Here is a 57,671-nt window from a genome sequence, read left to right on the forward strand (position 1 = left end):
AAAATGTTACCAAAACGTTACCACTTTTCGATTCAACTAGATCAAAATCAATCAAAACTAATAGACAATATTTGTGGTTTTTAAGCTTGTTTTGGTAGTTTTGGAGAACTTTTCAAGCTGGCCAAAACTTATTCGTAATCAGCAGGTAACCGGTTCGAATCCGGTCGGTGGCTCAAGCTGAAAGCCCCATAAGATCAATAGTTTATGGTGTTTCTGTTTTAATAACTTAACTTGTGTTTAGCATTGTTTATAAATTTTTACTACAAAGACGTTAGGACACCACTTTCTTTCTTTATTATTTTTGCCTTCTTTCTCTTTGCGTCTTTGGGGTTAATATAACATGGTCGAAGAATATTTTCCAAACCCACATACAAATCCTGCAGCGATTCAATTTTTTGAAAGAGCGTATCGTTTGCAAATGAACGGCGAGCTTGAGCAGGCGGTTGCATATTACAAAAAATCTCTGGAAATTGAACCCACCGCTGAAGCCTACACCTTCTTGGGCTGGACCTATAGTTATATGGATCAACTTGAGCAAGCGATTCAAGAATGTTTGAAAGCGATTGAAACTGATCCGGATTTTGGCAATCCGTATAACGACATCGGTGCATATTATTTGCAATTGGGCAAACCAAAAGATGCCATCCCCTGGCTCCAAAAAGCGAAACAGGCGCAGAGATATGCTAGTCCGGAGTTCGCATATACCAATCTCGGACGGGCGTATGAATTGCTGGGACTGTGGCCGAAGGCTATGATCGAGTACCACGAAAGCCTGGAAATAAATCCAAATTATTTTCCGGCCAAGGAAGCATTGGAACATATTGAACCAAAGCTGAATTAGGAGGATTTATTTATTTGAGGCCGTACTTTTCAATTAATTTTAGAAGGCCAATTCTACACAAACCTGTTTGTGTTTCTTAAAGGATACTTGCCAAAGTTCCTGCCGGATTAGATTTTCTGTGGACCATGATATTTACATGAATCCAGGTTTTTTACATGTGACAAATCGACATTTTCAAAAAAAGTTTCCCAAAATAACGTTTCTATAAGGACTTCGTTTTTGAGGTCTGCTTCTGTGAGGTTAGCAAATGAGTGGTCTGCTCCTTTTAGCTGTGGTATTACATCCGGATTCTCCTTCCGCTATTTATCCCAGCCTTTTACACCTTGCCATAAGAATTTTTAGATGTTTCGGGTTGGCTAAGTTTCACCTTTTCTTTTTTTCTTAAATTGTAGTTGCTTGAGTATAGCACAGTTAACTATTTTTATCAGACTCAGTTTTCAAGTATTTTGATCTACAATTTCCAAATCATCTCCCTTTAAATATTCAGTTGGAATCGCACTAAATTAAATCAATTTATCAAATAAAATAATATTTACTGACTGATAATAATTTAGCAAACTAAATAATGTCAATCCCGCTCACCTCTCCTCTGCCCAAACCCATAAGCAATCCCCGCCGCCAGCAACCCCCACAAAATATATCCCAATCCGGTATTGGCAAGAGTCTCAGGTTCCAGCGCTGCCAGATAGCCGCGGCTTTCGAGGAAATAGAATAAAATGGTGGCGATAAAGCCGGTTGCTGCCGAGGCTTCGACGCTGCTTTTTTTTGCACTTTTGGAAAAGACCGCCAGCATGGGAATAAAGATCGTGGTGGTTAGAATCCCCGAAGAAAGATAGAACATATCCCAGAGCGAATCGGTGAACAGGGCATAGAGATAAGCCAGTCCGACCGCGCCAGCCGACATCCAGCGGGAAATTGTGGTTTGGTTAATTATTGCTTTCCTTTTCATGAGGATCGGTTCCACCAGATCATAGGACAGGGACAGCGCAACTACATTGCCGCAAGTATCTATGGTGGACATGGCTGCCGCAGCCAGGCCAATACTCAGGATAACACTGAGCCAAACCGGCGCATGGTTTTGCATAAACACCGAAAAGATCGAAGCGCCGTCATTCAAATTTGCGGGAATCATCGTGCCTTCGGGCGGATAGAGATACAGCGCCGCAAACCCGATGATCATCGGCAGTAAAGCCAGGAATAATAGGGAATTGGCAAAAGAAATGACCACCGCTTTGCGAGCAGCGCTGTCATTTTTGGAAGCCTGTAACCGCAGCCAGATATCGCTTTCCACCAGCCATCCCGGCAGGTAAGCAATCAATGTTAAAAAAATAAGGGGCAGGCCGGGAGCCAGAAAAGCCAATGCCGAGGAATTTACTTTAGGCGGCGAAGGTAAGTCGGTTAGCCAGTTCGAAATGGAAGTTTCAGATAAAATAACACTGCCTGAAATCCAGGCAATAGCGGTAATAAAAAATGCCACCAGGGCAAATTGAATCCGGTCGGTAATCACGACGGCAGAGAACCCTCCCATGAGGGAGTACGAGGCAACCACCACCGCGATAAACGCCAATACCAGGTGAAATGGCAACTCAAGCAACGGACTTAACACATGGGCCGCGGCAAAGATCTCGGCGCCGCCCCAGACCAAAAACACAAATGCCAACGGCAGTGCCAAAAACGTCCGGGCTCGTTGGCCAAAACGATTGGCGACCATTTCCGGTTGGGAAAATGCCGGCAGTTTGCGAAAATGCGAAGTAAAGAAATAATAGCCTGCCATGGTCAACAGCCAGGGGATCGGCACCAGCCACAGCGCGCCCAGGCCATACCAATAGTAGAGTTGCACCGTGTACACGCACGACCAGCTAATCGACATAAAACTGGCCGAGATGGAGATGCCGGCAGACCAACCGGACAAGGAGCGACCGGCGTTCCAGAATTCGGTGTCTGGTTTCGGGCTGGTTTTTGTACGTCGGAAGCCTCTCCAGCCGATGTATAGCACGGCGGTGGAGTAGAGCAGCAGGCCGAGCCAGTAGATGTATTTGGTGTTCATGATGATAATAGTTACCACAGAGGCACAAAGAACACAGAGAAAAGAAAAAAAATGTTAAATTCGGGTTACTGAGTTTTTCCTTGTGCTCTCTGTGCCTCTGTGGTATAATTTTTTTTTCTGGCTTATGTTTTTTCTCAATGAAAGACAATATAAGGTAATTTAACAAATATTCCTTATCTTAATTTAATCCTTGTTTTTGCAATTAAAAGGCGCAAAATTATGCCAAAATGAAAGAGAAATGAAAATGAAAAAAATATCGCTAATCGTGTTGTTCTTTGTATACCCGTTTTCCGGCGTTCTCGCTCAGCAAACTGAACAAAGACCCATGACTGTCGATGATGGTCTGAACATGGTCAGGGTTGGTGATGCTTTAATGTCACCGGATGGGGAATGGGTTTTCTTTTCCAAATCTGAGTTGGATTGGAAAAAGAATAAACGCAAAAAAAAGTATTATAGAATTTCCTCAGAAGGCGGCGAGGCATACCAATTTATCGGGGAAGAAGGCGGCAGTTCGTTCCGGTTTTCGCCCAAAGGGACCTGGCTGTCGTTCATTCGGTCGGTTGGCGATAAAGACAAAGACAAAGACAAAGAAAGCCAGATATTCATCATGCGAACCAATGGCGGCGAAGCGGTCCAACTCACCAAGCATAAAAAGGGATTATCGCGCTATCTATGGACGAAAGATGAGTCTAAAATCATTTTTCTTGCCAACGAGCCCAAGAGCAAAGAAGATGAAAAAAAGAAGAAAGACGGCTATGACGCCATTGCTGTCGATGAAGGACCAAACGGCCAACGAGCGGGTAGTTGGCGCAACCTGTGGCTGTTCGATGTGGAATCCAAAGAGGAAAAGAGAATCACCAATGAGAATTTCATCATCGGCAATTTTGATGTTTCGCCCGATGGCAAAAGGATCCTTTTTACAGCACGCTTTGAGAACCGCCGCAACCAGGGCAACCTGTCGGAAATTTATATGATGACAATAGAAGATTCAGTCAAGACTCGGCTCACCGAAAATCGTGCTCCAGAAAGTCGACTGCTCTGGGCGCCGGATGGTAAAACTTTTGCGTATATTGCCGCTGATGATAAGGAGTGGGAATTGCGCAACAGCAAGATCTGGCTGATGAATCCGGATACCAAAGAATACCACCTGCTATCGGGTGATTTCGAAGGCCGGATCCGCAGCTTATTTTGGACGCCAGACAGTAAAAGTATTCTGTTCAGCGCACTACAACGAACCAATACCAACCTGTATAAACTGGATGTGAAAAAGAAAAGCATCCAGCAGATCACCAATAAAGTGGGCTCATTATCTGCAAATTCATTTTCGAAAGATCGAAAGAAATTCGTATATACATACTCTAATTTTGACACTCCTTCAGATCTATTTACCGCTAATGTTGGCAAATTCAAACCAACTCGATTGACTGATGCCAATCCATGGATCAAAAAAGAAATTAAGCTGGCAAAAGGGGAAGTCATTGGCTGGAACAGCAAAGACGGTCTGGAAATTGAAGGGCTGTTGTACTTACCAGAGAGCTATAAGAAAGGTGAAAAGCTGCCTCTTATATTGAATATTCATGGCGGCCCTGCAGGTGTATTTACCAATAATTTCAGCGCTCGATACCATGTTTATGCTGGTTTGGGCTATGCGTCCCTATGTCCAAATGTACGCGGCAGCAGCGGCTACAGCGATGAATTTCTACGCGGTAACATGCACGATATCGGCGGCGGCGATTACCAGGATTTGATGACGGGCGTGGATACTATTATCGAAAATGGAATTGCCGATCCGGAGAAACTCGGGTTGCGCGGCTGGAGTTATGGCGGCATCCTCGGCGGCTGGACCATCACCCAAACGGATCGTTTTAAGGCTGCCTCTGTAGGCGCGATGGTTTCCGATTGGACTTCCGAATATGGCCCCGGTTTCAACTATGATGTGCGATTGTGGTATATCGGCGACACTCCCTGGAACAATTCCGAAGGCTACCGGCAAAAATCGTCGTTAACCCATGCTTCTAATGTTACCACACCGACCATCATTTTTCATGGCATCAACGACCGCACCGACACGGAACCGCAAAGCATGATGTTCTTTGCCGCATTAAAGGATATGGGTAAAACCGCCCGGTATTTGCGTTTTCCACGTGAGCCACACGGCTTTCGTGAACTCCGGCACCAACGCACCAGGGATATCGAAGAGATCCGCTGGATGCAAAAGTATGTCCTGGACATAGACTGGGAACCGTGGATTCGGGAAGAGGATAAAAAGAAAGATGAGGAAAAGGATGGTGAAAAAGAGATCTCTATTTTGGACCGGTTCAGTGAAAAATGAATACATCTTAAACGATAAAAGAAAATGATCGGTAAAACAATTTCACATGTTAAGATTTTGGAAGAGTTGGGTCGTGATGGGATGGGAGTAGTCCATAAAGCTAAAGATATGAAACATGATCGATACGTTGCTCTTAATTTCTACCCCTCCCGTCAGTCAGGCTGAAGAAGAAAAGAAACGATCATCCATGAACCAAAGCTGCTTCTGCATTAAATTATCCCAACATAGCAACTATCTATGAAATTGATGGATCAGATGCACAAATTTTCATAGCAATGGAATATGTCGATGGTAACCCTCTTTCAGATATTTTAGGAGCGATGCATGCATCGCCTCTACTTTGGATGATGTATTCAATTATGTTTTCCAAATCGCTGAAGGTCTAAGAGTGGCACATGCAAAGAAGATTATCCTTCACGCCATTTATAATCCTTTTAAAAACGCTTGACCTTTGATTTGAAATTCCTTGAAAAGTTTTTCGCTAGGGGGTCGTTGTGTAAATGAAAAATGATCCCAAACCATTTCCCAATATCAAAAATTTTCACAAAATTAAACATATCGTGTATAGCATTTCATATACCAAAAGTGTATCAAAAATTGCCATAAGTTAAATTGGAATACAGATTACTATCGAAATAGTTATAACCTAAAACAAAGTGCTTTTCTTATTCTAGTTGTTTTTCAACCGGCAAAACGATGGATTGAATTATTTTGAAACGAACAGAATGAAATATTGTAGAACAAAATCTTGTATGATGACTGTATTCAATATTTGTCCTTCGATGCAATCAATAGGAATTTTATTCCCTTCTAGCTCTAATTTTCCTGCTTAAATAAATTCTATAAAAATGAACATTATGGAGATTAATAAGTAGTAACCATCCAAAAGGCTTTAATGATTTTTAGGCTAGTAAATCGGAATAATGAATTAAAAAGTGAAACTAAAAAAAATAAACAAATATGGAGGTTAGGTTATTCAGAATGGTAAATTTATTAAAGCTAATTCCTCTAATGATGGCATGGTCTTTGTAATAGTTTTGAGGATTGGTATTGAATTTATTTAATTGCTTTGTGTTCTTTGGCAAGAGATGGACATTGGTGCTAAACGATCCGTGATGGTCCCGGACTGACGATTAAGTCGGGTTATACAACGATTCAATTTCATCCCACCATTTGGATCGTTTAAAGAGTTACCTCCTATTTCTTACCAAATAACGACAAATTTATTTTTAATTATCTAGTGTAATACTTGAATGAAGCCGAAATAGTATTAAATAAAAGCTTCGGAGGGCATTATGAGTAGTCAAAAAAAAGAAGTAATTGTTGCTTCTAAGAATGGGGAAAATCATTCAATTTTAAACAAAATGCGGGATATGATAGAACCAAAACACTATCAACAACTTAGTTGGTCGGGCACTTTTGAGGAGTATCTCCAACTAATAAAAAAAGATCCTAACATTCTTCGCAATGCATACCAACGTGTTTATGATATGATATTGACTGCAGGATATGATGAATATGTTGACAACAAAGATAAAATTATTCATTACAATTTTTTTGACGATCCGACTCATAATGGCAAGGATGCTATTTTCGGCTTGGATCTCTCATTGATGAAGTTGATCCATCTTTTTAAATCTGCTAGTAAATCTTACGGCACACAGAACCGTGTTCTACTTCTCCACGGTCCGGTAGGAAGCTCAAAAAGTACAATTGTCCGCTTAATTAAAAAAGGTTTAGAGGCTTATTCTCTAAAGGATGAGGGAGCATTATACTCGTATTCCTGGAAACTTAAAGACAACGAAGGAAACGAAACATGGGAAAACTGCCCCATGCATGAAGATCCGATTCATTTAATTCCCTTGGAAGTTCGAAAAACTTTGGTTGATGATCTTGAAATTGATCTCATGGGAAACATGAAAGTATTGCAATCTGAATTATGCCCCTTTTGCCGTTATTATTTTAAAGAAAAATTAGACCGGTATAATGGAGATTGGGTGAGTGTTATCGGCGATGTAAAAATTCGAAGAATTGTATTGTCCGAACAGGACAGAATCGGCATTGGAACATTTCAACCAAAGGATGAAAAAAATCAAGATTCTACAGAGTTAACGGGAGATATCAATTATCGTAAAATTGCAATTTATGGCTCAGATTCTGATCCTAGAGCTTTCAATTTCGATGGTGAGTTTAACATTGCAAACCGGGGGATTATAGAATTCATTGAAGTCTTGAAACTCGAGGTTGCTTTCTTATACGATCTTTTGGGTGCGTCACAAGAACATAAGATCAAACCCAAGAAGTTTGCACAAACAGATATTGATGAAGTGATCATAGGCCATACAAATGAACCGGAATATAAAAGGCTACAAAACAATGAATTCATGGAAGCTTTGAGAGATAGAACTGTCAAAATTGATATTCCTTACATTACTCGTTTGGATTGTGAAATAAAGATCTACGAGAAGGATTTTAATGCTGATAAAATTAAAGGAAAGCATATCGCCCCGCATACAATCGAAATGGCCTCGATGTGGGCTGTGTTAACAAGATTAGAAGATCCAAAACATGCCCAACTCACAATGATGCAGAAATTAAAACTTTACAACGGAAAAACCTTACCTGGATTTACAGAGGATAGCGTTAAAGAATTGATGGCGGAAACCAGCAGGGAGGGAATGGACGGTATCTCGCCGAGATATATTCAGGATAAAATATCTAATGCTTTAGTGAATGAAGACGAAAGCTGTGTAAATCCTTTTATGGTTTTAAACGAATTAGAATCAGGGCTAGAGCATCATAGTCTAATCGGTTCTAATGAGCAACGCCATCGTTATCGAGATCTTCTTGCCTTGGTAAAAGAAGAATACGAAGATATCGTAAAAAACGAAGTCCAGCGTGCAATAGCTGCCGATGAAGAAGCCTTAACCAGGCTCTGTGCCAATTATATTGACAACATTAAAGCTTATACGCAAAAAGAAAAAGTAAAAAATCGTTATACCGGCCAAAGCGAAGAACCGGATGAGCGTTCGATGCGATCGATAGAAGAAAAAATTGAAATTCCCGAAAGCAGGAAAGAAGATTTCAGAAGAGAAATTATGAATTATATTGGTGCGTTAGCAATTGAAGGAAGAACGTTTGATTATCGGACAAATGAACGCTTGCAAAAGGCGCTTGAGTTGAAATTATTTGAAGATCAAAAGGATTCAATTAAATTGACCAGCTTAATTTCACATGTCGTTGATAAAGATACCCAAGAAAAAATTGATGTTGTGAAATCACGCATGATTAAGTATTACAACTATTGTGATGTATGTGCTACGGATGTCTTACAATATGTAGCAAGTATTTTCGCCCGTGGAGATGTTAAAGGCAACTCATAATGTAGAGATGTTCAATGGTGAAAAAAATTGAAAAAGATGTTGCTCGATTTAACAAGATTGTAAAAGGAACCATCAGGAAAGACCTGGCGAAATACATTTCAAATGGTGAACTGATCGGTCGAAGAGGGAAGGAATTAGTGAGTATACCAATTCCTCAGATTGAAACTCCAAGATTCAAATTTGATTATATGCAAGCCGGTGGCGTGGGGCAGGGGGAAGGTAAAGAAGGTACATCTATTGGATTTGAACCGGATAGTCAAGGGACTGGCAAAGCTGGCGATCAGCCAGGCCAGCATATCCGTGAAGTGGAAATTAGTTTGCAAGAGCTTGCCGAAATCCTTGGCGAGGAATTAAAACTTCCCCGGATAGAGCCAAAGGGTAAGAGTAACATCTTAACTCAAAAAGATAAGTATACGGTCATTCGAAACACCGGCCCTGAATCTTTACGTCATTTTAAGAGAACCTATAAAGCTGCGTTAAAGAGGCAAATATCTTCCCAAAGCTATGATTTCGAATTTCCGATTGTAGTGCCAATTCGTGAGGATGTTCGCTACAAATCCTGGAAAGAAACCAAATTACCCGAAACCAATGCAGTCATTTTCTACATTATGGATGTATCCGGGTCGATGGGGGATGAACAGAAAGAAATCGTTAGAATTGAGTCTTTTTGGATTGATACCTGGCTAAAAGCAAATTATAAAGGCCTCAGCACAAGGTATATTGTCCACGATGCTGCAGCTTATGAGGTCAATGAGGAGACATTCTTTACGTTGAGAGAAAGTGGAGGGACCATTATTTCGACTGCTTATAAATTGTGTTCGCAGATTATTGAAAAAGAGTATAGCCCCAATGAATGGAATATTTATTTCTTCCAGTTTTCAGATGGAGATAATTGGGGTGAAACCGACAATTCAAAATGTATCGACATTTTGAACAATCAATTATTACCCGCCTGCAATTTATTTGGATATGGCCAGGTAAAAAGTGATTATGGTTCCGGAGAGTATATAAACTTTCTGGAAAACCACCTGGGATCAGAGGAAAAACTGATTTTGTCAGAGATAGATTCCAAAGATGATATTTTGAATTCTATTAAAGATTTTCTCGGAAAAGGATTATGAATTTTTGATTTGGTAAATCAATTATGGCATTAGACATTGAAAAACTAAAAGTAGCTAAAGATCAAATTAAAGAATATGCCGAAAGCTATGGTTTGGATTTATATGAAACCATATTTGAGATAGTGGATTACGCGCAAATGAATGAATTGGCCAGCTTTGGTGGTTTTCCTAATCGCTATCCGCACTGGCGTTTTGGTATGGAATATCAGCAAATGCGAAAAAGTTATGCCTATGGACTCCATCGTATTTATGAAATGGTGATTAATAACAATCCATCTTATGCTTATCTGCTAAATTCAAACAAGTTGTCTGATCAAAAACTCGTTATGGCCCATGTTTACGCTCATGTGGATTTTTTTAAAAATAACCTTTGGTTTGAGCATACGGATCGTCGCATGATTGATGAAATGGCTAATCATGCTACCAGAATTCGTCGCTATATTGAAAAATATGGGTATGAAACTGTTGAGGATTTTATAGACAGCTGTCTCACTATCGAGAATCTCATTGATTATCATTCGCCATTCATTCGGAGAAATCCTAAAGATATCTTGGATCAAGATGAGGAACAACATCCGATTGTGTATAAAATGAAAAGCAAATCTTACCTGGATTCTTATGTAAATCCTAAGGAATTTCTGGAGCAACAGAAATTAGTACAAGAAAACGAAATTAAAAAAAGTAGGGTGTTTCCGCAGCATTCAGCAAAAGATATCCTTCAATTTCTGATCGAATATGCCCCGATAAAGAAGTGGCAACAGGACATTCTTTCTATCATCCGGGAAGAAGCATATTATTTTGCCCCACAAGGTCAAACGAAAATCATGAACGAAGGTTGGGCAACATATTGGCATTCCCGAATGATGGCTGAGAAAATCTTAACCGATGCAGATATTATTGATTATGCTGACCATCATTCAGCAACTGTCGCAACTTCCACAGGGAGATTAAACCCGTACAAATTGGGTGTTGAATTGTTTAGGGACATCAAAGATCGGTGGGATAAAGGAAGATTTGGCAAAGAATTCGAGGAATGTGACAATTTAAAAAGTAGAATGAATTGGGATATGCACCTGGGTTTGGGAATAGAAAAAATATTTGAAGTACGCAAGCTTTATAATGATGTAACATTCATTGATACCTTTCTAACCGAAGATTTTGTGCGTGAACAAAAAATGTTCACGTATGAATTTGATAATCGGGATAAGGCTTATAAAATTGATAGCCGGGAGTTTGACAAAATTAAAAAAAAACTGTTAACAAGTTTAACGAATTTGGGGCAGCCAGCCATTGAAATTAAAAATGCAAATTATGAAAATAGGGGAGAGCTGTATCTGTTTCATCGTTTTGATGGTGTTGAACTACAATATAAATATGCCCAGGAAACCCTAGAAAATTTACACAAAATATGGACAAGACCTGTTTTGCTTGAAAGTACATTTAATGGAAATCCCGGAGTTTTATCTGTTGATGGTGAAGATTTTAATCTTCAGAAAGTGTCTGATCCGGCAGTATAGAAAGAAGAAAACGCTACAAACTAGTTGAATTAAATTTTGAAGTTTATTGGAGGTATTCAATGGATTTAGGTAGATGGTTTGTAAATAAGATTTTACAAAGCGCTCAAGCTATGCAAGGAAGAGTTCGGAGACAATTTCGAGTTTCTGGTGAGAAAGATAATTTTGAGTTTACTGTGTTTCTTGAAGACGTAGAAAGATTGTCAACCCAATTGAACAGTATGACAATTCAATACCAGTTAAAACAGGAATTAGGTAAAGATAAATTTGAGTCTCTTTTAAATTTAATTACGGAACGGATCACATATTTACCAGAATCCTTGAAAATTATTGAAAAAGATAATCAAAACAACCAGGCTCTTTTGCGTAGTGAAACTCCGGTTAAGAATGAGAAGGTAATTGAATATTTTGAATTACTTGTAACTCCAAAAATTCATATGAAATTAAATCGAAATCGAAATCTAAATAATGAAACCAATTCAATATCATTTGTGATCGGTTTTGATTTGCTGGAAAGATTAATTAATGATTTGAGTGAAATAATCGTTGAGGTTGGTTTAAAACCCGGTAAATAATCCTTCTTTATGGAATTAATTCTCTCAAAAAACCACTTTTAAAATAGGCTTGATAAAGCCGTTTCCCCTCGCTATATTTGATCCAATTCATAATTTTTCGAAATTAAATATTTATATTTCTGGTTTGTTGTTTTTAGAGCAGAAGTGATTCACAATGGTTTCGGTTTCCAGACAAGTAATAGATAATTTGGTTTATGAAAATAAATTAGATCTTCAAGGTTACAAACGAATTGCGGGAATCGATGAAGCAGGTCGTGGTCCCCTGGCTGGTCCTGTTGTCGCTGCTGCGGTTATTTTACCTGCTGATCAAATGATTCCTGAAGTAACAGATTCCAAATTGTTGGATGATAAAAAAAGGAGAGAGCTTTTTAAATTAATAAAGGAAACTGCATTTTCTATCGGGGTTGGAATTGTCCCACATGCAGAAATTGATCGGATCAATATTCTGCAGGCAACTTTTAAGGCAATGTCTTTAGCTGTGGATGTATTACCGTGCAAGGCTGATTACGCATTGATTGATGGTAATCAACAACCAGACCTGCAAGTCCCAATGTCAACAATAGTTGGGGGTGATTTGAAATCTTATTCTATCGCGGCTGCTTCAATTATCGCCAAAGTGACAAGAGATAATTTAATGATTCAGTATGATGAAAAATATCCCTTGTATAGTTTTGCTCAAAATAAAGGCTACAGCACTCAAGTTCATCGCAAAGCAATAGAAAGATATGGTCCATGCCCAATTCATCGAAGATCTTTTAATTGGATTTCAGGATGAGTACTCATCGGCAATTGCTTGGCCGAAAGGGTGAAGAAATCGCAGAAAGATTCCTGATCCAAAAGAATTATGAGATCATACAGCGCAACTACCGTCGTTATCGAGGAGAGATTGATTTGATCGCAAAGGATGGCGACTGCCTGGTATTTGTCGAAGTGAAGAGCGTTTCGAGTGACAGATTTGGTTCGCCTATTAACAAAGTTAATGAACAAAAACGAAAACAACTGGGAAAAATTGCAATGGCTTACTATCAGGAATTTGATTTATTCGATCAGGATAGTCGCTTTGATATTGTGACCGTCATCTTTAATGGGAGTAAATATATAGTCGATCATATAGAAAATGCCTTTTGGTTGGAAAATTCATCTTGAAATCTAAATTTGGACTTTACACATGGGAAATTGGTAAATGGGCTATTGTGATCTATTTATTGCTGCCATTAACAAAAGCAATGAACGGAGTAGTAGATTTCAGTCGTATAGTAATAGGAGAAACATTATTGATCATCTTTATCGGGAAGATGTTTTATGATACCGTTATTTGGAAATTCATTCGTACACGCAATGATGCAGGTAAAGAAATTATCGGAATGATTGGATTACTGGTATCGATTGGATTTATTTTGGTCATGTTTTTTCTTTTGTTTGGGGTTACTTTGTTGATGTATTTTAAAAATCAATTCCAGGCAATATAACTTTTCATATCTTTACAGCTTACATTCAAAGTAATATGAAATCATCATCCTTGTAATCGGAAATTTTCATTCGTATTCTAAACTAAACAAAAAATATCTAAAAGTTTATCAACATGCCTATTCCTACAAAGCAGATTGCAAATCATTTGAAGAACCAGAATTCCATAGTTGGATCCGTAGAAAGAATTACTTATCGGAATGATGAAACTGATTATGTCATTGCAAAGCTACGACTTGGTGAGGCCAAAGCGAATTTAGTTACAATAGTCGGATTTCTACCTACAATTTATGAAGGAGAAAGAATTCAAGCTTCAGGGGAATGGCTAAATCATCCCAAATATGGTTTTCAATTTCAAGTAAGTCAATTCAAATCTATGGAACCTACAACGATAATTGGCATTCAGAAATATCTATCCTCAGGATTAATCAAGGGGATTGGCCCCGTATATGCTGAAAAAATTGTCGAGAAATTTGGACTTTCTACGTTGACGGTTCTGGACGACAATGCCAAACGCCTTAAAGAAGTAAAAGGTATTGGACGAAAGCGATACCAAATAATTGTGGATGCGTGGCAATCCCAAAGACAAATCAGAGAAGTTATGCTTTTTCTAGCAAGCCATGGAGTTAGTACTACATATGCCATTAAGATTTACAAGGAATATGGCACGCAGTCAATTTCCGTTCTTAAAAAAAATCCTTATCAGTTAGCTGAAGATATTTTTGGAGTTGGATTTTTCACGGCAGACAAGATCGCAAAAAATATCGGGGTCAGTGAAACAGAGCCTGCCCGTATAGAATCCGGCATCAAGTATACTTTGAACCAGGCAAAAGATCAAGGACACTTATTTCTGCGGCAAGAACAATTAGTCGAAGCTTGCTCGGAGCTGCTTAAAGTTGAAAAATCATTGATTCAAGATGTTTATCATGATCTTACGAAATTAGGTCATTTGATTGAAGAAAAAGGCGAAGTCTATTTGCCATATTTGTATAGAGCAGAAATAGAAACAGCCGAATTAATGATAAAATTATTGAAAACTCGTTTTCGAAGTTTCTCCAGTAATTTATTCGAGGAATGGTTAAATACAAATGTGAAACGGGGGTTTGAATTTAATAAAAAACAAAAGGAAGCCATTTTAAAAGCACTGCGAGAAAAGATATTAATCATAACAGGTGGGCCTGGAACGGGAAAAACCACACTTATAAAAGGGATTATTCATCTTTTTTCAAATCTTAAACAAAATGTAAAATTAGCTGCCCCAACAGGTCGAGCCGCCAAACGACTTTCCGAATCAACAGGACACAAAGCGGTTACTATCCACAGGTTATTGGAATTTGACGCTAAACGATGGCATTTCAGTAAAAACGACAATAATCTTCTGCAGCTTGATGTGTTAATTATCGATGAAATGTCAATGGTAGACATTTTACTAACTCATAGCCTAATAAAAGCATTGCCGTTTTTGGCTCGTTTGATCGTAGTGGGTGATGTCAATCAACTTCCATCTGTTGGTCCCGGTAACGTTTTGAAAGATATGATTCGATCCAAAACAATACCTGTTGTGAACCTGGATCAAATTTTTCGTCAAGCAGAAAACAGTGACATAATTCGCAACGCGCATCTCATAAACCAGGGATTAACAATTGAATTAAAAAGAAAGAATAAACCTGGTAACTCTTCAAATAACACTCTAAATAAAAGAATTAAACCCATAGACGATTATGGAGATTTCTTATTTGTTCAGGAAGAAGATCCTGAAAAAATAGCCGGGCTGATAATAGAATTATGTACCAAGAAACTTCCCGGTCGATACAACTATAATCCAATCAATGATATCCAGATTCTTACACCCATGCATAAAGGATCTCTGGGTGTGGAAAATTTGAATAAACTCCTGCAGTCTCGGGTAAATCCAAATAAGTTGTCGATTCAAAAAGGTCAACAGGAATTCCGATTAGGTGATCGAGTTATGCAGATTAGGAATAATTATGACAAAAATGTATTTAATGGAGATATCGGAAAAATTACATTAATCGATCTCAAAGATCAGACGGTGACAATAACTTTTGAAAAGCAGGTTGAATATAAGTTCAGCGATCTGGATGAAATAGTACTTGCTTACGCAACGACGGTACATAAAAGCCAGGGTTCTGAATTTCGTGTCGTAATCATCCCGATCGTAACCCAGCATTATTTGATGTTACAACGGAATTTATTTTACACGGCGGTTACCAGGGCAAGAGAATTAATGATACTTATTGGTACAAAGAAAGCATTAGGAATGGCCATAAAAAACAACAAAGTTCAAGAAAGAAATACTAGATTATCATCACGTTTGCAGGAATTATTACCTTCAAATTCTACCGATTTATAACTTTTTACAAAAATCATGCCTTTTCTTGACATTCTCCCTGAATTGCCATAAATTGATCAGTCTTATTATGAAATATTTTGAAGGAAAGTATGTCGATTTCAATTGATGATGTTGAAAGAATCGCTAAATTAGCAAAACTGAAATTCACGAACCCTGAGAAGGAAAAGTTAGCTATTCAATTGGCGGATATATTAAATTACGTACAAAAATTGAATGAATTAGATACGGAAAATGTCGAGGCATCACATCATGTACTAAATATTGTGAATGTAATGCGCGAGGATAAAACTTCCGACTGTTTAACTTCAGAACAAGCTACAAAGAATGCTCCAAAGACAGTCAACGGCTTTTTTAGTGTGCCAAAAGTAATCTCCCAGGATAATAATGATACCAAACAAAATTAAGAATCACACTATCGGAATAATACCAGCACGATTTGGCTCCACTCGATTTCAGGGAAAAGTATTAGCAAAGATAGCAGGAAAACCGATGATTCAATGGGTTTATGAGCGTGCAATTCAAGCCAAATTATTACAGAGAGTCATTGTTGCAACAGATGAAAGTAAAGTAAAACAAGTCGTTGAAGGTTTTGGTGGTGTAGTACTAATGACCAGCAACAAGCACGAAACCGGGACAGATCGAGCCGCCGAAATAGCTGATCAAGTTGAGGCTGATGTAATTGTAAATATCCAGGTAGATGAACCACTAATTTCACCCCAGGCAATCGATGAATTAATTGAACCATTTTCACACGATAATGTGATTATGGCTACTTTATGCCGTAAGGCCAATAATGTGGAAGAAATCTATAGTGCCAACACAGTAAAAGTTGTGTTTGATAAAAACCAAAATGCGCTATATTTTTCTCGGGCACCAATTCCATTCAATCGAGATTTTCAATCGCGAAATGATCGATTAAATATTGCTGATTATTTTCAGCATATTGGTATTTATGCTTACCGTAAAGAGTTTTTGCTTAAACTAACTGAACTTCCTCAAACAAGACTTGAGAAAATAGAAAAGTTGGAGCAGTTAAGGGCATTAGAAAACGGTTTCAACATAAAGGTAATTCAAACCAATTATAACCCTGTTTGTGTTGATGTAAAGGAAGATATCCGGAAAGTAGAAGAATTGATGAACGTTATGGAGCCATTACATGCTTGATTCAGTGATGACAACATCCGAATCTCAGACAAAATATATTTTTGTAACCGGAGGAGTTGTTTCGTCACTTGGAAAGGGAATTGCTAGTGCGTCCCTTGGTAGGCTATTGAAATCTCGTGGGCTTAATGTCACTATCCAAAAATTTGATCCTTATATTAATGTTGATCCCGGAACGCTAAGTCCCTACCAGCATGGCGAAGTATTTGTGACAGATGACGGCGCTGAAACAGATTTGGATCTGGGCCATTACGAACGCTTTATTGATATCAACATGTCGAAAAAGAATAATTCAACAACTGGACAGATTTATTATACTGTGATTTCGAAAGAGCGGAGAGGTGATTTTCTTGGTCAAACAGTGCAAGTCATTCCTCACATCACCGATGAAATTCAAGCCCGAATTAAGGCGGTCGCAGAGAATGACACTCATTATGATGTTGTAATCACGGAAATTGGCGGTACTGTTGGTGATATTGAAAGCTTGCCTTTTCTGGAAGCGATTCGTCAATTTGCTTTAAAAGTCGGTAAGAATAACGCCATTTTTATTCATCTTACTTTAATTCCACATATTAAAGCTTCGGGTGAATTGAAGACTAAACCGACTCAACATAGTGTTATGCGTCTACGAGAAATCGGTATTCAACCTGATATACTACTTTGCCGAACTGAGTTTTCTCTTTCAGATGATTTAAGGGATAAAATCGGGTTGTTTTGTAATGTCTCCCCGAGATCGGTTGTTGAAGCAAAAGATGCCGAAACGATTTACGAAATTCCATTGACATTTCACAAAGAAAAGCTAGATAAACTGGTTGTTGAATTACTTCAACTAAAATGTGAAGAGCCGCAATTAGAAAGCTGGGCTCGGTTTGTTAATATAGCAAAGAATCCTGCCAAGAAAGTAAAAATCGCGATATGTGGCAAATATGTGGAATTGCGTGATTCTTATAAGAGTATTATAGAAGCATGCAGTCATGCTGGTGTTGAGAACGACACCCATGTTGAAATTAAATGGATTGATTCCGAAGATATTGAAGAACAGGGTAGTGAACATTTATTACATGATGTTTCCGGTATCCTGGTTTGTCCCGGCTTCGGTCATCGGGGTGTAGAAGGAAAAATCCAGGGCGCTAAATATGCACGTGAAAATTCCATCCCATATTTTGGCATTTGCTTGGGTATGCAATGCGCTGTAATTGAATTTGCCCGGTATGTATGTGGTCTTGAACAAGCGAATAGTACTGAATTCGCAAACGATACACAACATCCGGTTATTGATGTTATGCCGGATCAAATTGATATTGATGAAATGGGTGGTACGATGCGTCTTGGAGCGTATCCGTGTGTGATTAGCTCGAATACATTAGCTGAGAAAATTTACGGACAATCTGAAGTCAGGGAAAGGCACCGTCATCGTTACGAGCTAAACAATAACTATAGATCTATTCTTCAAAAACACGGATTGGTTTTAAGCGGGATTTATCCAAAAAAAGACCTGGTGGAAATTATCGAACTGCCATCTCATCCCTGGTTTATCGGAGTTCAGTTTCATCCAGAATTGCGATCCCGTGTAACCAAGGCTCATCCTATTTTCAGAGAATTTATTCATGCCGCTTTAGATTATTCTGTGAACGTTAATGCGTTTAATTTGATAAATAAAGCTTGAAGTTCATATGATGACAAAGATAGTAAATATAAAAGATATTCAAATGGGTGGCGGTAATCCCATCGTTTTAATTTCCGGACCTTGTGTGATCGAAAGCCAGCAATTACTATCAGATACCGCCGGCACAATTCAAATGCTCTGCAAAGAACTGGAGATACCATTTATTTTCAAATCTTCATTTACAAAGGATAACAGATCGTCGGTAGAGTATTTTCAGGGTCCAGGGTTGGAAGAAGGTCTGGAAATGCTGGAAAAGGTTAAAGAAGAATTTAATATTCCAATTCTGTCCGACATCCACAATTCAAATCAGGCTCAAAAAGCCGCGGAGGTTTTGGATGTAATCCAAATTCCAGCATACCTTTCGATGCAAACCAGTCTGACTGTTGCAGCAGGAAAAACCGGGAAAGTAATTAATGTTAAGAAAGGCCAATTTTTACATCCGGAAGATATGGGAAAAGTTGTAAATAAAATTGAAAGCACGGGAAATGAAAAAATCCTGCTAACAGAACGGGGTTGCGTCTTTGGTTATCATAATCTTGTTGTAGATATGCGTTCTATTCCTATAATGCAGAAGACCGGTTATCCTGTTGTTTTCGATGTAACTCATGCCATCCGAATTTATGGTGTTCCTTCCAGCAGCCCCTCAGGTGGGACTCCTGAATTTGTACCAGTGTTAACAAGGGCTGGTGTAAGCACAGGTGTCGATGCTATTTTTATAGAAACACATCCGGATTGTAAGAATGCTAAATGCGATGCATCGAGTATGTGGCCATTACAGCAATTGAAGGGTCTTTTAATCCAGGTCAAAGAATTCGATCAGATTGCAAAAAAATACATGAATTAGCTTGTTTTGAGTAAAAGCGAAGAATCTCCAGGTTTGTAGAATTTCTAATAAAATTAACATTATGAGAGGCTTCACTTCATGCAGAGTGACATAAATAATGGCAATTGATTTTTAGATTATTGAATCTGGAAAGAATAGAAAGAGTCAAATATGAAGTTTTACGTGGATTCCGCTGAAATCAAAGACATACGGGAAGCCAAGAACCTGGGCATTGCAGATGGAGTAACCACAAATCCGACGTTGATCATGAAATCAGGTAGAGATATGAAGGATGTTGTAGAAGAGATAGCATCTGAGATCAAAGGGCCAATATTTACTGAGGTTATTCGACTTGATGAGTCCGGCATTTTGGAAGAAGGTTATGAAATGTCAAAATGGTCAGATCAAGTGGTCATAAAGATTCCGGCTACACAAGAGGGCATCCAAGCGGCTCGTAAGCTTGAACTGGATGGAATTCCAACCGGTATCACCCTGATATTTTCTCCATCACAAGCCCTTTTGGCGGCAAAGGCCGGGGTGTCTTACCTGATCCCTTTCGTTGGTCGATTAGATGATGTTTCGATAGATGGCATCGAAATGATTTCACAAATACATCGGATATTGCAAAATTACAGCGAATTACCCAGCCAGATATTGGCCGCTAGTCTTCGACATCCTATGCACATTTTAGAATTGGCTCTTATGGGTGTCGATATTGTGACAGCCCCGGTTTCCGTTTATAAACAATTAGCTCAACATCCACTTACTGATGTTGGGATTAAAAACTTTTTAAATGATTGGCAAAAATTAGAAAAGAATAGGGGTGAATATGCCCGTTGAATTGTCAAAAATAGAAGTTGAAGATTTGGATCACTTAGAATTTGCTGATAAAACTGAGATTATTGAAAGGGGCAAAAGGGTGATTCGAATTGAGGCGGCAGCTTTAAGAGTTCTTGAAAACAGGATCGATGATAATTTCTATGAAGCTGTAAAAATAATACACAATGCGACTGGCAGAGTGGTTATTACTGGAATCGGAAAATCCGGAATTGTCGGGAAGAAAATAGCAGCGACATTTACCAGCTTGGGAAAAGCTGCTTATTTTTTACACCCGACTGAAGGTGTACATGGCGACCTGGGTATGGTCATGAAAAATGATGTGACTATCTGTATTTCAAAGAGTGGAAATTCCGACGAAATAACTCAAATATTACCCATTTTTCGAAGAATTGGAGTTCCAATCATTTCTATTACCGGCAATTCCCAGTCTGAACTTGCTCTTCGAAGCGATGTCGTTTTGGATGTAAGCGTGGATGAAGAAGCGTGCCCATTTGATATGGCACCAACCGCAAGCACCACCGCTACGTTGGCAATGGGAGATGCTTTGGCAATTTCTTTAATCGAACTCAGGAATTTTAGTTTGGAGGATTTTGCATTATTACATCCCGGTGGAACAATCGGCAGGAAGTTAACATTAAGAATAGACGATTTAATGTTTACCGGTAATCGGGTGGCAAAGGTGCTTGAAGATACAACTTTGCATGATGTCTTGTTTGAAATCACATCAAAAAGATTCGGTGCAACTGCAGTAATCGGTGAGGATAATCAATTAGTTGGAATCATTACGGATGGTGATTTAAGGCGGCTTCTAGAAAAGCAGCTTAATTTTTATAAATACAGAGCGAGAGATATTTTGTCACCCAATCCGATAGTAGCTAAAACCGGCATGATGGCTACCGATGTGATGAATATTGTGAAAATCAACGCAATCAACCAAATTATTGTTATTAACGAAGAAAAACAACCTATTGGAATGATTCATTTACATGATTTGTTGAGGGCTGGTTTATCCTAGCGGAATGATTCCAAAATAACGTGTGTTTCAGAACAAACATAAATGAATTGTCAAATTCTGATTATTAAGTGTCATTTGTTGTCATTGACTTAATGACTGAATGACTATATGACAAAGTGACTTAGACAGCAGTTTAAGCGTAATGTATGTCATTAAATATTGCGATGATAATCAGGAATCGTTTAACTAACTAATCATATGTAGGCTTAGGAATGTATTTAAACAAATATTTTAGAGATCGCTGAGAACGAATTTTAAACAAAACAAACACTTAAATGATTTACTCAAAGTCAAAACGAAAAAAGAGTCATGATGTCAAGCCTTATGGAAACAACTTTGTGTCCTCTGCGTGCTATGCAGTTTACGAATTATTCAGATTAATCAATTCGTTTCATGAACGATGATAAAGGATATGATTAAATTATGGCCAATAATATTTATCAACCTGATAGTTGGTTGTAGTATGAATTCTAATTCCACTCAAGAAGAGTTGGAAGAGGAAATAAAAGTGCCTGATCAAGAGAGTTGGAATGTGACTTTTAAAGCTACGGAAAACGGGAAGGTTACTGCCAAGTTATGGTTTAATCATATTTCACAATTTAATGAAAGAAAAGAATATGAGTTTGATCAAAAATTTCGGGTGGACTTCTATAATAAAATCGGAGAAAAAACAAGCTGGTTAACCGGAGAAAGAGGAAAGCTAAAAGAGGATAGGACATTGATGGAAGCGCATGGAAATGTTATCGCACACTCGGATAGCGCCGATATTACTTTATTTACAGAGAGTCTGTTCTGGGATAACATCAAAAAGAAAATTCTTTCCAACGATTTTGTGATGATTGTCACTGAACAAGATACAATCTATGGGAATGGGTTTGAAGCGGAAACAGATTTCAGTAAATGGGAAATTAAAAAGAGCAGAGGCCACACCAAGCGCCAAGTTGATATTGGGATAAAGTAACTGTTTGGAGCAACCAGGATCACTAAAAATATGACGATGAAAACGACCCAAAAGTGGTCAAGACAAAATAATAGGTTCGTTCGGTTTTTACTCTCTGTATGCATAATTTTGCTGTTTGCACAAAATGTACAGGCACAAAATAAGTGGGATAGATCAGGATTAACTTACTGGGATTCGGATAAACTGCAATATGAAATGATAAATTCCCAGAAAGTTGTTCAGCTTATCGGTAATGTCTATTTTCGTAAAGGAAACCAGGAGCTTCGTTGTGATCGTGCGCTATTTTACGACGATCAGGATTTAGCGGTTTTTAAAGGAAATGTATTTTATCATGATAGCAGTCGGACTTTATTGGCTGATTATTTTGAATTTTATTCCGATCCAAAAAGAGAATTGGCGCGGGGTAATGTGGAGTTGGTTATAAATCAAAAGAAGATATTTGCAGATGAAATAATACACGAAGCCTTTAAGGATATGGTCTATGCAAATAATAATGTTCGTTTTGTTGATTTGGAGAGCGACGTTATTGTGACTTGTGAAAAATTAACGTATGATAAAAAATTGCAGAAGTTATTATTGGAAGTCGATCCGAAGTTTGTTAAAACTGACAGTTTGGGAAACCCTGAAATCACCATCGAGTCAGGGATCATCACTTATTTTGATTCAACTAAAGTCGCCATTGCTGAAGATAGCGTCGTGATTACACAAAACAATATCATCGCTCAATCAAATTTTGCGGAATTTCACCAAAAGGAAAACCGGATTATCATTAAAGATAACCCGCGAATATCGCAAAATAACAAAAATATGAAAGCAGACCAAATCGAGATGTTTTTTGAAAATGATTCATTGAGGCAAATATACTTAAAAGGAAAAGGGGAAATGCTATCTAATTTTAAAATTGAAAATAATCCCGCTTCTGATCAATTGACAGGAGCTGAAATTTGGATTGATATTAAAGATGATTCTGTACGGCACATTAAAGTAAAAGGTCAGGCGATAAGTATCTATCATCTTATTGAAGACGGAAAAGTTCAAGGAATTAACCAGATTTTGGGTGATGAGCTTGCAATCGATTTTGACAAAGGGTTAGTCAAAGAAGTAACTGTCCTGGGTGATCCGGAAGTATCCCGAGGGCGATTTTATCCCCCAAAATCAAAAATCAAATCATTGCAAAAATAATAATTTTCTAGCAACGTTATGGAATCAAATAATCGAAATTTACTAAGAGTCGAAAACCTGGTGAAATACTACGGAAAACGACAGGTTGTTAGAGAGGTTTGCATAAATGTTAACCAGGGTGAAATTGTCGGTTTACTGGGTCCGAATGGTGCTGGAAAAACAACAACGTTTTATATAATTGTCGGAATGATACGACCGAATGGCGGTGATATTTACTTGAATGACGCTAAAATGACAAAAATGCCGATGTATCGCAGGGCTCGGTTGGGCATTGGCTATTTGTCACAAGAGCCATCAATTTTTAGAAAGTTAACAGTAGAAGAGAATCTTATTTCGATACTGCAAATGTTAAAGCTTTCCGTGCGCGAGCAGGAAGGTCGATTACAACATTTACTTGAAGAATTTGGTTTGACACATATTCGAAAAAATAAAGCATATAATTTATCCGGTGGCGAAAGACGCCGTGTTGAAATCTCTCGAGCGCTTGTACTCAATCCAAAATTTCTCTTACTTGATGAGCCCTTTGCAGGGATTGATCCCATCGCTGTAGATGATATCCAAAATATCATTAGGAATTTAAAAGAAAAAGGGATCGGAATTTTGATTACTGATCATAATGTCCATGAAACATTGGAAATTACCGATAGAGCATATCTACTTTATGATGGTCGTGTGCTAAAATCAGGAACATCTGAATTCCTTGCCAACGATTCTGAAACAAAAATGCTCTATTTAGGAGATAAATTTAAGTTGAATCGATAGAAAAAATGGAAATTTTAAGATAAATTGAATTGGTTTTAGGATGTTAAGTCAAAGACTAACAATGGGTTTGCATCAAACCCAATCACCTCAACAGGTATTACTTTCGACATTACTGCAATTACCGCTTATTAGACTGGAGCAGCGCATTAAAATTGAATTGCAGGAAAACCCTCTTTTGGAAGAAGTCCTTGATGAGGATCTTGAAATGGATGACGATACGGCTGAACTTTCTTTGGAGCAAGAAGTTTCTGAAGATTCCAAGAATAAAGAAGAGGATAACGATTCCGCTGATAGTGAGAAGGAAGAAGAGATCGATTGGGATTTAATAGGGGGTGATGACGAATACGAATTCAAGATTCCCAAAGATCCGAATATTGAAGATTTTGAACGTCCGAATGTCAGTAAAAAGACTTTGTGCGAACATCTTCTTGAACAACTCCATGAAATCATTGGCCTTCCGGAAAAAGAAGTTATGATCGGTGAAAATATCATCTGGAATATTAATGAAGATGGGTACCTGATCATTGAATTGGAAGAGATTGCTTTAAATCTAGAAATCTCAAAAGAGGAAGTAGAAAAAGCTCTTCGGCTTATTCAAACGTTCGAACCAGTCGGCATTGCGGCAAGGAATCTTCGGGAATGTTTGTTAATCCAGTTAGAACAAATGGAAGATCACACTGAAGCAATGGAGATGGTAAGAGACCATTTTGAAAATTTTAAGAATAAGCGGTTTGAAAAAATTGCTAAGAAAATGGAGGTTTCTCTGAACGCTGTCAAAGCAGCTATGGAGGAGATTTCAAAGCTAAATCCAAAGCCAGGCGAAGGCTATATCTCCCAGGATCAGAATTATGTAATCCCTGATGTAATCGTTGAAAGAGTTGACGATGAATTTGTTGTTTCCTTGAATGAATCCAATATCCCAAATCTACGCATCAACAGGGGATATAGGCAGATGTTATCAGGTGGAAAAAAAGTATCCTCGGAAGTTAAGAGTTTTATTCGAAAAAGATTAGAAAATGCCAGATGGCTGATCAATTCCATTCATCAACGCCGGGCGACTATTTTTAGGGTAATGACAGAAATTGTCGAAAAGCAGCATGATTTTTTCGATAAGGGTCCGGGACAACTTATCCCTATGATTCTGAAAGATATAGCTGAAGAAGTGAATATGGATATATCGACCATTAGCCGTGTATCTAATGGCAAATATGTTCAAACCGATTATGGGGTTTTTGAAATAAAATATTTCTTTAGTGAAAAGATGACCACCAGTACGGGTGAAGAGGTTTCAAACAGAAAGTTTAAAGATGTAATTAAAAATATAATTGATAATGAAGATCCACATAAACCTCTGAACGACCAAAAACTTGTAAAACTACTTGCGGAAAAGGGCTATCCTCTTGCCCGTAGAACAGTGGCTAAATATCGTGAACAGATGAAAATTCCAGTTGCAAGATTGAGACGGCAACTATAAAAAAAAATAATATTCAAATGGGAGGTAAGCGAAATGGCAAGAAAAAAAATTATGGTAGGGGATACTGAAATTGAACTTCCGGAAATTCCAAAATTTGTTATTTTTGGAATTATTGGTGGGATTTTAGCGATTTGGTTGTTATTTTCAACGATTTATACCGTGGACGCAGATGAAGTCGGTGTGATTCAACGGTTTGGAAGATACGTGAGAACTGAAGATCCCGGTCTTCAATTTAAATTACCCTTTGGATTTGAAACTGTGGAAAAAGTAAAAATCCAACGAGTATATAAAGAAGAGTTTGGCTTTCGTACGGTTTCAGCGGGTGTGCGGTCACAGTTTGATTCGCGAAGTTTTGAAGAGGTATCACTTATGTTAACAGGGGATTTAAATTCAGCTTTGGTTGAGTGGATTGTCCAATTCCGGATTAAGGATCCGGTTAAATATTTATTTAATGTGAGAAATGTAGTTGAAACCATGAGGGATGTTTCCGAATCTGTGATGAGAATGGTGGTTGGAGATCATAGTGTGGATGAGGTAATCGTATTAAGTCGTCAGAATATCGAATTAAAAGCGCAAGAGCTCACCCAAAAATTATTGGATGAATTTGAAACCGGGCTGGAAATTCAAACCATTAAATTGCAAGATGTAAATCCGCCGGTACCGGTTCAACCAGCCTTTAATGAAGTGAATGAAGCGCGGCAGGAAAAAGAGCGAATTATTAATGAAGCTTTAGAAGGCTACAACAAGGTTATTCCACAAGCTAAAGGTGAAGCGCAGCAAACCATCACCCAGGCAGAAGGTTATCATACCAATCGCACCAATCGTGCCTTAGGTGATGCTGAGAGGTTTTTGGCAGTCTGGAATGAGTATAAAAAAGCAAAAGAAGTTACAAGAAGAAGGTTATATCTCGAGACAATGCTTGACATTCTTCCAAATATGGAAAGTATCTATATTATAGATGAAGACCAACAGGGAGTGATTCCTCTTCTTCAACTCATGAAAAAGGAGGCAGTGCAATGAAAAAATCCAGAATTTTAGGATTGGCAGCAGGTTTTTTAACATTAATCATACTACTTTCTTCAGCATTTACAGTTGATGAAACCGAACAAGTGATCGTATTTCAATTTGGCAAGTCGAAAAGAATCATTAAAGATGCCGGCTTGTATTTTAAATTACCATTTATTCAAGAGGTCAAATCATTTGACAAACGAATTCTTGAATGGGATGGCGACCCCAATGAAGTCCCAACCCAAGATAAACGTTATATTTGGGTGGATACTTTTGCACGATGGCGTATTGTTGAGCCCCTTAAATTTTATCAATCGGTAACTAATGAACAAAACGCTCATAGCAGGTTAGATGATATCATTGAAAGCGCTACGCGAAATTTCATCTCTGAGAATTTGTTGATCGAAGTCGTCCGAAACAGTAATAGAGAATTAGAGACCACTATTGAGGAACAGGAAAGTTTTGGGTTGGAGACTTTGGAGACTGACGTTACGCAAATTGTAAAAGGCCGTGAACAGATCACAAAGTTGATTTTAAATAAAGCAGCGGAAATTATGCCGCAATATGGGATTGAATTATTAGATATTAAAATTAAAAGGATCAATTACCGTGAAGATGTCCGGCGAAAGGTTTATGAAAGAATGATTTCCGAACGTAAGCGAATTGCACAAAAATATCGGTCTGAGGGCGGCGGTAGGAAAGCGCAAATCGATGGTGAAAGAGAAAAAGAATTCCAGATTATTACTTCAGGCGCCTATAGGACAGCACAGGAAATTAAGGGCAGAGCAGATGCCGAGGCAACAAAAATCTATGCGGAAGCATATAACAAAGATCCTGATTTCTATGCATTTTTGCAGACTCTGGAATCTTACCGGACGACCATGAATACCAATACTACTTTGATCTTGAGTACAAACAGTGAATTTCTAAAATATCTGAAAAACATAAGATGAAATTGATGCAGAATGATTCACTAAAATTTCGTTCTACCACTATTCTCGGCATCCGCAAGGATGGGCAGGTCGCAATAGGCGGAGATGGCCAGGTTACCTTGAATGAGACGGTAATGAAAGGAAAAGCAATAAAGATCCGCAGAGTTTATAAAGATACCATATTAGCCGGATTCGCAGGATCGGCCGCAGATGCGTTCACACTTTTCGAAAAATTTGAGGCTAAACTGGAGGAATATAGAGGCAACTTAAATCGAGCAGCTGTGGAACTGGCCAAAGAATGGAGATCCGATCGCTACCTGCGAAGGTTAGAAGCTTTATTGGCAATTCTTAATGCAGAGCATGCTTTGATTGTTTCAGGCACAGGCGATATTATTGAACCTGATGACAATATCGTAGCCATAGGTTCAGGGGGCTCATACGCATTAGCCGCTGCAAGAGCTTTGATGAATCATACAGAATTAAACGCAAAAGATATTGTCGAAGAATCTTTAAAAATAGCAGCTTCAATATGTGTATACACAAACGATCATCTGACTATTGAAACCCTGTAATAGAGGAATTGATGCAAGAACTTACTCCAAAACAAATTGTAGCTGTACTGGATAAATATATTATTGGGCAAGATAAAGCAAAGAAATCCGTTGCAATTGCATTGCGTAATAGATGGCGAAGGCTTCAAGTACCTGAGGATTTACGGGAAGAAATTATGCCCAACAATATCATTATGATTGGACCAACCGGAGTCGGTAAGACCGAGATTGCTCGCCGTCTGGCAAAGTTATCGGGTGCGCCGTTTCTCAAAGTCGAAGCATCAAAATTTACGGAAGTGGGATATGTAGGACGTGATGTAGATTCGATAATTCGAGATCTTGTTGACATTTCTGTGAATATGGTCAAACAAAAAATGACCGAAGCAGTCAAAGGAAAAGCCAAAGAATTAGCAGAAGAAAAATTATTGGATTTACTTCTGCCGCCAAGCAAAAAACGAGAATCTGCTTCATCTGAAACACCTGCTACATCACTTTCAGCAGAAAGTGAAAGCACTTATAAAGAAACGCGTGAAAAAATGCGACTATTGCTGCGAAAAGGTAAATTTGAATCCCGCAAAGTAGAAATTGAGGTACCGAACGAAAGCATTCCAATGATGCAGGTGATTTCACCGATGGGTGTCGAAGATATGGGGATCAATCTCCAGGAAATTTTTGGCGGTTTGATGCCTAAAAAGAATAAAAAAAGACAGATGTCAATAGAAGAGGCGAGAAAAGTAATTGAACAAGAAGAGGCACATAAGCTTATTGATATGGATGAAGTCGTTCGTGAAGCAATAAATAACGCTGAAAATTCGGGAATTGTTTTTTTGGATGAAATTGACAAGATTGTCGGCCCGCATTCTAAATCCGGGCCGGATATCTCCCGTGAAGGTGTCCAAAGAGACTTACTTCCAATAGTTGAAGGAACCAATGTTGTTACAAAATATGGGATAGTTAAAACGGATCATATCCTGTTTATTGCGTCAGGTGCATTCCACGTTTCCAAACCATCTGATTTAATTCCTGAAATGCAGGGAAGATTCCCAATTCGTGTTGAACTTCAAAGCCTTACCAATGAAGATTTTGTAAGAATATTAACAGAACCGGAGAATGCACTTACAAAACAGTACACTGCTTTACTAGCAACAGAAGGTGTGAAACTGGTCTTTAAAAAAGATGGCATTAAAGAAATTGCAAAATATTCCACGGATGTAAATGAAAAAACAGAAAACATCGGCGCAAGAAGGTTGCATACAATTATGACAACTCTATTGGAGGATGCTTTATTTAATATCCCGGATGTAAAACAAGACAAAATTGAGGTTACCGCTAAAGTAGTACGCAACACATTAGACAGTATTGTGAAAGATTATGACTTAAGCCGGTACATTTTATAAATCCAGAAGTTTGAACTAATAATTTGATATTGGAGGATTGAGGTGCGGAAGGATTTTCTGGCGATTACGGATTTAACTGATGATGAAATCTATGAGATTTTAGAGTTATCTAAAGAGATTAAACAAATGCAGAAAAACGATGTGCCATATCAACCGCTTAAGGGAAAAACCATGGCAATGATTTTTCAGAAGCCATCTGCTAGAACCAGAATTTCATTTGAAGTGGGGATGTACCAGTTAGGTGGATATGCGCTTTATTTAGGACCTAATGATATTCAGATTGGCAAAAGAGAGTCGGTCAGCGATGTTGCGAAAGTGATCTCTCGCTACAACGATGTAATTATGGCGCGTTTGTTTGGCCATGAGGATATTCTTGAGATGGCGGAATATTCAACCGTCCCGGTAGTAAATGGTTTAACTGATCTATTGCATCCATGCCAGATTATGGCAGACGTCTTTACGATTCTGGAAAAAAAGAACAAAATCGAAAATCTGACGATTGCTTACATTGGCGATGGTAATAATGTTTGCAATTCCTGGTTGAACTTTGCCGCGAGAATTCCAATTCGCTTAAACCTGGGAATTCCAGAGGGTTATGATCCTGATAAAGAAATTCTATCCCTTGCAAAAAGAGCGAATCTAAGCCAGATTCAAATATTTCGAAATCCAAAAATGGCTGCAAATAATGCAGACGTTATTTACACGGATGTTTGGACGAGTATGGGCCAGAAAAAAGATAGCGAAAGACGAAAGTTAGACTTTAAAAATTTCCAGGTAGATGATTCCTTAGTGTCTCATGCCGAAGAAAATTCTATAGTGCTTCATTGTTTGCCGGCCCATCGTGGCGATGAAATATCAGACAGTGTAATCGATGGTCCAAAATCTGTCGTTTTTGACCAGGCAGAAAATCGTATGCATGTTCAAAAAGCTATTTTGGTAAAATTGTTTTCGAATTTAAAGAACACTACCGGTTGAAATAAATCTAAGCAAATGCTCAAAATTAGCTTGTGTTCTTCCCATTGGCAGGGTCGTTGGGATGAATTTGTGTGGTCTGCCAATAATGGCACTATATTTCATACCCGAAAGTTTCTAAACTATCATCAAGCTACAAGATTCCAGGACCATTCATTAATTTTCCAGAAAGATAAAAAAATCATTGGAGTAATACCTGCTGCCGTTGTTGATGACAAATTGATATCCCATCCGGGGGCATCATTCGGCGGTCTTGTTATTCCAAGAACAATAACATTCAAAGTGTCTCTCCAATTGGTCGAATGCTTATTGGAATATGTAAAATCTACCGGTTTCAAAAAAATTGAACTAACCAACCCGCCTATTTTTTATTCTGATAAAATAAATAATTATATCGATTTTGCATTAATATCAAACCTGTTTACTTACAAAAAACGAGAGGTGTCCAGTTTTATTACTCTTAATTTTGTTCAGGATGAAATATTATCACATTTCAAAAGTGAGGCCAGGACTGCCGTACGCAAAGCTCAAAAATTGGGTGTGACATTCAGGGAATCAAATGATCTTGACACATTTTACGCAATATTGAAGAAGAATTTAAAATTGAGACATGATGTTCAACCCACACACACTTTGACGGAACTCAAAGCTCTTATTAAACTTTTCCCACAACATATAAAATTATACGGGGCTTATCTAAATGAAGAAATGATAGCCGGTGTAATTATGTTTCATTGCAATGAACTTGTTACTCTTGCATTTTACATTTCCCATAATGAAACTTTTCAAGAATATCGAGCAGTAAATTTACTTTTTTTTGAAATTTACAGGCTCTCAATCGAGAAAGGTTACCGTTACCTCGATTTTGGTATATTCACTGTGAATATGAAACCGAACCACGGTCTGGCTCGATTCAAGGAAAATTTTGGTTCAATGGGAATTTTCAGAGATACTTTTGTGCGTGAAATGTAAAGGAAAAATCTGTAAGATTACTAAGCCTTTCGTAGATTGCATATGAAAAAAAGTCTGAGACAGATCAACGAAAAGTAAATCCTAATTAATAAGCTCGAAATTCTAAACAAATCACAATAACGAATTCAGAAGTGACCCAAAATTACAGCAGTCAACTATTTTTGAATATTTGAATTTCGATATTGTTTCGGGTTTCCGTATTCAGTTTTAGGATTAAGTGCTTCAACATATCAACAAAAAAAAGTCGATAAAGATACTGTAAGTACCAAAACTTTTTTAGTTATTTTTGCCCGAGTCTAAATTCTGATTAAATTATTTTAACCTGACCTATTCATAAACCTTATAATTGTAATCCAAGAAAAGATCATTTAACCCTATTTTTATGCTTAATATTCTGCTTTTTCATATGTATGGAAATAGATCCCGTTTCACGACGGGATGACATAATTGGAAGTTTTAAGCTTAAAAACATGATTCATGAATTATCCAGGTTAATGAATTGGTGTTCACTATAAAATGAGTCTGAAGAAAATACTTCACATAGCTCCTTTTAATACTGCCGGTGTCCCGTTTGCATTTGTTGAAGCAGAGAGGAAAATGGGTTTTGACAGTCACCTGGTAACCCTGGGCAAAAGCAGTTTTGCATCCAACAAGGGTATTTGTTTGAATTTACCTTTTATGACTACACCTGGGATAGGCGTTTTAAAGCGATTTGTATCTGACCCATCCGTAATGAAGATTCATAATATCCATCAAATCCCCAAACAGATTCCAAAATATTGGTCTCCTAATGGAGTTTTTGAAAAATCATTGATTCAAATAAGAGAAAAAATTTGGCAAAAAAAAATCAACAGATTGTTGTCAGATTTGGATCTCTTAAGTTTTGATATCGTGCAATTAGATGGGGGATTGGAATTCTATCGGGATGGAAGGACCATCAAAAATCTAAAAAAATATGGGAAGAAAGTTATTTGTTGTTATACCGGTAGCGATTTACGTGTAAGAGGAGTTATCCCGGAAATCGATGAACTATCTGACTTGAATGTGACAGTAGAGTTCGATCATATTTATTTTCACCCCGATATTCACCATGTTTTTTTTCCTTTTAGCCTTGATCGATTTGAGCTTGTTAAAAAAGAACCTGGTGAGACGGTTCGAATTGGACATGCACCTACGAACAGAGAAGCAAAGGGAAGTGATGAAATACTAGCTGTTTTAAACGACCTAAAAAGTACCTTTAGTATTGAAATTGTTCTGATCGAGAATCTTCCCTATGAAAGAGCAATCGAACTAAAAGCCACATGCGATATTTTCGTCGATCAAATTGGTGATCTTGGCTATGGTATCAATTCTCTCGAGGCCATGGCGATGGGAATACCTGCAGCTAGTTCGCTGGCAAAAGGATTCGATGAAAAAAATAAGGATCACCCGTTTATAGAAATTAGTAGTGAATCCATAGAGCGAAACTTAAAGCCATTTATCGAGGATCGCCATTTACGGGAAAGAGTAGGCATACGAAGCCGCGAGTGGGTGAAAGAGCACCATAATCCTGAGAATGTTGTGCGAAAGATTCATCAGTTAGCCGGATTATAATTGATTTTCTATGTCTACTATTGGAATAAGCAATTTGCAGCAAGTTAGGAGATGGAAAGAACTGCTTCAAATTCTAGAACTCGATGTAAGTATTAGGTAGGATTTTATCAACAGCAATTAATAGTTTAGTTTCAATGGATTTGATGTCACTAAGCTTATTCGATGGCAAGATGATAATCGAAAGGTTGTAATTATGTAAATTCTGTTGATGTTTTAAATTCTTATCGCTACTTAAAAAAATGTCATATTTATTTTCAGCGAAAGCCAATAAATCACCGTTGCTAATACCAGACAATCCTTTTTCTTGCCCTGTTTCTGCTGAGTGATCTTTAAAAATACTTGTTAAATAGCGGGGAAGGCTTTCATCAATAAGGATTCTCATTCCGGCAATTATGTCTTAATGAAAACTTCACGGGCGATGTTCAGCACTTTTAAAGCATCTTCCTTTTTTACTGAGGGAAAATTATCAAGAAATTCATCAAGTGAACAACCGTCTGCAATGTAATCAAATAAAGTTTCAACCGGAACACGCGTTCCGATGAATACAGTTGTGCCACTCATTATTTTCGGATCCGAATGAAGGGGTAATTTGTCTATGTCAATTGTTATAGTCATGTTTAAAAATTGTTCAAATATTCTAGCACTTCAATTGAATTTAATGAATAGATAAGTATTTCATGCAGTTGAATACTAAAATTAAATGCCCCCAATTATGATAACTTACAACCATTAGCCCTCAATTATTGAGTGCTCCATTTTCGATCCATACTCTTATTGAATCGATAACCGCGGCTGAAAGTGCAGATCCGCGTCTTGGCATGAGTCCTCCCGAGATACTTACTCCTGTTAATTTTCGAAATAAATAACTGTTATCAGGTTTACCAGGTTCAATATAATCCAAGGTTCGCGTGCTTTGGACATTCAGAATACTATTATATGCAGTTCCACTGCTAAGATTTGGTCGTTCAAAACCATTATGACAGCCTGAGGTTGCACAAGTTGGAGTGAAAAGTTCTGTGAATAAAGGCGAAAGTAGCGCTGCTAATTACCGTTGGATTCTGAGGTCCTGTACTGGAGTCATTGCTGCAAGAATAGAAGACAGTGGTAAATAATAGAATCATGAAGCTAAATTTATTATTTTTCCGATCATGTTTTCTCCTTTTCGAATGATGTTTATGTCCAAGGCTTTAAAAAAATAAATATCTCAAATTCCGGAATTCAAAATCAATGTTTAACCTATAACAACTAAATTTAGATTTTAGTTTCTTGAATGGTTTTAACAACGTAATTTAGGGATGGATTGGATATAGGAAGTTATGGTATAGGTCCAAAGTGGGGGAGGGAAATGTAAAAATATTTTAAATCAAAAATTAATAACGCCAGAAAGTTATCAAATCTATATTCCAGGCGTTATTCAATAATAAATGTTTTGTTATCCTTCAATTTTGGGTGTTTTAGGCTTTTCGTTAATCCACATTATAATGCTTATATTTTATTCAAAACAAATCATCGATTAATATCTTATAGGCTCCTTGGCTGTTCTGAACTTTGAGGATGTTAGCAAAAAACCGAGGCTATTTCTTCTCATATTTAGTCAACTTCCGTGGACCGACTTCTGCCCCGTACACGTTACCTTTTGCATCAGCCGCAATACCCTCCGCTCCGCTGGTGCCGGAATTATCCGGGTCCGGTTCAGGATCAGGAATGAAAGCCGTAACCCAGCCGTCTTTGGCACTGCCGATCCGGATGCCCCTTTTCCAGCCAGGATTACGTCGCGTATTTGACTCCGAGTCAGCCACGTACATGATATCATCTTTCGTTATGAAAATTCCACTCGGCCGGCCAAATTGTGTCCAGGTAGTGATATAGTTTCCTTCCTGGTCAAAGAGTTGGATCCGGCTGTTTCCCCGGTCACCGACGAACAGCCGGCCCTGAGAATCCATTGCGAGCGCGTGAGGGTCGCGAAACTCACCGGGTCCGTATCCGGTTTTCCCCCAGGATTTGATGAATTTTCCCGCGCTGGAAAACTTGACTATGCGGTTATTGCCTCCGGCGCCGTGGCCGTCTGCAACGAAAATATCGCCATTGGGAGCAACCAAAACATCTGACGGCCCATTGAAGGTATCCCGACCTTCTCCTGTGACTCCGGCTTTGCCCAGTGTCATCAACAACTTGCCATCCGGACTAAACTTCAAAACTTGGTGGCCTTTACCGTCTTCTCCACGGGCGTCGGCTATCCACACATTACCATCTTTATCAACATTAATCCCATGCGGCCAGACCAACAATCCGGCCCCGAAGCTTTTCAGCAATTTCCCGGAAGGATCGAATAGGAGGATGGGAGGGACTTCCTCTTTTCCGACACAGCTGTTTTGGCCACATCGTTCGGCTACCCATAAATTGCCGTCACTTGCTGGATATACCGCGCTTGTCGCTCCCCAGTTTCTGCCCTGGGGGAGCTTGGCCCAGTTCTCAACAATGCTGTAGGGATTGGGTTGGGCAAGTGATTCAACTGCAAAAACGAATGCTAAAATAGTTATTGCAAAAACGGTAAATCTCGTACAATTAAATTTCCCAGCTTTTTGTGCCATAGCGATCACCTCTAATTGATTGGTTGATGTGAAGTTTTTATTGGAAAAATTGTCAAACTTTAGGCGAAAGATACCTTATTGATTTGTTTTAGTCAAGCAAAAATAAATGTTATATTAAAAAATACGAGTAAAATTTTATTCCCGCGCTAGTTTTGACTGAAAGCTTATAGCCAATCCTGTTGGCGCTTGCAGGTAGTATATGCGTTCTCCGTGAGCATCCGTGGGACCATAGGGGGTAAGTCCATTGGCTTTGGCCTGCTCGGCCCATTTATCAGCATTGTCCACCACGATTTGCAGCATTATTCCTTCGGGCATTTCCGGCCCTTCCGGCCAGACCTCGATCCAGCTTGTGCCGGCCGGAAATACATTACCACGGAATTCTTTTGACTCAGACTCGCTATCCGTTCCATCGCCAAATAATGTAGGCAAGCCCAGGCCGTCCTTCAAAAAATCAGACAGTTCCTTCCCTTTTTTTGAAACCGTACAAAATCGAATTCCCAAAACTTTCACTATTTACCTCCATACTGTTAGATAATATTTGTAAATAATTATAATATTGTCATTTCGAGGAGTTTACGAAGAGAAATTTCTTGGTCCTAATTTATAATTTGTTAGATATAAGATTTCTCCTCGCGGAGTTTATCCTGTGTGAAGCCGAAGAGCTATAAACATACCAGGCGTAATGTTCTTAGTTGATCGCACTTTACCTTAGTTATTCTAAACGATCATACTCTTCAGGCTTTACATCTTTAACTTTCTCTAATACCTTTAGAAATTTTTCTTTACTTCCACGTAATGCCCGCTCTTCCAAATAATTTTCCGTATCCAAAGCTGATATTTTTTCAGCTAATGCCAAGGTGATAAATTGATTCATCGATACGTTATCTTGATTTGCCAGTTCTTTAGCCCTTTTATGAAGCGAATCCGGAATTCTTATGCTCATTGTACTCATTTTATTTCTCCTAAGATTTGTAACAATTCTTTTGGCGACAATACAGTAATACCTAAACTTTTAACATTCTTAAAATCTTTTTTATTGTAAGATATTATATAGTCACTTTGTGAATTCAACGCCAATTCTAGTATTAAATCGTCTCTAGAATCATTTAAATAAGGGCGCCATAAATAAAATATTTTACATCTCGTTCCAATCCTGCATAAATAATCAAGAAAATGTTTAATATCTGATTCCGTTAAATTAAAATCATCCAAATAACTAAGAGCGACTGATTCATATTCTAAAATTAGAGGAACTGAAATATTGGTTTTAAGTTTATTACTGTCTAGCATATTTACTAGTTTATAAGAAGCACCTCTCTTAGATCGCAGAGCGGAAATAATTACATTTGTATCAATTACTACATTGCATATATTCATATGTGGTATTATATAAAATACCAATTAATTAGTCAAGCTATTTTTCCATTTTAAAATAGTGAAAGGTGAAAATTGGAAAAGTAATCTAAATTTATCGGTTTCATCCAGGGCGGCTAATTACAGATTATACTTAATAAAAAAAAGATCAATAAGTGGAATATATTCATTTGTGCATTGGGCTGCCAGCCAACATATAATTGATTTAGCTATTGAATTATTCTATATTAGTTGCCATTATTTTAGAGTTAAATACAAACTTCAAATGAATATTACGAGTTATGCGAGAAGAGATTTCAAAACATTACGACCCTAAACAGGTAGAAGACCGGGTATATTCTAATTGGGAAAATTCGGGATACTTTAAAGCGGATCCAGATCCAGCTAAAAAGCCATTTACCATTGTGATTCCTCCTCCTAATGTCACTGACCGTCTGCATATGGGGCATGCGTTTACCAACACTATCCAGGATATTTTCACCCGGTTTTATCGTATGCTGGGGTATAATGCGCTTTGGCTTCCCGGCACCGATCACGCCGGTATCGCCACACAAAATGTCGTAGAACGGTCACTCAGGAAAGAACAAGGTCTTTCCCGGCACGATCTGGGCAGGGAAAAATTTGTGGAAATGGTCTGGCAATGGCGGGAAAAACAAGGTGACATTATCCTCAAGCAATTAAGAAAACTTGGCTTTTCCTGTGATTGGTCCCGAACCAAATTTACTATGGATGAAGACATGTCCAAAGCGGTTATCGAGGCCTTCGTTCAACTCTACGAGAAAGGTCTGATTTATCGCGGCAAGTATATCATCAATTGGTGTCCACGCTGTCAAACTGCGATTTCAGATGAAGAGGTCGATCACTCAGATCGCGAGGGTTCTCTTTGGTATATTCATTATCCGATTGTGGACTCTAAAGATTCAATTATTGTAGCGACTACCCGGCCCGAAACCATGTTGGGTGATACAGCTGTAGCGGTTCATCCGGACGATAAAAGATACAAAAAATTTATAGGTAAAACTGCTATTTTGCCCATTTTGAAACGGGAGCTGCCCATTGTTGCAGATGAAGCTGTTGACCGGACTTTGGGTACTGGCGCCGTTAAGATTACACCTGCGCACGATCCCAATGATTTCGAGCTTGGCCATCGTCACAATCTGCCCTCTATTATCGTAATCGGTCCTGATGGCAAGATGAATGAGAAAGCCGGTCCCTATGATGGGATGGACAGGTTTGAGGCTCGAAAGAAACTGGTTATCTCGTTAAAATCACAGGGGCTGTTAGAAAAAATTGAGAAACATGTACATTCTGTTGGGCATTGCCAAAGGTGTAATACAGTCATTGAGCCTTACTTGTCTGAACAATGGTTCGTGAAAATTAAGCCCCTGTCCGATCCCGCGTTGAAAGCTGTTCAGGATGGCGATATTCAAATGCTGCCCACTCGCTGGGTTGGCGTGTATGAAAACTGGATGAAAAACATCCGTGATTGGTGTATCTCCAGGCAACTCTGGTGGGGGCATCGGATTCCGGTGTATTACTGCCAGGATTGTAATGAGATGATGGTTTTGCGGGAAGCACCAGTGATTTGTTCGAAATGTGGCAAAAACAATATCAATCAGGATCCTGACGTTTTGGATACCTGGTTTTCATCCTGGTTGTGGCCATTTTCCACCATGGGCTGGCCTGAAGAAACGGAAGACCAGGAATATTTTTACCCGACTTCAACGCTGGTTACCGGACCGGATATTATCTTTTTTTGGGTCGCCAGGATGATAATGGCCGGACTGCAATTCAAAGGAGCGGTTCCATTTAAGCATATTTATTTTAATGGAATTGTACGGGATGCGGATGGCAGGAAAATGAGCAAGTCTCTCGGCAACGGCATCGACCCTCTCGAAATGATCGAAAAGTTCAGCGCCGATGCGGTGCGCTATTCAATAATGTCATTATCGGTTGAGGGGCATGATATCAATTTGACTAAAGGTGATTTTGAGATCGGTAGAAATTTTTCAAATAAGATTTGGAACGCATTCCGATTTCTGTGGATGAATGCCGAGCATGTAGATCTTAACCTGGATTTTTCAAAATTCTGTGAGGGTCATTCAGACAAACTGGAACTTGCAGACCGTTGGATCCTTAGCCGCTATGCGCAAACAATCCCTAAAATAACCCAGGCTCTGAAGAATTTCAGGTTTAGTGAATATATGGATTCCATGCACGCGTTTTTCTGGGGAGATTTTTGCGATTGGTACCTGGAATTAATCAAGTCAAGATTGTACGAAAAAGATAATATTGCGAACAAACAAGTACCGATGCAAATTGCAATTCATATATTAAAAAACAGTATGAAATTAATGCATCCGGTTATTCCGTTTATCACAGAAGAAATATGGCAAAAACTTAAATCGGATACTGACGAAGAAAGCATCATGATTTCACCCTGGCCCGAAGAAGTTTCTGAAATGGTTTCATTGGCTAAGGATCGGGAAATGGTTTTTATTCAAGATGTTATCAGCGCTGTTCGAAATATTCGCGGAGAGATGAATGTCCCGCCGGGTAAAAAAGCGAATGCATTTATTAAAACCTCCAATTCCGAGTATCAATTGCTGGAAGCAAATCAAAACTATTTACGTGAACTTGGATGTATCGAGAATTTAAAAATTGGAGCCGAAGTTGAAAAGCCGCCGCAAAGCGCATCTGCGGTTGTTCGTGGGATCGAACTTTATATTTCTCTTGAAGGTTTAATCGATATCGAAAAAGAAAAAGACCGGCTGCTAAAGGAAATCGTTCGAATTGAGGATCAAATTCAAAAGATCAATATTAAATTAACCAATGAAAATTTTATTAATCGCGCTCCCAAAGATGTGATCGATAAAGAGCGCAATAAAAAAATTACCTTTGAAGGAAACCTTGAAAAACTCCAAAATAATTACTCCACACTTAATGAATAAACCATTGTTTGGTTCTCTGCAAAAAATTTCATTCTTTTTGTTAAATATCTTTTTTCTTTTCTTTTTGCATCCAGCCATTCTTGCTTTTGCTCAAAATTCAAACATTTCAGTAACTGTGTATAATCAGAATTTTGCCCTGGTCCGGCAAACTTTCTCTTTTCAATTAGAAAAAGGAGAGCAGAATATTCGGATCGAAGACGTAGCCAAATCGATTGATCCTACTTCCGTGCATTTACGTTCGTTGAGTGATCCCAAATCGCTCATAATATTGGAGCAAGTTTTTGAATATGATCTGATTGAATCCAATAAGGTGCTGTCAAAATTTATCGATCAAACCATTCAACTCATCGATTCAAAAGGAAATTTGATTGAAGGAAAGTTGTTGAGCGTCGGATCGGATTTGTTGCTTGCAAATGAAAATGAAGAGATCACACTCATCAAAAATAAAAATATTCACTCCATAAAATTTCCAAAGTTGCCTGACGGATTAAATACTAAGCCCACACTGGTCTGGTTGGTGAAAAGCGAAAAGAAAAGTTCCCATCAGCTTGAAATAGAATATTTGACCCATGGAATGAATTGGACCACTGAATATGTTGCCATTCTGAATGATGAGGGGACACAACTAGATGTTGATGCCTGGATTAGTATTGACAATAAATCCGGGAAAAATTTCGAAAACGCAAATGTTAGTGTCGTTGCCGGTGATTTAAATCTAGCTCGAAGCAGAAGGCCTACCCCACAATACAAAACCATGGCTGTCAGTGAAGCCAGGTACGCACAGGACGTTTCTGAACAAGGACAATTTGAATACCATCTTTACAAAATCGACCGGCCTGTTAGCATTGGCAATAATCAGTTGAAGCAAATACGGATGTTTAAAGCCGATGGCGTAAATGTAACTAAAAAGTACGTGCTGAATAGTAGAGAAAGAGGCCAGCGTTTGCAGGTTTATTTGCGGTTTAAGAATGATGAAAATAATTCTTTGGGGCTTCCATTTCCGGCCGGAAGATTTCGAGTATATCAAGATAAAACTAATACCGGCATATTCCTGGGTGAAGCCAGCATAAAACATACACCGCCACATGAATGGATTGAGATTCTTATGGGAGCAGCTTTTGACCTGGCTGCAAAACGAAAACAAATCAGGGTGGATAGGATTGGGAAACAACAATTGCGTGAATCCTATGAGATTGTCATTAAGAACCAAAAATCTAAAACCGTACTTATTTCAGTCATTGAAAATTTATTATACCGTGCACCCAATAGTAATTGGAAAATAATAGCTTCCAGTCATGAGTATTCTGCAAAAGATGCTCGCTCAATCGAATTCAAAATAAATATTCCTGCCAAGAAGGAAACAAAGCTGACATATACTGTTGAATACTCCTGGTAATAAAATAACAGCGAGTTTAAGATTAGGTCAAAGATTGAGAATGCTAAGTATGAAAACTAGCCATTGGCTGTTAACGAATCATTGTAATATTCTGATTTGGCTATAAATCTTAAACTGAGCCTTAACTAAAGTATTTAATGTCATCATCACATCATAATAATGGTATAACTCAAACAGTTAGAGCCCTCAAAGGAGTGGGAGAACTCCGTGGGGAATTGTTGGAAAATTTTGGCATCGTAACTTTATATGATTTATTGACACATTTCCCGCGGCGATACCTGGATCGAACCCGGATCGCTAAAATTGCGGATATTGAAATTGGTAAAGATGTAACCGCAATCGGCCAGGTTATTGCTTTTCGAGCCTACCAGGGAAGATACCAGAGATTTGTTTTAGTGATTCGTGATGAAAGTGGGGAACTGAAATGCATTTGGTTTCGGGGAGCGCACTATTTGAAAAACACATTTAAAATGGGCGAGTGGCTGGCTGTGCATGGCAAAGTGAAGTTTTATAAGGGGATGCAAATGTCACATCCTGATTATGATCGTTTGACCGAATCCAAACAGGGACTGAATACTAGAAAAATAATTCCCCTTTATCGTAGTACTGCAGAACTGGATACTGCCGGATTAGACAGCAGGGCAATGAGAAGATTGATGTGGAAGGCTCTTGAAGAGAATTCGGCAAGCATCGAAGAAAATTTGCCGGAAAGACTCATTAAGAAATACAAATTGTTAAGCAGACGGGCGGCAATTGATAAAATCCATTTTCCGGACTCAGAAGACCAGCTCAATGCTGCAATACGACGCCTTAAATTTGAAGAGTTATTTTATTTGGAATTGATGATTGGTTTGCGAAAATTAAAGGTTAAGAATTTAACCAAAGGAATTCAGTTTGAATCAATCGGAGAAAAAACCAGGGCATTGCTTGCTAACCTTCCGTTCGAATTAACTGATGCACAAAAAAAAGTAATCAAAGAAATTTGGCAGGATATGAATAGCGCCAGGCCGATGAACCGTTTACTGCATGGAGATGTAGGTTCCGGAAAAACGATTGTCAGCATTGCCGTGATGCTGATTGCCGTAGAAAACGGCTATCAATCCGCATTAATGGCGCCGACTGAAATATTGGCAGAACAACATTATTTATCCTTGAAACAATTTTTAGCAGATTTTGGAATTTCGATTGAATTGGTAATTGGCGGGCAAAAGAAATCTGAGAGGGAGAAAATTACTAAAAAAATAGCTTCCGGGGAAGCGAATATCATCATAGGGACACATGCCCTTTTTCAGGAAAAAATCAAATTCGAAAAATTAGGATTAATCATAGTCGATGAGCAGCACAAGTTTGGTGTGATGCAGCGGGCAAAACTCAGACGCAAGGGCATAAATCCTGATGTTCTCGTCATGACCGCCACCCCAATCCCTCGCACCTTAGCGCTAACTGTGTATGGTGATTTGGATGTATCTCTGTTGGATCAAAAACCTGGCAATAGGATACCGATTAAGTCGGTCATTCGCTACCAAGACAAAAGAGAAGAAATATACCGATATGTACGTGAACAAGTAGATCTGGGTCGGCAAGCATATATCATTTTCCCTTTGGTTGAAGAATCTGAAAAAATGGATCTGCAAGCTGCCACAGAAAGCTACGAAACCCTAAAGTATGGCGTTTATCACGGACTGAATATTGCGTTGCTGCATGGTCGAATGAAAGGCGATGAAAAAGATAAAATAATGTCGTCATTCAAAAGTGGGTATTATAAAATATTAATTGCCACTACAGTTGTAGAAGTAGGGGTAGATGTAGCCAATGCTTCCATAATGGTGATTGAACATGCAGAAAGATTCGGATTAACTCAATTGCATCAATTGCGTGGAAGGATAGGCCGCGGTAGCGAGCAATCCTATTGTATATTTATTGCCCATAAACCATTGAATCAGCTGGCCAGGAAAAGATTGCAAACGCTGGAGAGAACGACTGACGGATTCGAAATTGCCGAAGTCGATTTAAAGTTAAGGGGTCCGGGAGAGTTTTTCGGTATAAGGCAACATGGCATGCCGAAATTAAAAATTGCAGATTTGAGTGAAGATTATAATATTCTTGAAATCGCCAGAAAAGAAGCATTTAGTTTATTACAAGAGGATTCAACTTTAAATACACCAAAAAATCAAATGGTGAGATTATTTTTTGATCAATATTATGAAGATAGTTTTAGATTAAGTAAAGTGGCATGAAACTTTATCTATTTGGTAAGAATTTAATTTCAGTATTTTGTTGAATAAAGGAGTATAAAGTTGGGTGAAAACGAAAAAGTGGATGTGATGTTTGCGCAATTGGTGCTACAATTTCAAAGTGCGGCACAGATTCAATTGGGGCTATCAGAAAATCCACAAACTAAGAAAAATGAAAAGAATCTACAACAGGCTAAATACTTCATCGATATGTTGAATATGATACAAAAGAAGACATCAGGAAACCTATCAGAAGAAGAATCAAAATTGCTAAATAGTACTGTTGCAAACCTTAAAATGAATTTTGTTAGCGCTTGTAATGAGGCTGGTATACAAACAAAATCTAAAAAAGAATAATTATTGTCAGAACGAAATCTCGGCGACTAGCCATTCCGGTGATCTTCCCTGCCAAAAATATGCAGGGACAAGCTTGAGCCGGAATCTAATCATTCCGAGCAGGTAGATTCCGCTAAAAGCATGCGGGAATGACAGAAAGGATGTTTTCGTTCAGACACTAATTAGAAACATTAAAGTAAATTGTTGAATTTGGTTTTAAAGCGATATGAATTTTGGAGGAAATGAATGGATCAAAATAAAATGTTGAATCGATGGGTCGCAGCCGCAACGCTTATTGTTACGAGTTTCGTCTATTTAGTCACCGTTGCCCCGGATGTTTCTTTTTGGGATGCTGGTGAGTTCATTGCTTGTTCTTATACATTAAGTGTGATGCACCCACCCGGGGCTCCACTTTACATCCTTTTGGGCCGTATTTTTACATTTCTTCCGATCAGTAATATCGCTTTTCGCATAAATTTAATGTCGGTGCTTTCAAGTGCACTAACCGTAATGTTCCTTTATTTAATTATCGTACGTTTAATCAACCAGTTTCGCGGAAAACCACGAAACTATTACGAACGCCTGTTGGTTTTTGGCAGCGCTGCTATCGGTGCATTTTCCTTCGCATTTACAGACAGTTTCTGGTTCAATGCTGTAGAAGCTGAGGTTTATGCGATTAGCATGTTGTTTACTGCAATTGTGGTCTGGCTTATACTTTTATGGGGAGATAAATCAGAGGATAGTAAGAATTTAAGTTACCTTGTTTTAATTGTTTTTTTATTTAGTCTGGCTACTGGAATTCACTTATTAAATATACTCACTTTTCTATTTGTGCTATTCATAATTCACCTTAGAAAAAATGAATCCGCAAAAAAATTAGTTTGGGTTTTATTTTTTCAGGCGCTTATTCCACTCACTCTATATATCCTTATCTTTAACTATGATCCTGCATCAATGGGTTATGTACAGTTCCTTGCTCACCAAGCTAAAGCTGGAACATTTCTCATGTACGCGGGATTGGGTACCCTGGCAATATCACTATATTACTTGTATGCCAAGGATCAATTGGCTTTTAAACTGTGGTGGCTTGTTCCCATTCTGTTTGTAATTGGATATTCAACCTATATAGTGATTTATATTCGTTCAGGATTAAATCCGCCGATCGATGAAAATGATCCTGAAAGATGGCAGAGTATGGTGGATTACCTGGCGAGAAAGCAATATGGCGAGCAAAGTTTATTGCTGACCATTTTTCATCGAAAAGCTGAGTTTTGGACTTACCAGATTCAGAAAATGTACATCCGGTATTTTCATTGGCAGTTTATCGGTAAAGGTACAACATTGGGTTCTGATGGGTATATCAGCGAAGTATATAGTTTAAAGGGGTTGTGGGGAATTCCTTTTATTGCCGGCATTGTTGGCGCTTATTACCATTTTCGCAAAGATAAAATGCATGCATTTGCGATTCTTACTCTTTTTATCGCCACTGGTGTAGCAATTATATTTTATCTCAACCAGGAAAATCCGCAACCACGAGAGCGAGATTATGTTTATGTGGGTAGTTTCTTTGCATTTGCCATTTGGATTGGAATTGGAGCTTATGCTATTTTTGAATCGTTGCGAGAATTTCTCAGCCAGGAACACAAACTGTTCAAACCGATTATCTGGGCGACTCTTATCATTTTAGGAATTGCGCTTCCGCTGAATATGTTCTTTGTTAATTTTGATTCACATGATCGTAGGGGAAATTTTGTCCCTTACGACTATTCATACAATATTCTCGAAACTTGCGAGCCTAATGCTATTATCTTTACAAATGGAGATAATGATACCTTTCCGTTATGGTATTTGCAATACGTAAAACATATAAGGGAGGATATCAGGATTGTGAATCTCTCCCTGCTTAACACACCCTGGTATATTTTGCAACTTAAAAACCAGGAACCCAAAGTGCCATTTACTTTTACCGATCAACAGATTGAAAGAATTGGTCTAAGAGGTTGGCCCGAACCAATTGAGTATGAAGTGCCGATCTCTCAGTCGGTTTATGATAAATTTAAGACCAACATGATGGATAGGGGAGAATGGAAAGAAGATCTGGTGGACACAGGTTCAATGAAGTTTATAATCAATCCAACAATTGGCAGCCCACCGCAAGCCCTTCGGGTACAAGATCTGGCGATCTTAAATATCATTGCAGCAAATCAATGGAAGAAGCCTATTTATTTTGCTGTTACTGTCGGTGATAATAATAAAGTTGGATTGCAATCTTATTTGAGAATGGATGGTATGGCCTTCAAATTATTGCCTTATCCCAATCTTCGGATATCGGCAACCAGACTTCAGGAAAATCTCTTTGAAAAATTTTTATTCCGAAATCTCGATAATCCAAAAGTATACCTTGACGATAAAACCAAGGGATTACTGACAAATTACCGTACCGCCTTTATTCGATTGGCAGATCATTATCGAATCGAAAATGATAATGAGAAAGCATTGGCAACATTGGATAAAATGGAAGCATTAATACCTGAAAGTAATATCCCATTTACGGATGACCGCTTTGGTTTATCAATTGGTCATCTATATGAAACCCTTGGCCGACCGGAGGAATTAGAAAGGCGAGTTTTGGAAATTATTGATAGAAATCCCAAACTTTCAGATGCGTATGCAGCTTTGCTGGGTTTTTATCAAAGAACAGAAAACTACGAAAAAGCAGTTGAATTAATGAACAAATGGTTAGAACAGAATCCTACGGATGAGATGGCGCGTCAACTCCTGGCAGATTTTCAAAGTAAATTAATGGCTAACGATTCTGTTAAAACACAGGGTTCTATTGAATTGCAAGATTCCGTTAATAGTCAGAATTCTGAAAAAAATCAATAGGCACTTTTTAACAATTTACTGAGCAGGAGAGGATGGAAATTTGGCTGCAACTGGGAGGGGTTCTAATCCACTTGTTAGTATAATCATACCCCATATTGGGCCGGTAGAAATTTTAAATTCGTGTTTAAATTCTATCAGGCAAATTAATTATCCTAATTACCAAATTATAATTGTTGATAATAGTACAAAATTGGATCCAAAATCCTTATCTGGTTATGTATCCAATTTGATATTCATCCACAATGAAGAGAATCTTGGTTTTGCCGGTGGATGTAATATTGGCATTAAAAAGGCTGAAGGGGATTATGTTGTTTTATTGAATAATGACACTATTGTAGACACCAATTGGTTGGGTCCTCTTGTTGAAACAATGGAGGGAAATGCCAACATTGCTGCTTGTCAAAGTAGATTACTCTCCTTGACGAATAAAGGGAAATTTGACTATGCCGGTGCAATGGGAGGATTAATCGACATTTTTGGCTATCCCTTTGCAATTGGAAGAATTTTTGATTCTTTGGAAGATGATAAAAATAATTATTTGGAAAATTTTGAAGTTTTTTGGACCTCGGGTTGCTCCTCAATTTGGCGAAAATCGGCACTGGATGAAGTAGGCCTGTTTGATGAAGATTTCTTCGCACATATGGAAGAAATTGATTTAAATTGGCGATTACATTTACGTGGTTACCGATCTTGTTCAAATTTCGAATCAAAAGTTTATCATCATTCCGGATATTCTTTGGGTTATGAAAATTGGCGAAAAATGTTTTTAAATCACCGCAATAATTTGGTATTGTTACTTAAGAATTATCAGCTAAAATCATTGTTATGGATCTATCCGCTTCGAATAGTTATGGAAATTGCAACTGGAATTTTGTTTTTATTTTTGTTGAATTGGAAAAGATCCTTTGCAGTTTTAATGGCACAATTATATGTAATCAAGCATTTAGCAAAAATACTTAAAAAGCATAAAGCAATTCAAAGTTTGAGAACTGTACAAGATTCACAATTGTTTGAACAAATGTTTTGGGGGAGTATTGTTTGGCAGTACTACCTTCGTCGAAAAAGGATAGTGTCAGAATTCTTGAAAGTAAAAAGTATAAATGAAAAAAGTTCAACAATTTGAATGTAGATTTTGTAAAAACAAACATTACAAAAAGATCCACTTTTGATCACTATTCAAAAACGAATTCTTCAATTGATATTGTCGTCTCCTGGGGGCATCCAGAAAAGCGTAACAAGTTCAGGTCCAGGAATGTTGTATGTACTCAAGCGGGATTTTCCAAAGATACCAAAGTAAGTGATAAAAAACTATTGATTTGGTTGTCCTGTCTTTATAATTTGAAATATAGACTACATCTTTAATCTAAAATAGAATAATTTGTTTTAATGGGTCTTAGCATGAAGAACAACAAGCTTATATTACTAGTGCTTATTTTTTTGAATTTTAATGGGTGTTATAAAACGGAGCTTGTAAGAGGTCCTGATTATAATATATATATTTTTGCTGAATATTCGGATTGGGATCAACTCAATCCGGTCCTTTCTGAGGTTTTTAATCGCACGATTAGGACTCCTCAAAAGGAATTTCATTTTAACCTGGTACATGTAAATCCTGATAGTTTCCAATATTCTCTTCCACAAAAACAACTTATTTTTTTAGCCAGTTTAGAATCAAAGGGAAGTATTGCAGATATTGTTAAAAGAGCAGTCAATAAGCCTGGAAGAGAAGAAAAAGTAAAAAGCGGTGAAAGTTTTTTGTTTAAAAATACGGATCAATGGGGTAGAGAACAACTCAACTTAATTATGATATCCACTACCATTTCGAAACTTGAAAAATTAATTCGTGAAAATAGTGACTTAATTTATGGGACGATGCTAGAGCATCAACAGAAAGTTGTTGATCGATTTATGTACCGTAGATCAGAGAACAAAGAGGCTTCAGATGCTTTATTAGAAAAATATTTATGGAAAGTCAAGGTTCAGCATGATTATAGACTGGCGATTGAAGATTCGGCCGGGCAATTTGTTTTTTTAAGAAGACGAATTCCTGAACGATGGATGTTTGTAAAATGGTTCGAGAATAGCGACCGGAATGAAATCACTGAGGAATGGTATCTTGATATGCGGGATAGTATAGGTGTTAAGTATTATGGCGGTGATACTGTGAATCGAAAATACACCAGTAGCAATGAGATTAATTTTTTAGGGAAATGGTGCCTAAAAATTGAAGGATTATGGCAGAATGAAGAAAAAGTAGCAGGTGGTCCGTTTGTGGCGTATGCATTTTATGATGATAATTCCCGGCGAACATATGTGATGGATTGCTCAGTTTTTGCACCTGATCAGGAGAAAGTTCCATTATTGGATCAGTTAAATGCAATGGCCAGAACATTTAAGACAATAATAGAAGTAGTGCGTGAGGAAACGGGTGGCTGAAATGGAAAGATTCAATAAAATTCTTGTTAGTGTGATTATCGGAAGTCAATCGGATGAAGAGATCATGCAATCTTGTACGAAACATTTGGATTATTTTGGTATCTCAAATGAAATGAAAGTTCTTTCTGCTCATCGGAATCCTGATGCGTTGCAGGAATATTTATCACAATTGGAGATGCGTGAGACTAAAATAATTATAGCTGCTGCTGGGATGGCTGCTCATTTACCGGGAGTGATCGCCTCAAAAACAATAGTACCCGTGATAGGGGTACCATTGCCCGGATCTCATTTAAACGGGGTTGATGCTCTTTACTCTATTGTTCAAATGCCAGCCGGAATTCCTGTTGCCACGGTAGCTGTTGGAAAAGCAGGCGCGACGAATGCAGCAGTTCTTGCGGCAGAAATATTAGCCCTATGTGATGGTGATATTACTGACAAATTAAGGACGTTTCGTAAACAGGGTTCTAAGATATAACCGTACAAACCTGAATCTTAGCTTCTAAACCATTCCTGATATTCTTAAAATCAATCCCAATCAAATAATGAAAATCGCTTAAGATTGGAATGGCAACCGAGTTTTTTTTGTATCCACTGTGTAAACTAATTGAGAAAAAAGAAGAAGAACTTAATTTGGGTATATGGGTTCTGTTTGCACTTTCATTGTTATTTTATATCTTTTATCCTAAGAATAAACCTTATAAAACTGTAAAGGCATAGTGAGTTGAAAAAAGTATTAATTGTTGGGTGTAATGGTCTTTTGGGGCAAAAAGCCATTATTGAACTAACTCAAAAATATGAACTCTGTGGTGCAGATTTAAGTTCGGAATCCATCCACAAGGAAATTTCATATTTCAGGATGGATATAACAGATCCGAAAACTGTTGAGGCCGTAATTCAGGAATCTGAACCGGACATCATTTTTAACGCTTCTGCATATACTGCTGTTGACCGCGCTGAGATTGAAAAAGAAATTTGTTATGCGGTTAATGTTGTTGGTGTACAAAATCTTGCCAGGATATGTTTTAAGGAAAACATAAAACTTTTACACATTTCTACAGATTATGTATTTGATGGTTACAAAGGAAATTATAACGAATTGGATCCTGCAACCCCAATTAATTATTACGGTCAATCTAAACTCGATGGCGAAAAAGCCGTCCTTGATAGCGGTTGTGAATTCTTGATTGGTAGAACGGCAGTGCTTTTTGGATATGGCCATAATATTCAATCTAATTTTGTCCTTTGGGTGTTAACAGAACTTAGAAATGATAATTCTATTCGAGTAGTTGATGATCAAATTGGAAATCCAACTATTGCAGATTATTTAGCATACTCTTGTCGAGAATTGCTGGAAAAGGAAGCTACCGGCTTGTTCCATTTAGCAGGTGATAAACCAATTTCCAGGTATGATTTGGCCATTGCTGTTGCAAAAGAATTTAACTGTGATCCAAACTTTATCACGAGAATAAAAACCAGCGAATTTAAACAATTAGCAAAAAGACCACTTAATGTTGGCCTTAATGTTTTAAAAGTTCAAGATACATACGGTATTAACATGTTTTCCCTTAATGATAGTTTAAAAAAATTAAATCAGACCATGGGTGAGTTCTAATGAATCGACTCAGGATAATTCGAATTAATCGAATGGTAAACAGGAGTTTTTGTGGAATTTGCTTCTTTTTATAGATCTAGGGAAAATAGCTCACACGGTCTTAAAAAAGCTCAAAAAATTATGAAGGATAAAAACTGCCAGGTTATTATTCCTACTTATAATGAAGCAAATAATATTCGCGAAATTATAGATGAAATATTTTCTTTAAAAATTCCAAACCTTGATATTTTAGTTGTTGATGACAATTCTCCCGATAACACGGCCGGTTTAGTAAAGGATCACCAAAAAAACTACAAGAATCTACAACTTCTTGAAAGAGAAAAAAAGATGGGATTGGGTTCTGCCTATGTTTTCGGTTTCCAGGAATCATTAAAAAATGGATATGATTATATTTTTGAAATGGATGCTGATTTTTCGCATGAACCCCGGGAAATTCCGAATTTCATAACAGCGATTCAAGATAACGATCTTGTTATTGGATCCAGGTACATCCAGGGAGTAAATGTGATCAATTGGCCGCTAAGTCGTCTGATTTTAAGTTATGGAGCAAATTTTTATACACGGATTGTAACAGGACTAAAAATCAAAGATAGCACCAGTGGTTTTAAATGTTTTCGACGATCAGTTTTGGAGAATATTAACCTTGAAAAAATTGATTCAGACGGATATTCTTTTCAGATCGAAATGAATTTTAAAGCCTGGAAAAAAGGATTTAGAATCAAAGAAATACCAATCGTTTTTGTGGATCGAGTTTTAGGTACTTCTAAAATGTCCAAAAAAATTGTTAGGGAAGCAATTTTGGAAGTATGGCGGCTCAAATTATTGCAAATATTTGGTAAGGTTGAATAGCCATATGTCAAAGCCTGTGTTATCAATAATCATAGTGAGTTACAATGTCAGGGAGTTTCTCTATCAAACCATTAATTCAGTCCAAAGATCTTTACAGGGAATATCATCTGAAATAATCGTTGTTGATAATGCCTCATGGGACGGTAGTGCAGCGATGGTCCAAAAAGATTTTCCTGAAGTTAATTTAATTTCAAACACAACAAATGTCGGATTTGCAAAAGCAAACAATTTAGCGATTGATGAAAGTCAAGGGGAATATCTCATATTTCTCAATCCAGATACGATAGTCCAGGAAGATACTTTTCAAACATTACTCGATTTCTTTTCACAACATCCAAAAGCTGGAGTTGTTGGTTGCAAAATACTCAATCCTGATGGTAGTTTACAACTTTCTTGTCGAAGGAGTATTCCTACACCTTGGGTCGGATTCACTAAATTAGTAGGTCTTAGCAAGCTTTTCCCCAAAAGCAAATTATTTGGTAAGTACAATTTAACATATTTGAATCCTGATGAAATTACGGAAGTTGAAGCCATTTCAGGATCATTTATGATGACGTCAAGAACCATCATTAACCACGTGGGGCGGTTCGATGATCGATTTTTTATGTATGGGGAAGATTTGGATTTATGCCACCGGGTGTATAATGCCGGTTGGAAAATCTACTATGTTCCTACAACACAGATTATTCATTATAAAGGCTCAAGTTCTACAGAAGCTCAATTTGATACTTTGCTTCAATTTTACCGTGCGATGCTTTTATTTGTGCGCAAACATTTCAAAGCCAAGTATTTTCTGTTTCCTCAATGGATTTTGGTTTTGGGTATTGGATTACGAGGATTTATGTCTTTTGTTCATAATTTGTTTCTAAAGTTTAAGTGGTCATTTGTCGATTTATTCTTCTTGAATTTTTCCTTGATGATTGCCATATATCTCCGTTTTGGATCATTAGTCCACTGGCAAGCGTACCTAATGGTCACCTTGATTTATTCATCTGTTTGGTTGACAGTATTTTATTTCTTTGAGCTTTCTAACATTCGGAAATTTTCTGTGGCAAATGCTGTAGGAGCTGTATTGCTTGGTTTAGTGTTGAATTCGGCAATTACATTTTTTGCTAAATCATTTGCTTTCTCACGGATTGTTGTTTTACTTGCAGGCATACTAAATTTATTTTTTATTCCAGGTTGGAGATGGGCAATATATCGACTTGCAAAGAAAAGCAGATCTCCACTTTTCGATCGCATCAGGAATAGCGTAATAGAAAGAAGAACAATGATTGTTGGGGATGGAAGTTCTCTTTCCAATTTGGTGAAAAAGCTAAAAGAATCTCATTTAACTGATTCAAAAATTGTTGCTTTGCTATTAACGGATTCTAATGTTTACAATCTTAACGGAGCTGCAACCCTGCCTCTTTTTTTCGATATAGACCATCTTCCGAGACACATTCGAGAACTCGAAGTCAATGAAGTGGTTTTTAGTCCGGATTCTCTTGCATATGAAAAGATCTTTAGTTTAATTTCACAATCCCAAGATTTGGGTGTAGACTTTAGAATTGCTTCTAACGACATGGGTGTTCTTATCGGTGCCGAATCATTGGAGAGATTAGAAGGAATTTCATTAGTCGAAATTCGATATCGACTACTTAGACCAAGCTACCGTTTTTTAAAGAGATTAGTGGATTGGACATTTGCCTTGCCTATTTTGTTAGTCAGTATACCAGCCTGGCCCATCCTATTTCTGCAAGGAAATCGATTAAGAAAAATTCCAATTTTTACCAGGATAGGAGAAAATGATTTAGATCCACAGGATTTTTCTCTGCAACAAGACACAATTAATTTGAAAACTCCCAAGAAAGTGTTTGTTTTCTGCAAAAAGAACAGACTACCTAAATCCAGATTGCAAATGGTGCCAATTCTTTTTTATGTTTTAAAAGGCGATTTGACATTGATTGGCAGCGAATTTCAATTTGAGATGGAACAGTTAACTTCAATTAATACTAGAATTAATCTAAAACCCGGTTTAATTTCAATTTATGAAATGGGAAAAGATCAACAGACATCGTTAGAACATGAAGAGAAATTAGCTGTACAATATTTGAAAAATTATTCACCTATGCTTGATCTGGAAATACTTTTTAGATCTACTTCTAAAAGGAAATTAGAATGACAGAATTTATTTTTGAATTTGAAAAACCAATTATTGAACTTGAAAGAAAAATTCAGGAAATCAAAGAACTTAGTTTTGTCGAAAATGGGAAAATGACAGATGAATTAGTTCGCCTTGAAAAAAAAGCCCGGAAATTACGGCAAGACATTTATTCTAAACTAACCCGGTGGCAAAGGGTCCAGCTCGCTCGACATCCTCAAAGACCATATACTTTAGACTTAATCGAAAGAATGATGGACGATTTTATGGAATTACATGGCGATCGATATTTCTCCGATGATCCGGCAATTGTTTCTGGAATTGGGCAGCTGGATCATTTTAAAGTTGCTATAATTGGGCATCAAAAGGGAAGATCAACCAAGGAAAAATTGTATAGAAATTTTGGAATGCCAAATCCCGAGGGCTATAGAAAAGCATTAAGAATTATGCATCTTGCGGAAAAATTCCATTTGCCAATTATTTGTTTGATTGACACACCCGGGGCGTATTGCGGCATCGGAGCGGAAGAAAGGGGACAGGCCCAGGCAATTGCAAGAAACCTATTTGAAATGTCTAAGCTTAAAGTGCCAATTGTTAATGCTGTAATAGGTGAGGGAGCGAGTGGCGGCGCTTTAGGAATTGGGATAGGCGATAGATTGATTATGTTTGAAAACACCTGGTACTCCGTGATATCTCCTGAAGGTTGTGCAGCTATTCTATGGAGGGATACTTCTAAAGCGGAACTTGCTGCTGATGCAATGCGAATTACAGCAAATGATATGTTAGAAATGAAAATGGCTGATGAAGTAATTGCCGAACCTGTCGGGGGAGCCCATAGAGACCATGACGGGACTGCAGATATTCTGAAAGAAGCTTTGTTGAGACATTTGAATGAATTGAAAGAAGTGCCAGTTGATGATTTAGTTGAGAATAGAATAGAAAGATACCGCACTATTGGAGAGTGGAAAGAAAAATGATTACTTCAACAACCAAAATCCGCGTTCGATATGCCGAAACGGATAGAATGCAGTTTGCCCATCACACAAGGTACTTCGAGTGGTTTGAATGTGCAAGGACAGAACTATTGCGTGAGATCGGTTATTCTTATAAATCCGTTGAAGATGATGGCACATTTTTGCCTTTAGTTGAAGCTAACTGCAAATATATCCAACCCGCATTATATGATGATATCCTAGAAATTCATACGAGTTTAAAGAGTCTCCCCAGGTCAACATTAAAACTGGATTATCAAATCATACGTTCAGAAGATCAAATTCTATTAGCAGAAGCATTCACTATTCATGCGATGACCAATAAAAATGGCAGGCCTATTAAGCCGCCAATAAAATTTTTAAATTTCATTAAAGAAAATATTTAACGAGGAGAATTTAATGCTGGATAAAGAATTGCTGGATATTTTGGCTTGTCCAAAATGTAAAGGAAACCTGGAATACGACAAAGAAAACGAAAAATTGATTTGCCATACTTGTCGTTTAAAATACAACATCAAAGACAGCATACCCATAATGCTCATTGAAGAAGCAGAGCCATTTTAGTGAATTCGTTATAATTAGTCATGTGCTGTAAAACATTTTTTGATTATTAACCAGAAAAATCATAAATTATTTGTCTAATTTAATTTAGATATGTAGTTGATAATAATATTTTTGTAAGGAGTAAGTTCAGAAAACTCTTAAGATTAACAAACAGGTTTTGATTCTTAATCAAAACTATGAACCAATGACGATTTCCTCGGTAAGGAAAGCCATTATTTTGCTTTATCTTGGGAAAGCTAATCTGGTGGAACGATATGATTCATTGGTAATCCGCTCTGTTACTCTTGAACTACCAATGCCAAGTGTAGTCCGCCTAGGGTGTTTTATTAATGTTCCTAGAAAGAGAATACTACTATCGCGTAAAAATATAATGAAACGAGATCGATTTTCCTGTCAATATTGTGGCACTTCTACCAAGCCGTTAACGGTGGACCATGTAATTCCAAAAGAAAGAGGGGGGGTGGATACTTGGCAAAACCTGGTTGCAGCATGCGAAAAATGTAATTTTAAAAAGGGAAATAAAACGCCAGAAGAAGCGGATATGATACTTCGGAAAATCCCTCAAAAACCGAATTATTTGTTTTTTATTCAGAATTTTTTTGGAGCTGTTGAAGACCGTTGGAGACCATATCTTTTCCTTCCTGATTAATCTAATACTAAAATAGTGATAACGAATATGGAATTGAAAAAACGTATTTTAAGTGGAATGCGTCCGTCGGGTAAACTACATTTGGGGAATTATACAGGTGCACTGGAAAATTGGATTAAATTGCAAAATGAATATGAAAGCTTTCATTTTGTTGCAGATTGGCACAACCTTACGACTGACTTTCAGCATACCGGTAATATTTGGCAAGACTCAATTGATATGGTAATCGATTGGTTAGCTGCCGGAATCAATCCCGAAAAAACCACGATTTTTATTCAATCTCTCATTAAAGAGCATGCAGAATTACATCTTCTGTTTTCCATGCTAGTCACGGTGGCCCGGTTAGAGCGAAATCCAACAGTTAAAGAGCAAATTCGAGAGTTACACTTGGAAGATAAGGTCTCCTACGGCCATCTTGGTTACCCGATTTTGCAATCGGCAGATATTTTGATGTATCGAGCTCATGCAGTTCCTGTAGGTGAAGATCAGGTGCCCCATGTAGAATTGACAAGGGAAATTGCAAGAAGGTTTAATAAAACTTATGGAAAAGTATTCCCGGTGCCTAAAGTCTTGCTAACAAAATTTAGCCGTCTGCCAGGGTTAGATAGGGCAAAAATGAGTAAATCAAAAGGCAATACAATTTTATTATCAGATACTCCTGATGAAATTAATAAAAAAGTTAGAACTGCAATTACCGATCCGGCAAAAATTCGCATGGGTGATCCTGGACATCCTGAAATATGTACAATTTTCACATATCATAAAAAGTTCAATCCTCAGGAACTTCCGGAAATTGAACGAGATTGTCGCAGTGGAGTGCTTGGTTGTGTAGATTGTAAAAACAATTTAGCGAGCAAACTGAGTAATATTCTAGAACCAATCCGTGAAAAAAGAAAGAAATTAGAAAAAGATAAGTCTTTTATCCGGGATGTTATTATTTCGGGTAATAAGAAAGCATCTAGCGAAGCTAAAATCACAATGGAACAAGTTCGAGAATCTGTAAAAATTGGTAATTTCTCTGAAATAGTATAGTTGCATCCATATGGCATATCGCATTAAACTACAAAATTTTGAAGGCCCCCTTGATTTATTACTTTTTTTGCTCAAAAAAAATGAATTGAATATTTATGATATTCCAATTGCTCTCATTACTCAGCAGTATTTGCAATATATCCAAATTATGCAAACCCTGGATTTGGAAGTTGCCAGTGAATTTATTGTAATGGCAGCTACTCTGATTCGAATAAAATCCAAATTGCTGTTACCTAAACCTGATATTGAAGAGGAAATGGAAGAAATTGATCCAAGACAGGAATTAATTGAACGATTAATTGAATATCGTAAATACAAACAAATTGCGCTTGAACTATCTACAAGAGAAGATAAATATTGCAAATTACATAAAAGGGAAAACTATCAATTTGATTTTTTAGAAGACGAAGAACAAAGTTTGGATTCTAGCCAAGTTACATTATTTGATTTAATAAGTGCTTTTCGTGAAGTAACTCTAAGGTACGAAAATCAGCCAATTCATCAAATACACACTCCATCAATTAGTGTAGATGAACAGTATGAATTTATAAAAACATTGATCAATAGCCGCGATCAATTGAGTTTTTCGGAATTAATGGATGAAGTTCACCTCAAGACTCGTGCTGTTCTGGTTGCGACATTTATCGCAATGCTAGAACTCAT

At 37.8% G+C, this 57,671-nt stretch carries 51 protein-coding genes (1 of these 51 running past the window's edge); 44 read left to right on the forward strand and 7 right to left on the reverse strand.

Annotated elements, in window-relative coordinates:
* Positions 1–340 precede the first annotated feature (340 nt).
* The gene (locus tag IIC38_01850; GenBank protein MCH8124696.1) at positions 341–841 is read left to right on the forward strand and encodes a tetratricopeptide repeat protein; all 501 of its coding nucleotides are present in this window, start codon (positions 341–343) and stop codon (positions 839–841) included.
* A gap of 568 nt (positions 842–1,409) precedes the next feature.
* On the opposite strand, the gene IIC38_01855 is transcribed toward IIC38_01850, so the two are convergent.
* Positions 1,410–2,888: a sodium:solute symporter family protein gene (locus tag IIC38_01855; GenBank protein ID MCH8124697.1), complete on the reverse strand. Its 1,479-nt coding sequence runs from the start codon at positions 2,886–2,888 to the stop codon at positions 1,410–1,412.
* Between the two features lie 244 nt (positions 2,889–3,132).
* Here IIC38_01855 and IIC38_01860 point away from each other — a divergent pair, with 244 nt between their 5' ends.
* The 26 genes from IIC38_01860 to IIC38_01985 all read left to right on the forward strand — a co-directional run bounded on the left by IIC38_01860 (position 3,133) and on the right by IIC38_01985 (position 32,963).
* Positions 3,133–5,220, forward strand: a complete 2,088-nt coding sequence (locus tag IIC38_01860; GenBank protein ID MCH8124698.1) for a S9 family peptidase — start codon at positions 3,133–3,135, stop codon at positions 5,218–5,220.
* A 1,295-nt stretch (positions 5,221–6,515) separates the two neighbouring features.
* Positions 6,516–8,603: a serine protein kinase gene (locus tag IIC38_01865; protein MCH8124699.1), complete on the forward strand. Its 2,088-nt coding sequence runs from the start codon at positions 6,516–6,518 to the stop codon at positions 8,601–8,603.
* 14 nt (positions 8,604–8,617) lie between these two features.
* Complete coding sequence (locus tag IIC38_01870) at positions 8,618–9,724, forward strand: DUF444 family protein (protein ID MCH8124700.1); 1,107 nt, start codon at positions 8,618–8,620, stop codon at positions 9,722–9,724.
* 23 nt (positions 9,725–9,747) lie between these two features.
* Positions 9,748–11,241, forward strand: coding sequence for a SpoVR family protein (locus IIC38_01875; GenBank protein MCH8124701.1), 1,494 nt, complete (start codon positions 9,748–9,750; stop codon positions 11,239–11,241).
* A gap of 59 nt (positions 11,242–11,300) precedes the next feature.
* A complete protein-coding gene (locus tag IIC38_01880; GenBank protein MCH8124702.1) occupies positions 11,301–11,813 on the forward strand; it encodes a hypothetical protein in 513 nt (170 codons plus the stop codon).
* 154 nt (positions 11,814–11,967) lie between these two features.
* On the forward strand, positions 11,968–12,588 hold the full coding sequence (locus IIC38_01885; protein MCH8124703.1) for a ribonuclease HII: 621 nt from the start codon (positions 11,968–11,970) through the stop codon (positions 12,586–12,588).
* Positions 12,585–12,959 carry a YraN family protein gene (locus tag IIC38_01890; GenBank protein MCH8124704.1) on the forward strand — a complete coding sequence of 125 codons (375 nt, stop codon included), beginning with the start codon at positions 12,585–12,587 and terminating at the stop codon, positions 12,957–12,959. The genes IIC38_01885 and IIC38_01890 overlap by 4 nt, the downstream gene beginning before the upstream one ends.
* Positions 12,956–13,282, forward strand: a complete 327-nt coding sequence (locus IIC38_01895; protein MCH8124705.1) for a hypothetical protein — start codon at positions 12,956–12,958, stop codon at positions 13,280–13,282. Before IIC38_01890 ends, IIC38_01895 begins: the two co-directional genes overlap by 4 nt.
* 113 nt (positions 13,283–13,395) lie before the next feature.
* Positions 13,396–15,654, forward strand: a complete 2,259-nt coding sequence (locus tag IIC38_01900) for an ATP-dependent RecD-like DNA helicase (protein ID MCH8124706.1) — start codon at positions 13,396–13,398, stop codon at positions 15,652–15,654.
* A gap of 89 nt (positions 15,655–15,743) precedes the next feature.
* Complete coding sequence (gene gatC, locus IIC38_01905) at positions 15,744–16,058, forward strand: Asp-tRNA(Asn)/Glu-tRNA(Gln) amidotransferase subunit GatC (GenBank protein ID MCH8124707.1); 315 nt, start codon at positions 15,744–15,746, stop codon at positions 16,056–16,058.
* A complete protein-coding gene (kdsB, locus tag IIC38_01910) occupies positions 16,039–16,818 on the forward strand; it encodes a 3-deoxy-manno-octulosonate cytidylyltransferase (GenBank protein ID MCH8124708.1) in 780 nt (259 codons plus the stop codon). Before gatC ends, kdsB begins: the two co-directional genes overlap by 20 nt.
* Positions 16,819–16,825: 7 nt before the next feature.
* The gene (locus tag IIC38_01915) at positions 16,826–18,481 is read left to right on the forward strand and encodes a CTP synthase (protein ID MCH8124709.1); all 1,656 of its coding nucleotides are present in this window, start codon (positions 16,826–16,828) and stop codon (positions 18,479–18,481) included.
* Positions 18,482–18,491: 10 nt separating this feature from the next.
* Positions 18,492–19,325: a 3-deoxy-8-phosphooctulonate synthase gene (kdsA, locus tag IIC38_01920; GenBank protein ID MCH8124710.1), complete on the forward strand. Its 834-nt coding sequence runs from the start codon at positions 18,492–18,494 to the stop codon at positions 19,323–19,325.
* A 150-nt stretch (positions 19,326–19,475) separates the two neighbouring features.
* Positions 19,476–20,144: a fructose-6-phosphate aldolase gene (gene fsa, locus IIC38_01925; GenBank protein ID MCH8124711.1), complete on the forward strand. Its 669-nt coding sequence runs from the start codon at positions 19,476–19,478 to the stop codon at positions 20,142–20,144.
* The gene (locus IIC38_01930; GenBank protein ID MCH8124712.1) at positions 20,134–21,159 is read left to right on the forward strand and encodes a KpsF/GutQ family sugar-phosphate isomerase; all 1,026 of its coding nucleotides are present in this window, start codon (positions 20,134–20,136) and stop codon (positions 21,157–21,159) included. Before fsa ends, IIC38_01930 begins: the two co-directional genes overlap by 11 nt.
* A gap of 463 nt (positions 21,160–21,622) precedes the next feature.
* On the forward strand, positions 21,623–22,120 hold the full coding sequence (gene lptC / locus IIC38_01935; protein MCH8124713.1) for an LPS export ABC transporter periplasmic protein LptC: 498 nt from the start codon (positions 21,623–21,625) through the stop codon (positions 22,118–22,120).
* A gap of 30 nt (positions 22,121–22,150) precedes the next feature.
* Positions 22,151–23,302 carry a hypothetical protein gene (locus tag IIC38_01940; GenBank protein ID MCH8124714.1) on the forward strand — a complete coding sequence of 384 codons (1,152 nt, stop codon included), beginning with the start codon at positions 22,151–22,153 and terminating at the stop codon, positions 23,300–23,302.
* A gap of 18 nt (positions 23,303–23,320) precedes the next feature.
* On the forward strand, positions 23,321–24,064 hold the full coding sequence (lptB, locus tag IIC38_01945; GenBank protein MCH8124715.1) for an LPS export ABC transporter ATP-binding protein: 744 nt from the start codon (positions 23,321–23,323) through the stop codon (positions 24,062–24,064).
* A gap of 40 nt (positions 24,065–24,104) precedes the next feature.
* Positions 24,105–25,538 (forward strand): RNA polymerase factor sigma-54, encoded by a 1,434-nt coding sequence (gene rpoN, locus IIC38_01950; GenBank protein ID MCH8124716.1) that lies wholly within the window; start codon positions 24,105–24,107, stop codon positions 25,536–25,538.
* A gap of 33 nt (positions 25,539–25,571) precedes the next feature.
* Complete coding sequence (gene hflK / locus IIC38_01955) at positions 25,572–26,558, forward strand: FtsH protease activity modulator HflK (GenBank protein ID MCH8124717.1); 987 nt, start codon at positions 25,572–25,574, stop codon at positions 26,556–26,558.
* Positions 26,555–27,499: a protease modulator HflC gene (gene hflC / locus IIC38_01960; protein MCH8124718.1), complete on the forward strand. Its 945-nt coding sequence runs from the start codon at positions 26,555–26,557 to the stop codon at positions 27,497–27,499. Before hflK ends, hflC begins: the two co-directional genes overlap by 4 nt.
* A gap of 5 nt (positions 27,500–27,504) precedes the next feature.
* Positions 27,505–28,050: an ATP-dependent protease subunit HslV gene (hslV, locus tag IIC38_01965; GenBank protein MCH8124719.1), complete on the forward strand. Its 546-nt coding sequence runs from the start codon at positions 27,505–27,507 to the stop codon at positions 28,048–28,050.
* A gap of 11 nt (positions 28,051–28,061) precedes the next feature.
* Positions 28,062–29,426: an ATP-dependent protease ATPase subunit HslU gene (gene hslU, locus IIC38_01970; GenBank protein MCH8124720.1), complete on the forward strand. Its 1,365-nt coding sequence runs from the start codon at positions 28,062–28,064 to the stop codon at positions 29,424–29,426.
* A gap of 42 nt (positions 29,427–29,468) precedes the next feature.
* A complete protein-coding gene (gene argF / locus IIC38_01975; protein ID MCH8124721.1) occupies positions 29,469–30,401 on the forward strand; it encodes an ornithine carbamoyltransferase in 933 nt (310 codons plus the stop codon).
* A gap of 15 nt (positions 30,402–30,416) precedes the next feature.
* On the forward strand, positions 30,417–31,370 hold the full coding sequence (locus IIC38_01980) for a GNAT family N-acetyltransferase (GenBank protein MCH8124722.1): 954 nt from the start codon (positions 30,417–30,419) through the stop codon (positions 31,368–31,370).
* Positions 31,371–31,886: 516 nt separating this feature from the next.
* Entirely contained in the window at positions 31,887–32,963 is a 1,077-nt protein-coding gene (locus IIC38_01985; protein MCH8124723.1) for a glycosyltransferase, read from the forward strand.
* Positions 32,964–33,036: 73 nt separating this feature from the next.
* Here the strand turns inward: IIC38_01985 and IIC38_01990 are convergent, their stop codons facing one another.
* The 6 genes from IIC38_01990 to IIC38_02015 form a co-directional block, all read right to left on the reverse strand.
* On the reverse strand, positions 33,037–33,345 hold the full coding sequence (locus IIC38_01990) for a DUF5615 family PIN-like protein (protein MCH8124724.1): 309 nt from the start codon (positions 33,343–33,345) through the stop codon (positions 33,037–33,039).
* A gap of 8 nt (positions 33,346–33,353) precedes the next feature.
* On the reverse strand, positions 33,354–33,578 hold the full coding sequence (locus IIC38_01995) for a DUF433 domain-containing protein (GenBank protein ID MCH8124725.1): 225 nt from the start codon (positions 33,576–33,578) through the stop codon (positions 33,354–33,356).
* Between the two features lie 959 nt (positions 33,579–34,537).
* The gene (locus IIC38_02000; GenBank protein MCH8124726.1) at positions 34,538–35,554 is read right to left on the reverse strand and encodes a hypothetical protein; all 1,017 of its coding nucleotides are present in this window, start codon (positions 35,552–35,554) and stop codon (positions 34,538–34,540) included.
* A gap of 135 nt (positions 35,555–35,689) precedes the next feature.
* Positions 35,690–36,064, reverse strand: coding sequence for a hypothetical protein (locus tag IIC38_02005; protein MCH8124727.1), 375 nt, complete (start codon positions 36,062–36,064; stop codon positions 35,690–35,692).
* A 202-nt stretch (positions 36,065–36,266) separates the two neighbouring features.
* The gene (locus tag IIC38_02010) at positions 36,267–36,506 is read right to left on the reverse strand and encodes a toxin-antitoxin system HicB family antitoxin (GenBank protein ID MCH8124728.1); all 240 of its coding nucleotides are present in this window, start codon (positions 36,504–36,506) and stop codon (positions 36,267–36,269) included.
* Positions 36,503–36,931: a putative toxin-antitoxin system toxin component, PIN family gene (locus tag IIC38_02015; GenBank protein MCH8124729.1), complete on the reverse strand. Its 429-nt coding sequence runs from the start codon at positions 36,929–36,931 to the stop codon at positions 36,503–36,505. Before IIC38_02015 ends, IIC38_02010 begins: the two co-directional genes overlap by 4 nt.
* A gap of 278 nt (positions 36,932–37,209) precedes the next feature.
* Between IIC38_02015 and IIC38_02020 the strand changes: the two genes are divergently transcribed.
* The 17 genes from IIC38_02020 to IIC38_02100 form a co-directional block, all read left to right on the forward strand.
* Positions 37,210–39,879, forward strand: coding sequence for a valine--tRNA ligase (locus IIC38_02020; protein ID MCH8124730.1), 2,670 nt, complete (start codon positions 37,210–37,212; stop codon positions 39,877–39,879).
* Complete coding sequence (locus tag IIC38_02025) at positions 39,839–41,275, forward strand: DUF4139 domain-containing protein (protein MCH8124731.1); 1,437 nt, start codon at positions 39,839–39,841, stop codon at positions 41,273–41,275. Before IIC38_02020 ends, IIC38_02025 begins: the two co-directional genes overlap by 41 nt.
* 137 nt (positions 41,276–41,412) lie before the next feature.
* A complete protein-coding gene (recG, locus tag IIC38_02030; GenBank protein MCH8124732.1) occupies positions 41,413–43,512 on the forward strand; it encodes an ATP-dependent DNA helicase RecG in 2,100 nt (699 codons plus the stop codon).
* 60 nt (positions 43,513–43,572) lie between these two features.
* Complete coding sequence (locus IIC38_02035) at positions 43,573–43,866, forward strand: DUF1844 domain-containing protein (protein MCH8124733.1); 294 nt, start codon at positions 43,573–43,575, stop codon at positions 43,864–43,866.
* A gap of 225 nt (positions 43,867–44,091) precedes the next feature.
* The gene (locus IIC38_02040; GenBank protein ID MCH8124734.1) at positions 44,092–46,731 is read left to right on the forward strand and encodes a DUF2723 domain-containing protein; all 2,640 of its coding nucleotides are present in this window, start codon (positions 44,092–44,094) and stop codon (positions 46,729–46,731) included.
* A gap of 40 nt (positions 46,732–46,771) precedes the next feature.
* Positions 46,772–47,854 carry a glycosyltransferase family 2 protein gene (locus tag IIC38_02045; protein ID MCH8124735.1) on the forward strand — a complete coding sequence of 361 codons (1,083 nt, stop codon included), beginning with the start codon at positions 46,772–46,774 and terminating at the stop codon, positions 47,852–47,854.
* 275 nt (positions 47,855–48,129) lie between these two features.
* Positions 48,130–49,167: a DUF4837 family protein gene (locus tag IIC38_02050; GenBank protein ID MCH8124736.1), complete on the forward strand. Its 1,038-nt coding sequence runs from the start codon at positions 48,130–48,132 to the stop codon at positions 49,165–49,167.
* Between the two features lies 1 nt (position 49,168).
* Positions 49,169–49,642 carry a 5-(carboxyamino)imidazole ribonucleotide mutase gene (gene purE / locus IIC38_02055; protein MCH8124737.1) on the forward strand — a complete coding sequence of 158 codons (474 nt, stop codon included), beginning with the start codon at positions 49,169–49,171 and terminating at the stop codon, positions 49,640–49,642.
* Between the two features lie 246 nt (positions 49,643–49,888).
* On the forward strand, positions 49,889–50,779 hold the full coding sequence (rfbD, locus tag IIC38_02060) for a dTDP-4-dehydrorhamnose reductase (GenBank protein MCH8124738.1): 891 nt from the start codon (positions 49,889–49,891) through the stop codon (positions 50,777–50,779).
* Between the two features lie 120 nt (positions 50,780–50,899).
* Positions 50,900–51,628: a polyprenol monophosphomannose synthase gene (locus IIC38_02065; GenBank protein ID MCH8124739.1), complete on the forward strand. Its 729-nt coding sequence runs from the start codon at positions 50,900–50,902 to the stop codon at positions 51,626–51,628.
* 4 nt (positions 51,629–51,632) lie between these two features.
* Positions 51,633–53,792, forward strand: coding sequence for a glycosyltransferase (locus IIC38_02070; protein ID MCH8124740.1), 2,160 nt, complete (start codon positions 51,633–51,635; stop codon positions 53,790–53,792).
* Complete coding sequence (locus IIC38_02075; GenBank protein ID MCH8124741.1) at positions 53,789–54,748, forward strand: acetyl-CoA carboxylase carboxyltransferase subunit alpha; 960 nt, start codon at positions 53,789–53,791, stop codon at positions 54,746–54,748. Before IIC38_02070 ends, IIC38_02075 begins: the two co-directional genes overlap by 4 nt.
* Positions 54,745–55,149, forward strand: coding sequence for an acyl-CoA thioesterase (locus IIC38_02080; protein ID MCH8124742.1), 405 nt, complete (start codon positions 54,745–54,747; stop codon positions 55,147–55,149). The genes IIC38_02075 and IIC38_02080 overlap by 4 nt, the downstream gene beginning before the upstream one ends.
* A 13-nt stretch (positions 55,150–55,162) precedes the next feature.
* Entirely contained in the window at positions 55,163–55,327 is a 165-nt protein-coding gene (locus IIC38_02085; protein ID MCH8124743.1) for a Trm112 family protein, read from the forward strand.
* A 142-nt stretch (positions 55,328–55,469) separates the two neighbouring features.
* Positions 55,470–55,976: an HNH endonuclease gene (locus IIC38_02090; GenBank protein MCH8124744.1), complete on the forward strand. Its 507-nt coding sequence runs from the start codon at positions 55,470–55,472 to the stop codon at positions 55,974–55,976.
* Positions 55,977–56,003: 27 nt separating this feature from the next.
* The gene (gene trpS / locus IIC38_02095) at positions 56,004–57,008 is read left to right on the forward strand and encodes a tryptophan--tRNA ligase (protein MCH8124745.1); all 1,005 of its coding nucleotides are present in this window, start codon (positions 56,004–56,006) and stop codon (positions 57,006–57,008) included.
* Positions 57,009–57,018: 10 nt separating this feature from the next.
* Positions 57,019–57,671, forward strand: partial view of a segregation/condensation protein A gene (locus tag IIC38_02100; protein MCH8124746.1) — the 5' portion only. The gene runs 79 nt beyond the window's last position; the window shows 653 of its 732 coding nt (coding positions 1–653); its start codon is at positions 57,019–57,021; its stop codon lies beyond the right edge, outside the window.

The sequence above is a fragment of the candidate division KSB1 bacterium genome (genome assembly GCA_022566355.1).
Taxonomy (GTDB): domain Bacteria; phylum Zhuqueibacterota; class JdFR-76; order JdFR-76; family DREG01; genus JADFJB01.

Coding starts and splice junctions, on each gene's coding strand:
- IIC38_01850 (MCH8124696.1), top strand. CDS start 341: ATGGTCGAAGAATATTTTCCAAACCCACATACAAATCCTGCAGCGATT.
- IIC38_01855 (MCH8124697.1), bottom strand. CDS start 2,888: ATGAACACCAAATACATCTACTGGCTCGGCCTGCTGCTCTACTCCACC.
- IIC38_01860 (MCH8124698.1), top strand. CDS start 3,133: ATGAAAAAAATATCGCTAATCGTGTTGTTCTTTGTATACCCGTTTTCC.
- IIC38_01865 (MCH8124699.1), top strand. CDS start 6,516: ATGAGTAGTCAAAAAAAAGAAGTAATTGTTGCTTCTAAGAATGGGGAA.
- IIC38_01870 (MCH8124700.1), top strand. CDS start 8,618: ATGGTGAAAAAAATTGAAAAAGATGTTGCTCGATTTAACAAGATTGTA.
- IIC38_01875 (MCH8124701.1), top strand. CDS start 9,748: ATGGCATTAGACATTGAAAAACTAAAAGTAGCTAAAGATCAAATTAAA.
- IIC38_01880 (MCH8124702.1), top strand. CDS start 11,301: ATGGATTTAGGTAGATGGTTTGTAAATAAGATTTTACAAAGCGCTCAA.
- IIC38_01885 (MCH8124703.1), top strand. CDS start 11,968: ATGGTTTCGGTTTCCAGACAAGTAATAGATAATTTGGTTTATGAAAAT.
- IIC38_01890 (MCH8124704.1), top strand. CDS start 12,585: ATGAGTACTCATCGGCAATTGCTTGGCCGAAAGGGTGAAGAAATCGCA.
- IIC38_01900 (MCH8124706.1), top strand. CDS start 13,396: ATGCCTATTCCTACAAAGCAGATTGCAAATCATTTGAAGAACCAGAAT.
- gatC (MCH8124707.1), top strand. CDS start 15,744: ATGTCGATTTCAATTGATGATGTTGAAAGAATCGCTAAATTAGCAAAA.
- kdsB (MCH8124708.1), top strand. CDS start 16,039: ATGATACCAAACAAAATTAAGAATCACACTATCGGAATAATACCAGCA.
- IIC38_01915 (MCH8124709.1), top strand. CDS start 16,826: ATGACAACATCCGAATCTCAGACAAAATATATTTTTGTAACCGGAGGA.
- kdsA (MCH8124710.1), top strand. CDS start 18,492: ATGACAAAGATAGTAAATATAAAAGATATTCAAATGGGTGGCGGTAAT.
- fsa (MCH8124711.1), top strand. CDS start 19,476: ATGAAGTTTTACGTGGATTCCGCTGAAATCAAAGACATACGGGAAGCC.
- IIC38_01930 (MCH8124712.1), top strand. CDS start 20,134: ATGCCCGTTGAATTGTCAAAAATAGAAGTTGAAGATTTGGATCACTTA.
- lptC (MCH8124713.1), top strand. CDS start 21,623: ATGAATTCTAATTCCACTCAAGAAGAGTTGGAAGAGGAAATAAAAGTG.
- IIC38_01940 (MCH8124714.1), top strand. CDS start 22,151: ATGACGATGAAAACGACCCAAAAGTGGTCAAGACAAAATAATAGGTTC.
- lptB (MCH8124715.1), top strand. CDS start 23,321: ATGGAATCAAATAATCGAAATTTACTAAGAGTCGAAAACCTGGTGAAA.
- rpoN (MCH8124716.1), top strand. CDS start 24,105: ATGTTAAGTCAAAGACTAACAATGGGTTTGCATCAAACCCAATCACCT.
- hflK (MCH8124717.1), top strand. CDS start 25,572: ATGGCAAGAAAAAAAATTATGGTAGGGGATACTGAAATTGAACTTCCG.
- hflC (MCH8124718.1), top strand. CDS start 26,555: ATGAAAAAATCCAGAATTTTAGGATTGGCAGCAGGTTTTTTAACATTA.
- hslV (MCH8124719.1), top strand. CDS start 27,505: ATGCAGAATGATTCACTAAAATTTCGTTCTACCACTATTCTCGGCATC.
- hslU (MCH8124720.1), top strand. CDS start 28,062: ATGCAAGAACTTACTCCAAAACAAATTGTAGCTGTACTGGATAAATAT.
- IIC38_01980 (MCH8124722.1), top strand. CDS start 30,417: ATGCTCAAAATTAGCTTGTGTTCTTCCCATTGGCAGGGTCGTTGGGAT.
- IIC38_01985 (MCH8124723.1), top strand. CDS start 31,887: ATGAGTCTGAAGAAAATACTTCACATAGCTCCTTTTAATACTGCCGGT.
- IIC38_01990 (MCH8124724.1), bottom strand. CDS start 33,345: ATGAGAATCCTTATTGATGAAAGCCTTCCCCGCTATTTAACAAGTATT.
- IIC38_01995 (MCH8124725.1), bottom strand. CDS start 33,578: ATGACTATAACAATTGACATAGACAAATTACCCCTTCATTCGGATCCG.
- IIC38_02000 (MCH8124726.1), bottom strand. CDS start 35,554: ATGGCACAAAAAGCTGGGAAATTTAATTGTACGAGATTTACCGTTTTT.
- IIC38_02010 (MCH8124728.1), bottom strand. CDS start 36,506: ATGAGTACAATGAGCATAAGAATTCCGGATTCGCTTCATAAAAGGGCT.
- IIC38_02015 (MCH8124729.1), bottom strand. CDS start 36,931: ATGAATATATGCAATGTAGTAATTGATACAAATGTAATTATTTCCGCT.
- IIC38_02020 (MCH8124730.1), top strand. CDS start 37,210: ATGCGAGAAGAGATTTCAAAACATTACGACCCTAAACAGGTAGAAGAC.
- recG (MCH8124732.1), top strand. CDS start 41,413: ATGTCATCATCACATCATAATAATGGTATAACTCAAACAGTTAGAGCC.
- IIC38_02040 (MCH8124734.1), top strand. CDS start 44,092: ATGGATCAAAATAAAATGTTGAATCGATGGGTCGCAGCCGCAACGCTT.
- IIC38_02050 (MCH8124736.1), top strand. CDS start 48,130: ATGAAGAACAACAAGCTTATATTACTAGTGCTTATTTTTTTGAATTTT.
- purE (MCH8124737.1), top strand. CDS start 49,169: ATGGAAAGATTCAATAAAATTCTTGTTAGTGTGATTATCGGAAGTCAA.
- IIC38_02065 (MCH8124739.1), top strand. CDS start 50,900: ATGAAGGATAAAAACTGCCAGGTTATTATTCCTACTTATAATGAAGCA.
- IIC38_02070 (MCH8124740.1), top strand. CDS start 51,633: ATGTCAAAGCCTGTGTTATCAATAATCATAGTGAGTTACAATGTCAGG.
- IIC38_02075 (MCH8124741.1), top strand. CDS start 53,789: ATGACAGAATTTATTTTTGAATTTGAAAAACCAATTATTGAACTTGAA.
- IIC38_02080 (MCH8124742.1), top strand. CDS start 54,745: ATGATTACTTCAACAACCAAAATCCGCGTTCGATATGCCGAAACGGAT.
- IIC38_02085 (MCH8124743.1), top strand. CDS start 55,163: ATGCTGGATAAAGAATTGCTGGATATTTTGGCTTGTCCAAAATGTAAA.
- trpS (MCH8124745.1), top strand. CDS start 56,004: ATGGAATTGAAAAAACGTATTTTAAGTGGAATGCGTCCGTCGGGTAAA.